General features: G+C 66.4%; 41 protein-coding genes and 2 tRNA genes. 23 read left to right on the forward strand and 20 right to left on the reverse strand.

The genetic code is table 11. The features are described from left to right. Positions 1 to 146 precede the first annotated feature (146 nt). A complete protein-coding gene (locus B3T77_RS15755) occupies positions 147 to 1,235 on the reverse strand; it encodes an ABC transporter ATP-binding protein (protein ID WP_292080789.1) in 1,089 nt (362 codons plus the stop codon). A gap of 173 nt (positions 1,236 to 1,408) precedes the next feature. Between B3T77_RS15755 and B3T77_RS15760 the strand changes: the two genes are divergently transcribed. The 5 genes from B3T77_RS15760 to B3T77_RS15780 all read left to right on the forward strand — a co-directional run bounded on the left by B3T77_RS15760 (position 1,409) and on the right by B3T77_RS15780 (position 7,617). Continuing rightward, entirely contained in the window at positions 1,409 to 4,027 is a 2,619-nt protein-coding gene (locus tag B3T77_RS15760; protein ID WP_292080792.1) for a TonB-dependent receptor domain-containing protein, read from the forward strand. 53 nt (positions 4,028 to 4,080) lie between these two features. Then, the gene (locus tag B3T77_RS15765; RefSeq protein ID WP_292080794.1) at positions 4,081 to 4,797 is read left to right on the forward strand and encodes a hypothetical protein; all 717 of its coding nucleotides are present in this window, start codon (positions 4,081 to 4,083) and stop codon (positions 4,795 to 4,797) included. A 372-nt stretch (positions 4,798 to 5,169) separates the two neighbouring features. Further along, on the forward strand, positions 5,170 to 6,108 hold the full coding sequence (locus B3T77_RS15770) for a hypothetical protein (protein WP_292080796.1): 939 nt from the start codon (positions 5,170 to 5,172) through the stop codon (positions 6,106 to 6,108). Between the two features lie 31 nt (positions 6,109 to 6,139). Beyond that, complete coding sequence (locus tag B3T77_RS15775) at positions 6,140 to 7,207, forward strand: sensor histidine kinase (protein ID WP_292080798.1); 1,068 nt, start codon at positions 6,140 to 6,142, stop codon at positions 7,205 to 7,207. 62 nt (positions 7,208 to 7,269) lie between these two features. Further along, entirely contained in the window at positions 7,270 to 7,617 is a 348-nt protein-coding gene (locus B3T77_RS15780) for an ArsC family reductase (RefSeq protein WP_292080800.1), read from the forward strand. Here B3T77_RS15780 and B3T77_RS15785 read toward each other — a convergent pair. Beyond that, the gene (locus B3T77_RS15785) at positions 7,610 to 8,419 is read right to left on the reverse strand and encodes an endonuclease/exonuclease/phosphatase family protein (RefSeq protein WP_292080802.1); all 810 of its coding nucleotides are present in this window, start codon (positions 8,417 to 8,419) and stop codon (positions 7,610 to 7,612) included. The genes B3T77_RS15780 and B3T77_RS15785 overlap by 8 nt on opposite strands. A gap of 7 nt (positions 8,420 to 8,426) precedes the next feature. Beyond that, positions 8,427 to 8,666 carry a DUF2188 domain-containing protein gene (locus B3T77_RS15790; protein WP_055808379.1) on the reverse strand — a complete coding sequence of 80 codons (240 nt, stop codon included), beginning with the start codon at positions 8,664 to 8,666 and terminating at the stop codon, positions 8,427 to 8,429. A gap of 175 nt (positions 8,667 to 8,841) precedes the next feature. Here B3T77_RS15790 and B3T77_RS15795 point away from each other — a divergent pair, with 175 nt between their 5' ends. From B3T77_RS15795 to B3T77_RS15830, 8 genes are all read left to right on the forward strand, one after another. Then, positions 8,842 to 9,240 (forward strand): DUF6249 domain-containing protein, encoded by a 399-nt coding sequence (locus B3T77_RS15795; protein ID WP_055808381.1) that lies wholly within the window; start codon positions 8,842 to 8,844, stop codon positions 9,238 to 9,240. 24 nt (positions 9,241 to 9,264) lie between these two features. Next, positions 9,265 to 9,822, forward strand: coding sequence for an RNA polymerase sigma factor (locus tag B3T77_RS15800; RefSeq protein WP_055808384.1), 558 nt, complete (start codon positions 9,265 to 9,267; stop codon positions 9,820 to 9,822). Beyond that, on the forward strand, positions 9,812 to 10,228 hold the full coding sequence (locus tag B3T77_RS15805) for a hypothetical protein (RefSeq protein WP_017506107.1): 417 nt from the start codon (positions 9,812 to 9,814) through the stop codon (positions 10,226 to 10,228). The genes B3T77_RS15800 and B3T77_RS15805 overlap by 11 nt, the downstream gene beginning before the upstream one ends. A gap of 69 nt (positions 10,229 to 10,297) precedes the next feature. Then, on the forward strand, positions 10,298 to 11,134 hold the full coding sequence (gene panB / locus B3T77_RS15810; RefSeq protein WP_153923170.1) for a 3-methyl-2-oxobutanoate hydroxymethyltransferase: 837 nt from the start codon (positions 10,298 to 10,300) through the stop codon (positions 11,132 to 11,134). Between the two features lie 79 nt (positions 11,135 to 11,213). Then, positions 11,214 to 12,044 carry a tetratricopeptide repeat protein gene (locus tag B3T77_RS15815; protein ID WP_292080811.1) on the forward strand — a complete coding sequence of 277 codons (831 nt, stop codon included), beginning with the start codon at positions 11,214 to 11,216 and terminating at the stop codon, positions 12,042 to 12,044. A gap of 26 nt (positions 12,045 to 12,070) precedes the next feature. Then, complete coding sequence (locus tag B3T77_RS15820) at positions 12,071 to 13,453, forward strand: PQQ-binding-like beta-propeller repeat protein (RefSeq protein ID WP_088582173.1); 1,383 nt, start codon at positions 12,071 to 12,073, stop codon at positions 13,451 to 13,453. A 31-nt stretch (positions 13,454 to 13,484) separates the two neighbouring features. Continuing rightward, positions 13,485 to 15,104, forward strand: a complete 1,620-nt coding sequence (der, locus tag B3T77_RS15825) for a ribosome biogenesis GTPase Der (RefSeq protein WP_055754955.1) — start codon at positions 13,485 to 13,487, stop codon at positions 15,102 to 15,104. Positions 15,105 to 15,108: 4 nt separating this feature from the next. Further along, positions 15,109 to 15,594, forward strand: a complete 486-nt coding sequence (locus tag B3T77_RS15830) for an NUDIX hydrolase (protein WP_292080816.1) — start codon at positions 15,109 to 15,111, stop codon at positions 15,592 to 15,594. On the opposite strand, the gene B3T77_RS15835 is transcribed toward B3T77_RS15830, so the two are convergent. Genes B3T77_RS15835 through radA form a run of 4 tightly spaced genes read right to left on the reverse strand, consistent with a single transcriptional unit; the run spans position 15,591 to position 19,932 of the window. Next, positions 15,591 to 16,343, reverse strand: a complete 753-nt coding sequence (locus tag B3T77_RS15835) for an SDR family NAD(P)-dependent oxidoreductase (RefSeq protein ID WP_292080817.1) — start codon at positions 16,341 to 16,343, stop codon at positions 15,591 to 15,593. The genes B3T77_RS15830 and B3T77_RS15835 overlap by 4 nt on opposite strands. A 58-nt stretch (positions 16,344 to 16,401) precedes the next feature. Next, complete coding sequence (gene purF, locus B3T77_RS15840; protein WP_292080821.1) at positions 16,402 to 17,907, reverse strand: amidophosphoribosyltransferase; 1,506 nt, start codon at positions 17,905 to 17,907, stop codon at positions 16,402 to 16,404. 26 nt (positions 17,908 to 17,933) lie between these two features. Next, positions 17,934 to 18,530: a CvpA family protein gene (locus B3T77_RS15845; RefSeq protein ID WP_165117229.1), complete on the reverse strand. Its 597-nt coding sequence runs from the start codon at positions 18,528 to 18,530 to the stop codon at positions 17,934 to 17,936. 31 nt (positions 18,531 to 18,561) lie between these two features. Then, positions 18,562 to 19,932 (reverse strand): DNA repair protein RadA, encoded by a 1,371-nt coding sequence (gene radA / locus B3T77_RS15850; protein ID WP_055754949.1) that lies wholly within the window; start codon positions 19,930 to 19,932, stop codon positions 18,562 to 18,564. A 172-nt stretch (positions 19,933 to 20,104) separates the two neighbouring features. Here radA and B3T77_RS15855 point away from each other — a divergent pair, with 172 nt between their 5' ends. Continuing rightward, on the forward strand, positions 20,105 to 20,752 hold the full coding sequence (locus B3T77_RS15855) for a Yip1 family protein (RefSeq protein ID WP_055808406.1): 648 nt from the start codon (positions 20,105 to 20,107) through the stop codon (positions 20,750 to 20,752). On the opposite strand, the gene alr is transcribed toward B3T77_RS15855, so the two are convergent. The 8 genes from alr to rpsF form a co-directional block, all read right to left on the reverse strand. Continuing rightward, the gene (gene alr, locus B3T77_RS15860; RefSeq protein ID WP_292080823.1) at positions 20,746 to 21,792 is read right to left on the reverse strand and encodes an alanine racemase; all 1,047 of its coding nucleotides are present in this window, start codon (positions 21,790 to 21,792) and stop codon (positions 20,746 to 20,748) included. The two genes, B3T77_RS15855 and alr, sit on opposite strands and share 7 nt — an antisense overlap. Positions 21,793 to 21,830: 38 nt before the next feature. Then, positions 21,831 to 23,321: a replicative DNA helicase gene (locus B3T77_RS15865; protein WP_066551169.1), complete on the reverse strand. Its 1,491-nt coding sequence runs from the start codon at positions 23,319 to 23,321 to the stop codon at positions 21,831 to 21,833. Between the two features lie 111 nt (positions 23,322 to 23,432). After that, positions 23,433 to 23,798, reverse strand: coding sequence for a hypothetical protein (locus B3T77_RS15870; RefSeq protein ID WP_292080826.1), 366 nt, complete (start codon positions 23,796 to 23,798; stop codon positions 23,433 to 23,435). A 160-nt stretch (positions 23,799 to 23,958) separates the two neighbouring features. Then, positions 23,959 to 26,382 (reverse strand): TonB-dependent receptor plug domain-containing protein, encoded by a 2,424-nt coding sequence (locus tag B3T77_RS15875; protein ID WP_292080828.1) that lies wholly within the window; start codon positions 26,380 to 26,382, stop codon positions 23,959 to 23,961. Between the two features lie 341 nt (positions 26,383 to 26,723). Next, entirely contained in the window at positions 26,724 to 29,180 is a 2,457-nt protein-coding gene (locus B3T77_RS15880; RefSeq protein ID WP_292080831.1) for a TonB-dependent receptor plug domain-containing protein, read from the reverse strand. Positions 29,181 to 29,510: 330 nt separating this feature from the next. Then, positions 29,511 to 30,095: a 50S ribosomal protein L9 gene (gene rplI, locus B3T77_RS15885; protein ID WP_055754943.1), complete on the reverse strand. Its 585-nt coding sequence runs from the start codon at positions 30,093 to 30,095 to the stop codon at positions 29,511 to 29,513. Between the two features lies 1 nt (position 30,096). Continuing rightward, the gene (gene rpsR, locus B3T77_RS15890; protein ID WP_008259463.1) at positions 30,097 to 30,375 is read right to left on the reverse strand and encodes a 30S ribosomal protein S18; all 279 of its coding nucleotides are present in this window, start codon (positions 30,373 to 30,375) and stop codon (positions 30,097 to 30,099) included. Between the two features lie 12 nt (positions 30,376 to 30,387). Next, complete coding sequence (gene rpsF / locus B3T77_RS15895) at positions 30,388 to 30,774, reverse strand: 30S ribosomal protein S6 (protein ID WP_026108635.1); 387 nt, start codon at positions 30,772 to 30,774, stop codon at positions 30,388 to 30,390. A gap of 219 nt (positions 30,775 to 30,993) precedes the next feature. Here rpsF and B3T77_RS15900 point away from each other — a divergent pair, with 219 nt between their 5' ends. Both B3T77_RS15900 and B3T77_RS15905 read left to right on the forward strand, forming a co-directional pair. Further along, the gene (locus B3T77_RS15900; protein ID WP_292080833.1) at positions 30,994 to 32,586 is read left to right on the forward strand and encodes a carboxyl transferase domain-containing protein; all 1,593 of its coding nucleotides are present in this window, start codon (positions 30,994 to 30,996) and stop codon (positions 32,584 to 32,586) included. Between the two features lie 50 nt (positions 32,587 to 32,636). Further along, positions 32,637 to 33,536: an enoyl-CoA hydratase-related protein gene (locus B3T77_RS15905; RefSeq protein WP_292080835.1), complete on the forward strand. Its 900-nt coding sequence runs from the start codon at positions 32,637 to 32,639 to the stop codon at positions 33,534 to 33,536. 35 nt (positions 33,537 to 33,571) lie between these two features. On the opposite strand, the gene B3T77_RS15910 is transcribed toward B3T77_RS15905, so the two are convergent. After that, positions 33,572 to 34,183, reverse strand: coding sequence for a TIGR02466 family protein (locus B3T77_RS15910; RefSeq protein WP_292080837.1), 612 nt, complete (start codon positions 34,181 to 34,183; stop codon positions 33,572 to 33,574). Between the two features lie 87 nt (positions 34,184 to 34,270). Here B3T77_RS15910 and B3T77_RS15915 point away from each other — a divergent pair, with 87 nt between their 5' ends. Further along, positions 34,271 to 36,232 (forward strand): acetyl/propionyl/methylcrotonyl-CoA carboxylase subunit alpha, encoded by a 1,962-nt coding sequence (locus B3T77_RS15915; RefSeq protein ID WP_292080840.1) that lies wholly within the window; start codon positions 34,271 to 34,273, stop codon positions 36,230 to 36,232. Here B3T77_RS15915 and B3T77_RS15920 read toward each other — a convergent pair. Beyond that, entirely contained in the window at positions 36,229 to 36,519 is a 291-nt protein-coding gene (locus tag B3T77_RS15920; RefSeq protein ID WP_292080841.1) for a putative quinol monooxygenase, read from the reverse strand. The genes B3T77_RS15915 and B3T77_RS15920 overlap by 4 nt on opposite strands. 104 nt (positions 36,520 to 36,623) lie before the next feature. Between B3T77_RS15920 and B3T77_RS15925 the strand changes: the two genes are divergently transcribed. Genes B3T77_RS15925 through B3T77_RS15940 form a run of 4 tightly spaced genes read left to right on the forward strand, consistent with a single transcriptional unit; the run spans position 36,624 to position 40,921 of the window. Further along, entirely contained in the window at positions 36,624 to 37,022 is a 399-nt protein-coding gene (locus B3T77_RS15925; protein WP_045810585.1) for a DUF1489 family protein, read from the forward strand. A gap of 51 nt (positions 37,023 to 37,073) precedes the next feature. After that, the gene (locus B3T77_RS15930; protein ID WP_292080843.1) at positions 37,074 to 38,432 is read left to right on the forward strand and encodes an MATE family efflux transporter; all 1,359 of its coding nucleotides are present in this window, start codon (positions 37,074 to 37,076) and stop codon (positions 38,430 to 38,432) included. A 54-nt stretch (positions 38,433 to 38,486) separates the two neighbouring features. Further along, positions 38,487 to 40,190, forward strand: a complete 1,704-nt coding sequence (gene metG / locus B3T77_RS15935) for a methionine--tRNA ligase (RefSeq protein WP_292080845.1) — start codon at positions 38,487 to 38,489, stop codon at positions 40,188 to 40,190. A 17-nt stretch (positions 40,191 to 40,207) separates the two neighbouring features. Then, the gene (locus B3T77_RS15940) at positions 40,208 to 40,921 is read left to right on the forward strand and encodes a 2OG-Fe(II) oxygenase (RefSeq protein WP_292080847.1); all 714 of its coding nucleotides are present in this window, start codon (positions 40,208 to 40,210) and stop codon (positions 40,919 to 40,921) included. Here the strand turns inward: B3T77_RS15940 and B3T77_RS15945 are convergent, their stop codons facing one another. Genes B3T77_RS15945 through rlmB form a run of 3 tightly spaced genes read right to left on the reverse strand, consistent with a single transcriptional unit; the run spans position 40,922 to position 42,979 of the window. Continuing rightward, a complete protein-coding gene (locus B3T77_RS15945) occupies positions 40,922 to 41,260 on the reverse strand; it encodes a rhodanese-like domain-containing protein (RefSeq protein ID WP_292080848.1) in 339 nt (112 codons plus the stop codon). After that, positions 41,257 to 42,063, reverse strand: a complete 807-nt coding sequence (locus tag B3T77_RS15950) for a TerC family protein (RefSeq protein WP_055754934.1) — start codon at positions 42,061 to 42,063, stop codon at positions 41,257 to 41,259. Before B3T77_RS15950 ends, B3T77_RS15945 begins: the two co-directional genes overlap by 4 nt. 31 nt (positions 42,064 to 42,094) lie before the next feature. Then, positions 42,095 to 42,979: a 23S rRNA (guanosine(2251)-2'-O)-methyltransferase RlmB gene (rlmB, locus tag B3T77_RS15955; protein ID WP_292080851.1), complete on the reverse strand. Its 885-nt coding sequence runs from the start codon at positions 42,977 to 42,979 to the stop codon at positions 42,095 to 42,097. Positions 42,980 to 43,128: 149 nt separating this feature from the next. Here rlmB and B3T77_RS15960 point away from each other — a divergent pair. Further along, a tRNA-Tyr gene (locus B3T77_RS15960) sits at positions 43,129 to 43,212 on the forward strand. An 81-nt stretch (positions 43,213 to 43,293) separates the two neighbouring features. Continuing rightward, positions 43,294 to 43,367: transfer RNA gene (locus B3T77_RS15965), tRNA-Gly, on the forward strand. The last annotated feature ends 84 nt before the right edge of the window (positions 43,368 to 43,451 follow it).

Consider the following 43,451-nt stretch of genomic DNA (forward strand, 5'->3'; position numbering starts at 1 on the left):
CTTCTCCCATTGGGAGAAGGTAGCCCGAAGGGCCGGATGAGGGGCGGCCGGTAGGCTAGGTCGCACCATCCGACCCTCACCCTTTCGCGCGAAGGACGATCGCTAACGCTCTCGTGCGCTCAAGCCCTCTCCCAATGGGAGAGGGGTCAGAGCCTCTGGAACGCCTTACCGGCCGCGTCGAACAGATGCGCTTGTTTCGCGGGGACGTGCAGCGTCAGGCGCTCGCCCGCCTTGGCGCGGAGTTCACCCGCCAGCTGAACCGTCAGCGTGTCTTCGGACGCTGGATGCTTCAGGTGCGCCATGGTCGTCGCGCCCAGGGTTTCCACGAACATGACCTCGGCGGTCAGCGCATCGCCGTCGCTGGTCATGGTCAGGTGTTCGGGACGGACGCCCAGGGTGACGGCGTCGCCGGGCTTGGCCGAGGCGGCGTCAACCGACACCCTGATCGTCTCGCCTGCGGACGTCTTCACCGTAGCTCCAGCAGCCGAGGCTTCCACGATCTCAGCGGCCAGCAGGTTCATCTTGGGACTGCCGATGAAGCCGGCGACGAACAGGTTGGCGGGGTGTTCGTACAGCCCCATGGGCGCGCCGACCTGTTCGATCCGACCGGCGTTCAGCACCACGATCCGGTCGGCCAGGGTCATGGCCTCAACCTGGTCATGGGTGACGTAGATCATGGTGGTCTTCAGTTCGGCGTGCAGCCGTGCGAACTCATAGCGCATCCGTACGCGCAGGGCGGCGTCTAGGTTGGACAGGGGCTCGTCGAACAGGAAGACCTCGGGTTCGCGCACGATGGCGCGGCCGATAGCGACCCGCTGGCGCTGGCCGCCGGACATCGCCTTGGGCTTGCGATCCAGATAGTCGGTGATGCTGAGCGCCTCGGCGGCGGCGCGGACGCGGCGATCGATCTCGCCCTTGTCCGTCTTGGCCAGCTTCAGGCCGAAGGCCATGTTCTCGTAGGCGGTCATGTGCGGATAGAGCGCATAGGACTGGAACACCATGGCGATGCCCCGGTCCGACGGCGAAAGGTCGTTGACCACGCGGTCGCCGATCAGAACCTGGCCCGTCGTCGCCTCTTCCAGCCCGGCGATGGTGCGCAGCAGTGTGGACTTGCCGCAGCCCGAGGGACCGACGAAGACGACGAACTCGCCGTCGGCGATCTCCAGATCGACGCCCTTCAGCACCTCGACGGCGCCGAACGCCTTCTTCACATCGACCAGACGGACGTTCGCCATGCTTCCTGCTTCCCTGACCGGTTTTGTTTTGCCGCACCGTAACCGGTTACATGGCGGGATCAATGCCGGACGACGTCTCGCCGACAACTGAAATTGCAAAATTGCAAAATTAGGCTTTCGCAAAAACGAAGTGCTGGATAGAAGCCCGCTGCCAATCGCGGGGGAGTATCCGAATGACGCAGCGCAACTTCTTGATGACGACAGGCTCGATCGTCTGGCTGGCGACGGCTGCGGCCGCCCAGGCCCAGGAGGCTTCGCGCGTAGACGATGTGGTGATCACCGGCTCTCGGATCGCGGGCGGCGAGCGGATCGCCCCGGTAGAGACTGTGGCCCGCGAAACCATCGCCGCCGCCGGCATCGCCGATGCCTCTCAGCTGGTCCGGCTGGTCACGGCCAACTCGGGCTCCGAGGCCCAGGTCGATCAGCTGAACCAGCCGCAGAGTTCGGGTACGGCTCAGTTCAACCTGCGCAATCTCGGCCTCGGCTCGACCCTGGTCCTGGTGGACGGCCAGCGCTGGACCAACAGCGCCGTGGTGGCGACGGACGGCTCGGGCTTCGTCGATATCAACTCGCTGGTTCCGATGATCGCGCTTCAGCGGGTCGAGGTGGTCAAGGACGGCGCCTCGGCGGTCTATGGCTCTGACGCGGTGGCGGGCGTGGTCAACTTCATTACCCGGCGGGGCGTGGAACGCCCCGAGATGAGCGCCAAATACGCCGTCGCCGACGGGTCGGAAGAGAGCGTGATCGAGGCGCTCGGCGGGTTCGGCCTGCTAGGCGGCGACCTGACGCTGGCGGCCTCGCATTTCCATCGTTCGGCCCTTGGGTCGGATGAGCGAGACTTCACCCAGGCCGAACGCTATGGCCGCGCCGCCTGGACAGCCGTGACCAGCTATGGCCAGCCGGGCTCCTATTTCCGACCCAGCCGCAATGGGTTTTCGCCCGATCCGGCGTGCGGCGATCCGGCGTTCGGCAGCGCCTATCGGAACTCGCCCACGGACGCCTTCTGCCGGCTCGACTATTCCGACTTCTTCGATCTGGTCCCGGAGGAGACGCGCACGCAGCTGTTCGCGGGTTACCGACGACCTGTGGGCGACATGACCTTGTCGCTGCAAGGGGCGTGGTCGGCGACGAACACCATCGCGCGCCAGTCGCCGTCTCTGCCCATCCTGGCGCGGTCGCTGACCGTGCCGGCGAGCCATCCCGACAATCCGTTCGGTGAGGCGGTTCTGTTCCGTGGACGGCTGCTGGGGGCGGAGGCCGGCGCGTCGCAGGCGGAGTTCGACTATCGCACCTGGCGTCTGGCGGCTGGGCTGGATGGGCGCTTCGGTAATGGCTGGACCTGGAACCTGTCGGCGACCAGCAGCCGTCAGCATGTCGTTTATGACAAGCCCGACACCATCGGCAGCGCCTTGCAGAATGCGATGAACGGCCTGGGCGGGGCGGGCTGCAATGCCGCGACGGGCACGCCCGGCGTCGGACCCTGCCAGTATTTCAACCCGTTCGGCAGCGCCGATCTGGGGACCGGGACAGCGAACAGCGCCGGCCTGATCGACAGCCTGATCGGCTCGACCGGTCTGCGGGGCGCGGCGACCCTGACGACCGCGGACGCCTCGACCAGCGGGGAGGCCCTGGCCTGGGTCGGCGGGTCGGTCGATGTCGCCGTCGGCGCCCAGTATCGCCGCAGCGGCTTCCGTCACGACTGGAGCGATCTGGTGAACCGAGGGGATCTGCTGACGGCGGGCGTGTCGCCGGATTTCGAGGGCGATCAGGAAGCCTTGGCCGCCTTCGCCGAAGCCCGCCTCCATCTGGGCGACCGTATCGAGGCGCAACTGGCCGGGCGCTATGAATCCTATGATGGCAACGAGGGCCGGTTCAGCCCCAAGGCCGCGATCCGGTGGGACGTCACCGACGCGCTGGCCCTGCGCGCGTCGTGGGGGCAGGGGTTCCGGGCGCCGTCGGTCTATGCCCAGTCGGGGGCGCAGGCGTCGCAGCCGTCGGTGTTCGACCGGGGCGCGTTCGTCTTCGTCAACACCCTGACCTCGGGCCAGGCCGACCTGAAGCCCGAGAAGTCTGAGAGCCTGAACTTGGGCGCAGTCTGGACGCCGGTCGAAGGGCTGGAGCTTGGCGTAGACGCCTGGCGGTTCGACTATACCGATCAGGTGGTCAAGGAGTCGGCCCAGGCCCTCATCAACCAGGCGGCGGCCGATACGGCGGCGGGGCGGACCGGCACGGAGGCGCAGAGCCGCATCACCCGTTCGGCCAGCGGCGCCCTGACCTTCGTGCAGCTGTATTTCGTAAACGCCTCGTCCATCGAGACCCAAGGGATCGACCTATCGGCCCGCTATCGGCGCGGTCTGTGGGGCGGGGAGGCGACGACCTCGGCGACCTGGACCTATGTGGACGCCTATGACATCCGGCTGGACGCGTCGGCCGCCAAGGTGTCGGGCGTCGCTTCGACCAATCTGAACAACATCGGCCGATCCCTGCCGCGCAATCGCGGGGAGTTCGCCCTGGGCTGGAGCAGCGGGGCGAATGCGATTACAGCCCTGGTCCACTATACCGACGGATACGCCAACGACCGCAGCGGCATCACCGACGCCAGCATCGCCAGCCAGACGACGGTCGACCTGCTCTACCGCCGCACGATCGGCGTCGACCTGGATCTGTCGGTCGGGGTGGTCAATGTGGCCGATAAGGCCCCGCCGCTGGCGCAGTTCGCCCTGGGCTATGACCCGGTCGTGGCCGATCCGCGCGGACGGGTGGTCAGCATCGGCCTGAGCAAGCGGTTCTGATCGGCGGTTGCGCGGTCAACCGGGCGGTGTATGCATCCCTTAGGGGGAATCCGATGACCGACGGCGAAACGACGCGCAAGCAGGCGTTCAAGGACCTTTCCGAGGACGCGCTGGGCTTTGGCGGCGCAGAGATGCGGACCGCGCGCGACCTGCTGGTGCGGCCCCGGTTGGTGCTGCAGGCCTGGATGATCGAGGGGCCGACGGGGGGCGGGCGTTACGCCAAGCCGTTGAAGCTGTATCTGGCGCTGAACGCGATCCTGATGCTGATCGTCTTTCTGCGTGGGGGCTTGAGCCTTTATCTGGAAGGCATGCCGGCCGAGGTGCTGAACCCCCTGCTTCAGGAGGCGGGCAAGTCGCGCGACGCCTTCATGTCGGACGCCGACGGCTGGATGTCGCTGGTGGCTGTGCCGATCATGGCGCCGCTCTACGCCCTGGCGGCCATGCCGCTGTTTCGCCTGTGGGACGCCGAGGACCTGGGCCTGAGATGCGGGTTCCGCGCGGCCTTCGCCTATCTGAACGCCTGGACCGTCCCGTTGCTGCCGCTGGCCTGGTTCATGTTCAGCCCCGGCCCGCTGGCCGCGGCGTGCAGCCTTTTGATGCTGGCGCTGGGCATCGTGGCCTTCATGCGGATGGGGCGGGGACGGTGGTATCGGGGCGTGGTTCCTGGCCTGGCCAAGGGCCTGATCGTGATGACGGCCATCGGTCTGTCCAGCGTCGTTGCGACCTTCATCGTGATGGTCATCGGCGTCTTCGCCGGGTTCGCGGCCTAAACGGTCGCCTGACAAAAACACCGTCTAATTCGTCTAATTCGTCTGAAATCAGCGACCGAGCGAAATTGCACGGCGTCCCGAAAAGGCGTGCAAAGTGCAAGGTGGTGCAATTGCTGAGCGCTGCTGTTTTCAAAGACCCGTCGACATCATAGTCCCGTTCGGGGACACTTAAGGTCGATTGACGAAGGCCGTCTCTAAGCGCCCGACACTAAAGGGGATTTGTCGGCGAACAATGACGGCAAGGCTGCGCCTTTGTGCGTGGATCGGTCGTCGGCCGGCATCTGTCCAGAAACCTCATTTTCGGTAGTTGCCTTGTCGACAGGGGCGCGAACGAGGGCGACAGTGTTCGTCGAAGCCTCAAACGGTCCGCCAATGTCTCTGCGTTTACAGGCCGCTCAGGTCGCTTGGCTGAATACGAAGCTGACCCTCGATTTCATCGCCGCATCCCGCACCTGGATCGACGAGGATCTGATATCCGCCCTGCTGACCGCGGGCGTCGTGGATGCAAACGTCAGAGGCGCCGACGACGAAGGTGCGGCACGCGACTCTTCCATTGGAGCCGGCATCTTGCCGAACGCCCTGCGGCGGCCTGTGAATGCAATCAGCATCGCTATGTCCCTGGGCGTGCCGCGCGAGAGCGCACGCACCAAACTGGCGGGATTGGTGGAGCGGGGCGTGCTGGTGCGGACCGACGGCGGCTTCGTCTTGCGCGCCGAGGTGTCGCAGTCGAAACCGTTCAAGTCCGCGATGGAAGCCTTCCTTCTGGCCACGGTGGAGTTTGTCGATGGGCTGGCGATGCTGAACGCATGCGGCGCCCGCGACGGCGACCGGGTCGTCACGCCAGCTTGGCCTGTCGCAGGCCTGGCGACGCGGCTGATGACGGCGCACGTCCTGAAAGGCATCCAGCACGCCCGATCGCTGAAGCCCGAAATCAGCCTGACGACGCACTACGTCCTGCTTTGGCTGTCGCATCTCACCGGAAGCGCCTTGCGAGTTATTCAGGGCGAGCCGGACGCCGGCCGTCTTGCCCCGCTGAACCCGCCGCTCGGGCCGGTGAGCGTGATCGATGTCGCCAAGGCCGCCAGAATGGACGATGAAACGGTTCGCAGGCACCTGGGTCAGCTTGAAAAGGCAGGCTTGGTCATCCGGGTCGCGGGCAAGAGAGACATCAATCTGCCAGATCAGACCCTGGTCGCGAACTGGCTCGATTTCCAAAGCCGGACGATCCTCGGCACGCAGCAACTGGTGCGCAAACTCTATGTCGCGGGCGTGATCGTCGATCGGCCAAGCGAAACCATTCGATTGTTCTGAACGACGATGATGAGGTTCGCATCACAGATCGATGCTGGGGCTGCATTCGTCGGTTGCTCGTCGAATGCCGTCGTCAACAGGGGCCGCGCCGATGCCAGCCCTTATTGATGCCTTCGACTGGGCGACGACGCCCCTGGGGCCAAAGCGCGATTGGTCGCCCGCGCTGAGCATTACCTATGACATGATGATGGGAATGGGTTTCGCGGCCAGCGTCATGTGGGGCCCGGAGCGCACCTTGCTCTACAACGGCGCCTACATTCCGCTGCTCGGACAAAAGCATCCGAACGCCCTGGGCCGTCCGCTGGACCAGGTCTGGCATGAGGTGTGGGACGATTTGCGCCCTCTAACGGAGCGCGCGCTGGCAGGCGAAACCGTTTTTCTGGAAGACCTGCCGCTGACGATGGTTCGAAACGGCTATTCGGAAGACACCTGCTGGGTGCTGTCCTACAGCCCCGTGCGGGACGGCGACGCGATCGTCGGCATTCTCAATATCGCAATCGAAACGACCGAGCGGGTGCGGGGCGAGCAACACCGGCAGATGCTGGTCGACGAATGCGGCCACCGGGTGAAGAACACGCTCGCGCTGGTTCAAGCGGTCGCCCGCAGCACCTTGTCGGGCGTCGATCGGGATGTGCTGGAGCGTTTCGACGAGCGACTGAACGCCATCGCCAAGACCCAGCAGACTCTGGACGAAAAGGCGTGGAATGGCGGCGACCTCGGTGAGATCGTTCGCGACGCGGTGGGGAATCTGGTGCGCAGGCCGGTTTCCATCTCGGGGCCGTCGGTGCACCTGTCGCCGCGTGTGGCGCAGACGGTCGCCTTGATCATCCACGAACTGACGACGAACGCGTTCAAGCATGGCGCCCTCGCCAAGCACGGCGGCCGCGTCTCGGTCGATTGGCGGCTGGATGAGGGTGAACTCGTCCTGACCTGGATCGAAGGCGGGGGCGCGCCGGCCCATCCGCCGCTCAAGACCGGCTTTGGCGTCAAACTGCTCGCGAGAGGCCTGCTGGGGTGCGGCGGCGCGGATCTTCGTTACGGAGTGGAGGGGTTCTCGGCGACGTTCACAGCGCCGGCGTCGCGTCTGACCGACAGTTGACGATGCTCGACGAGGGGGCGAAAGCGGCTGAATCCGCTTGAACCATGATCTTCGAGAGACCCATGACCTACACCCTCTACGGCATTCCCAACTGCGACACGGTGAAGAAGGCCCGGGTCTGGCTGGAGCAGCAGGGGGTCGATTACGTCTTCCACGACTACAAGAAGGCCGGGGTGGATGCGGGGCGGCTGGGCCAGTGGGTCGACGAGCACGGTTGGGAGACGGTGCTGAACCGGGCCGGGACGACCTTCAAGAAGCTGCCCGAAGCCGACAAGGCGGACATCGACAAGTCGAAGGCGATCGCGCTGATGACGGCCCAGCCGTCGATGATTAAACGGCCGGTGCTGGATCTGGGGGATCGGCGGCTGGTGGGGTTCAAGCCCGAGGCCTACGCCTCGGCGCTTACCTGAGACGGACGGTCGCGACGACGCCGAAGTGGTCGGACGGATATTCGCCGTTGGTCGGCGTATCGCCGAAGCGACGGGCCTCGCCGGGCGTGAAGGCGGCCTGTTCGAAGAAGACGTGGTCGATGACGCGCTCGGGATGACCCTTGGCCGGGTTCAGGGTGGTCGTGACCGCGCCGCGGGGCAGGGCGCTGAAGAAGCGGGGGCCCGTCAGGGTCGCGAGGCCGGAATCCTCCTGCGTCGCATTGAAGTCGCCCATGACGATCAAGGGCGTGCCGTCCTGCGGCAGCCAGCCGAGCAGGGATGCGATCTGGCGGGCGCGGACCGGGCCGGCGTCCTGTTGCCACGCCAGATGGGTGACGACGACATCGACCGGGCGACCCTGGACCGCCACGCGAAGCCGAAGCGCGGTGCGGAAATCGTCGAGCGGCTCGAGCTTGGTCGAGGCCTCGGCCAGAACCGGCAGGCGGGTCAGCAGGGCGTTGCCATAGCGGCGCGGGGCGCCCTCGGCGTCGGTCGAGACGAAGGCGACATGATAGCCGCCCAGCTCGCGCGCCAGCATCCGGGCCTGGTTCTCCAGCCCGACATTGGCGTCCTCCAGCACCTCCTGAAGGGCGATGACGTCGGCGTCCTGGGCCTTCAGCGCGGCGACCAGCAGCGGACGACGGGCGGCCCAGTCGCCCATGTTGTGCCAGATGTTGAAGGTGACGAGCTTCAGCTCGGTGGGCGTCTTAGCCTTTGGGGCCGTGGCGCAGCCTGCCAGCGGCGCGAGGGCGGCGGCGGCCAGCAGGGTGCGACGGTGGATCATCTTGGCCTCAGCCCTCGACGTCCGTCGAGGGACGGTCGTGGCCGTCCGCGCTTTCGGTGACCCATTCGCCGGCGGCGGTCTCGTATTCGATGGCGGCGGTCTGGTCCGGCACGCGCTGTTCGCGCGCGACGCGCACGGCGGCGGCCTTGGCGTCGTCGTGGGTGGCGAAGGTTTCGGAATAGGTGTCGCCGGACTTGTAGGCCCAGCCGCCGTCATGTTCGACGATGCGATAGGTGACATGGGCCATGGGATGCGCTCCTGCGATTGATGAGACCGGACCCTAGACCGAACCGGCGGCGGCCGAAACGGCGACCTTACGAAGATTTCACCTAACGCCGCGCATCCGTTGAGGCGTCGGCCAGCCTCTTGTGATCAGAAGGCCGCCGCATCAGGCTGCTGCAACGGTTCAAGGGATACTCGACATGGAAGACTTCATTCCGATCTTCGCCATCTTCGCCGTCTTCGGCACGATTACGGCCATCGTCTTCGGCCCCACCTTCCTGAAGTACCGCGAAAAGCGCGACATGCAGGAGACCGTGCGTCTCGCCGTCGACAAGGGTCAGGAACTGCCGCCCGAACTGCTCGATGTGATGACAAAGGATGTGCAGAAGGGGCTGCCGTCGCGCAGCAAGGACATTCGCAAGGGCGTGCTCAGCCTGGCGAGCGGTATCGGCATCGCCGGGTTCGGCATCGTCGTTCAGGGCACGACGCACGTCTGGGGCGGCAATGGCCAGGGCGCGTTGCTGGGCATCGCCTGTATTCCCGCAGCCATCGGCGTCGCCTTCATCATCCTGGGCTTCTTCAACCCGAACAAAGACTGACGTCCGCCGGAAGGGGGAAACGTCATGGTCAAATCATTGAGAGACTTCCACGATGTGGAGCTGGCCGCCCAGGCGGCGGCCGGTGGTCGGCGGGAGTATGGCGAGCTGGTGCGTCGGCACGGGTCGGCGGTGCGGGGGCTGCTGCGCCGGATGGGGGCGACGCCGTCCCTGTCCGACGACGTGGCGCAGGACGCCTTTCTGCAAGGGTTTCAGCGGTGCGCGGAGTTTCGCGGGCAGGGGACGTTTGCGGGCTGGATCAAGAAGATCGCCGCACGACTCTATCTGAAGCGGGTGGCCAAGGAGGCGCGCTACGTCGCCGAGATCGAGGCCGATCAGGCGGATGTGGTCGTCGACCGCGGCGGTCTGATGGACCTGGACGAGGCGTTGAAGACGCTCAGCGAAACAGAGCGTGTCTGCGTCTCCCTGTGCCACGGCGCAGGGATGTCGCATCCGGAAATCGCGGCAGCCATGAATTTGCCGCTTGGCACGGTGAAATCGCATGTCAAACGTGGTCTGGATAAACTCCGTGCGCGGCTTCAACCGGCGCACGGCTCAGGCGGGAGGTCGGTCCATGTCGGCTGACGAATTCGATCCGATGATCGAAAGGCTGTTCGCCCAGGCGCCGAGCCTGCCGGACGAGGCCCTGTTCCTGGCTACGGTCCAGGCGCGCATGGAGACGCGGTCGCGCTGGCGCGCCCTGACCCTGACGGCGGCGGGATTGATCGGCGGCGTGCTGGCGGTGCGCGAGGGGGTGAACATCAACTTCACCGCCGACGGCGATACGACCTTGGCGCAAGGCCTCAGGGCCGCAGCCGCCACGGCGCAGGGTGCGGCGCAATCAGGCCTGGACGGATTGGGCCTTCAAGGTCTCGGCGTCGGGTCGCTGGATGTGATGAACGGCTCGGGCATGATGGCCTTCTGGATCGTCGCCGGCGCCCTGGTCGCCCTGATGGCGGCGGGCGTGGCGAAGCTATCGCAGGACGTGTGAGCGCGGCTGCAAGGGTGACACCGGCGGGGCAGGGGCCTATCTGACCCCTTCACGTCAGGAGGCCCGGCGATGTCCGTCCACACCCAAGAGAGCGTCAAACGCATTACCGTGCCCGATATCGCGGGGCGCAAGGGCGGCGAGCCCATCGTCTGCCTGACGGCCTATGACGCGCCGATGGCGGCCCTGCTGGATCCGCACTGCGATGTGCTGCTGGTCGGCGACAGCCTGGGGATGGCGGTGCACGGCCTGCCCAATACCGTGGGCGTGACGCTGGAGATGATGATCCTGCACGGGCAGGCCGTCGTGCGCGGCGCCAAACGGGCCATGGTGGTCGTGGACATGCCCTTCGGCTCCTACGAGGGCGGCAAGGAGGTCGCCTACGCCAACTGCGTGCGGGTGATGAAGGAGACGGGCGCCCAGGCGGTGAAGCTGGAGACCAGCATCGAAATGGCCGAGATCGTCGCCTTCCTGGTCAAGCGCGGCATTCCTGTCATGGGCCATGTCGGCCTGCGCCCGCAGGCGATCCTGGCCGAAGGCGGGTTCAAGGCCAAGGGCCGGACCGAGAGCGAGCGTGATCGGGTGCTGGCCGAGGCCAAGGCCGTCGCCGAGGCCGGCGCCTTCTGCATCGTCATTGAGGGCGTCGCCGAATCGCTGGCGCGCGAGATCACCGAGACGATCGACGCGCCCACCATCGGCATCGGCGCCTCGGCCGCCTGCGACGGTCAGGTGCTGGTGGTCAATGACATGCTGGGCATGTTCGACTGGACCCCGAAGTTCGTGCGCAAATACGCCGATCTGCGCACCGAGATCGACCGCGCGGCGGCCGCTTTCGCCAGCGATGTGAAAACCCGCCGTTTTCCTGCCGAAGTCGAGACCTACTTCTCGAAAAAGCCGGCTTCGCAGTAACGGACGACGTTGCGGGCGGGGAGCCGACCTTCTAGGGTCCGCGCCGGTTTGCATTTCGCGATTTTGGGGCGACGTTTCAGTGGTTGATGTCTTCGAGCAGGTCGAGGAGGAGCTTCGCTCCGACAAGTTGAAGCGCCTGGCCAAGACCTGGCTGCCCGTTTTCGGCGTGGTGCTGGTCGTCGCCCTGATCGGCGCCCTGGGCTGGTGGGGCTGGGACAGCCTGAACTCCAACAAGGCCGCCAAGGCCGCCGAGGCCTATGATCGCGGCATGGAGGCCCTGCGCGCCGACAAGCCGATGGACGCCCGCGCCGCCTTCGAGGAAGCGATCAAGGAAGGCAACGGCGCCTACAAGGTCCTGGCCCTGCAGCAGCAGGCCGGCCTGGCCGTCAGCGCCAACAAGTTCCAGGACGCGGTTCGCCTGTTCGATGAAGCCGCCAAGGCGGCCAGCGATCCGATCTTGTCGGACCCGCCCGCCCTGAAGGCCGCCTTCCTGATCATGGACACCGCGCCGCTGGCCGAGATCGAAAAGCGTCTGACGCCGCTGGCCGAAGACAAGCGCCCGCTGCACGCCTTCGCCCAGGAAGCCCTGGCCCTGGCGCGCCTGCAACACGGCAAGACCAAGGAAGCGCGTGAGGCCTTCGTGCTGCTGCAACTGGGTCAGGACGTGCCGGACTCGATCCGTCAGCGCGCCCAGATCGCCGTGGAATCCATCGACGCCGGCACCGCAGCCGCCATCAAGCCCATCATCGACGCCGCCGCCAAGGCGACGCCTCCAGCCGCCGGCGCTGCGAACGCGATGACGCCCTCGGCCGCCCAGGCTGCTCCGGCTCAGGCTGCTACGGCCCAAGCTGCCCCGGCTCAGGCCGCACCCGCTCAGGCGGCTCCCGCCGCCGCGCCGGCCGCCCAATAGTGACGACCCCTTACAGGACGCCCCCGATGAACCGAGTTCTGAAAGTCGCGCTGATCTGCGGCGTCGCCGCAACGATGGCGTCCTGCGGCACCGTGCGCCGCAACCTGCCGTTCGGTCTGGGCGGCGGCAAGGAAGACGCCGGCGCGACCGCTTCGGCCGGGCAACGCATTTCGGTGCTGGAGTTCGAACAGAGCCTGTCGCCGTCGGCCGCCCTGTCGGGTCGCGACTTCTTCCTGCCGGGTCCGCAGGCCGTGACGGCCTGGACGCAGCCCGGCGGCACGTCCGAGAACCTGGTCGAGCACGTCATTGCGGCGCCGAACTTCCAGATCGCGTGGAAGCGGGGCGTCGGCTCGGGATCGGCCCACGTCGGCAACGTCATGGCCCCGATCGTGGCCGCCGACGGCAAGATCTTCGTGCTGGACGGCGAATCGACCGTTTCGGCGGTTTCGGCCGACACCGGCGCGATCCTGTGGAAGGCCAACGTCAAGAACGCCGATCGAGACCGCAACGGCGGCTTCGGCGGCGGCGTCGCCGTGGGCGGCGGCAAGGTCTTCGTCTCGTCCGGCTATCGCTCGATGACGGCGCTGGACGCCAACACCGGCGCGGTGGTCTGGACCCAGCAGGTGGACGCCCCGATCCACGGCGCCCCGACCGTCTCGGGCAACCGGGTCTTCGTCGTGGACGTCGACAGCCAGCTGTTCGCCTTCGACGCCAACACCGGCGCCCAGGACTGGACCTATCGCGGCATCGCCGAGCCGGCGCGCGTCATGCGCGCCTCCAGCCCCGCCGTCAGCGGCACGACCGTCGTAGCCCCGTTCGCCTCGGGCCAGCTGGTCGCGCTGAGCGCCCTGAACGGCCAGGCGGTGTGGGAAGAGACCCTGTCGCGCACCAGCCGCACCAGCGCCCTGTCTGAGGTTCGCGACGTGGCGGGCCGTCCGGTCATCAGCCGTGGCATGGTCTATGGCGTCAGCCACTCGGGCGTGATGTCGGCGCTGGACCTGCGTTCGGGTCAGCCGAAGTGGCAACTGCCGGTGACGGGCGTGAACGCGCCGCTGCCGGTCGGCGACGCCGTCTTCGTGGTGTCCAAGTCGGGGCAGTTGATCACGGCCAACCGTGACACGGGCCAGATCTACTGGACGCGCGAGCTGAACGAGGGCCGCGAGCGCCGCGAGGGCGGCTTCCTGACCTTCGGTCGTCGCACCATCCGCCCGCAATGGTCGGGGCCGCTGCTGGCCTCCAACCGTCTGGTGATGGTCAATTCGTTCGGCGAAGCCGTCGCCTTCGATCCGAAGACCGGCGTAGCGCAGACGACGCTGAAGCTGGGCGCGCCCGCCTATATCGCGCCGGCCGCCTATAACGGCGCGCTCTATGTGCTGACCGACAACGGCCAACTGATCTGCATCCGCTGATTTTCAGCCCAAACTAAGCTAGAAGGCCGACATGGCTCTGAAGGTCGCCATCGTCGGCCGCCCCAATGTGGGCAAATCGACACTGTTCAACCGCCTCGTCGGCAAGCGCCTGGCGCTCGTCGACGATCGCCCCGGCGTGACCCGCGACCGGCGCTACGCCGACGGCAACATCGGCGACATGGACCTGACGCTGATCGACACGGCGGGATACGAGGACGTCACCGACGACAGCCTGGAAGCCCGGATGCGTGAGCAGACCGAGGCCGCGCTGGACGACGCCGAACTGGTCATGTTCATGATGGACGCCCGCGAGGGCGTGACCTCGCTGGACCGGATCTTCGCCGAGCGCCTGCGCCGGGTGCACAAGCCGATCATCCTGTTGGCCAACAAGTCCGAGAGCCGCGAAAGCGGCGGCGGCGTCGGCGAGGCGCACGCCCTGGGCTTCGGCGAACCCGTCGCCATCTCGGCCGAGCACGGAGAGGGGATGGCCGATCTGTACGCCGCCATCGTTGCGGCCTCGCAGGACATCTTCGTCGAGGAGATCGACGAGCCGGACAAGCCGATCCGCATCGCCGTCATCGGCCGGCCCAACGCCGGCAAGTCCACCCTGATCAACCGCCTGATCGGCGACGACCGCTTGTTGACCGGGCCGGAAGCGGGCATCACCCGCGATTCAATTTCGGTCGACTGGCAGTTCGAGGGCAAGAACATCCGTCTGGTCGATACGGCCGGCATGCGTCGCAAGGCGCGGGTGCAGGAGAAGCTGGAGAAGCTGTCGGTCGCCGACACGATCCGGGCCATCACATTCGCCGAAGTCGTCATCCTGATGATGGACAAGGACGACGCCTTCGACACCCAGGACCTGCAACTGGCGGATCTGGTCGAGCGCGAAGGCCGCGCCCTGGTCTATGTCGCGTCGAAGTGGGACCTGGAAGACGAGCCCCAGTCGCGCATGGCCAAGCTGAAGGGCATGGCCGAGGACAAGCTGCCGCAACTGAAGGGGTCGCCCTTCGTGGCCCTGTCGTCGCACAGCGGGCGCGGCGTCGAGCGGCTGATGCCGGCGGTGCTTCAGGCCTATGACACCTGGTCGGTCAAGGTGAAGACCAAGGACCTGAACACCTGGCTGTCCATGGCGACCCAGCGTCACCCGCCCCCCGCCGTGGACGGCAAGCGGATCAAGCCGAAATACATCGCCCAGACCAAGGCCCGCCCGCCGACCTTCGTGCTGATGGCCAACCGCGCCGAGTCGATGCCGGAGCATTACAAACGCTATCTGGTCAACTCGATCCGCGAGAGTTTCGACCTTCCGGGCACGCCGATCCGCCTGAACGTCAAGTCCAGCGGGGTGAACCCCTATGCCGAGGGCGGCGCCAAGTCCGGGCCGGAACGCTACAAGGGCGACGCCAAGACCGCGCCGCGCCGCGTCAAGAAGGCCGAGAAGGAAGAGGCCCTGTCCAAACTGCCCGGCAAGGCGCTGGAGCAGAAGAAGACCCGCAAGGCTCAGCCCAAGATTCTGGGCGGGTTGAAGTCCAGCGCCTCGAAGAAGGCCGGTTCGTCCGTGGCGGTTCAGAAGGGCGCGCGTGGCGGCGCCCGCCAGGTGTCGCGCTCGGGCCGGATCCGCACGGGCCAAAAGGGCGGCGCCAAGAAGTGACGGCGTGAGCGAGGCCGAGAGCGTGCTTCCGGCCCGGCCCACCTCGCGTTGGCTGATTCTGGACGGGCAGGGGCGGGTGCTGCTGTTCCACTTCGTGTTTTCCGAAGGACCGCTCGCCGGCACGGCCTTCTGGGCGACGCCCGGCGGCGGGTGCGAGGGCGACGAAACCTTCGAGGACGCCGCGCGCCGCGAACTGTTCGAAGAGACCGGGCTGGTCGTCGAAGACCCCGGCCCGCAGGTCGCCCAGGTACGCGTCAGCTTCCGCCTGCCCGACGGCCGGATGGCGGATGTGGATCAGAGGTTCTTCCTGCTGCGTACCGACGACTTCGTCCTGTCGCCCAAGGGCTGGACGGACGAGGAGCAGAGAATTCTGACCGAACACCGCTGGTGGAGCCTCGACGACATTCGCCAATCCAAGGAGACGATCTGGCCGGCGGAACTAGCGGAAATTCTGACTTCGCTCCGCCTGCCGCTGATCGGCGATCGTTAGATCAAGGCGTCGACCGAGCGGCCGGTGGTCCAGTCGCGGAACTTGATGGTCAACGGGGGCGTAGCGTCGGGGCGGGCCAGATCGACCACCAAGGGGGCGATTTCCGAGGGGTGGGGCAGGACGGACGGGTCTTCGCCCGGATAGGCCTGGGCGCGCATGGCGGTGCGCATGCGGCCGGGATCGACGATGCTGACGCGGACGGGCGTGCTCTCGATCTCGTCGGCCCAGGCCTTCACCAAGGCCTCGGCGCCGGCCTTGGTCGCGGCGTACATGCCCCAGAAGGCCTTGGGCGCGCTGGCGACGCTGGTGGTGAAATGGATGGCGCGGCCGGCGTCCGACGCGCGCAGCAGCGGCTCTAGCGAGCGGATCAGGCGATAGACGGCGGTGAAGTTGGTCTTTTCGACCTTGGCGAACTCGCGCGGGTCGGCGTGCGACACCGGCGTCAGGCCCGAGGGGCCCATGGTGGCGGCGCAATGGACCCAGATGTCCAGCTTCTTGAACCGTTCGAAGATGGCGCCGCCCAGCCGGTCGATGGCCCCGCCGTCCACCAGATCGAACGGAATCAGGGTCGCATGGCGGCGGGTGGCGGCGAAGATGGCGTCGTCCAGCTCTTCCAGACCGCCCTGGGTGCGCGCCGTCGCGATGACGTGGGCGCCGGCCTTGGCCAAGGCCAGGGCGCTCTCATAACCGATGCCGCGCGAGGCGCCGACGACGAGGGCGATACGGTCGTTCAGGGGAAGTTCGGACATGGCCGCTGATAGCGCGGCCTCGGCCCTCAAGCCAAGGCCCGCGCGCTCAGGTTTTGCCCTAGGCGCTGACCAGCAAGGACAGCTGTTTGGCGCCGAACTCGCGGCCGCCTTCTTCAATCTCGCGATCCAAGAGGCGAGTGGGGTAGTCGCCGGTAAAATAGTGGTCGGTGAACTGCGGGGCGGCGGCGTTGCGGCCGGTCTCGCCCATCGCGCGATAGAGGCCGTCGATGGACAGGAAGCCGAGCGAATCGACCTCCAGCATGTCGCGCATCTCTTCCAGCGTCTTGTTGGCGGCCAGCAGCTGCGCGCGCTCGGGCATATCGATGCCGTAGAAGTCCGGGAACAGGATTTGCGGGCTGGCCGAGCGCAGGTGGACCTCGGTCGCGCCGGCGGCGCGCACGGCGCGGACCAGTTTCAGCGAGGTGGTGCCGCGCACGATGGAATCATCGATCAGCACGACGCGCTTGCCGGCCAGGGCCGACTTGTTGGGGCTGTGCTTCATGCGCACGCCCTTCTGCCGGGCGCCCTGGCTGGGCTGAATGAAGGTGCGGCCCAGATAGTGGCTGCGGATGATGCCCATTTCGTAGGGAATGCCGCTTTCCTGGGCGTAGCCTAGGGCGGCCGGAACGCCGGAATCGGGCACCGGCACGACGATGTCGGCCTCGACGCCCAGTTCGCGGGCGAGGCCGCGACCCATTTCCTTGCGGACCTCATAGACGGAGCGGCCGTTCACGACCGAATCCGGGCGCGAGAAATAGACGTATTCGAACAGGCAGGGACGCGCCGCGCGGGCGGGGAAGGGCTTGAGCGAGCGCAGGCCGCTGTCGTCGATGACGACGATCTCGCCGTGTTCGACATCGCGCACGAAGGTGGCGCCCATCATGTCCAGGGCGCAGGTCTCGGAGGCCAGAACCCAGCCGTCGCCCAACTGACCCAGCACCAGCGGGCGGATGCCCAGCGGGTCGCGCGCGCCGATCATCTTGGTGCGGGTCTGGGCCACCAGGGCGTAACCGCCCTCGATCCGGGCTAGGGCGTCGGTGAAGCGATCAACGATCTTGGCTTTGCGGCTGCGCGCGATCAGGTGGAGGATGACTTCGGAATCCGAGGTCGACTGGAAGATGGCGCCTTCGCTGACGAGCTGGGCGTGCAGGAATTTGAAGTTGGTCAGGTTGCCGTTGTGGGCGATGGCGATGCCGCCCTGGTCCAGATCGGCGAACATCGGCTGGATGTTGCGCAGGAAGCTGCCGCCGGCGGTGGAGTAGCGAGTGTGGCCCACGGCCGCGCGGCCGGGCATCCGCGTCATCAGGTCGGCGCCGCCGAAGGCCTCGCCCACCAGGCCCTGGTGACGTTCGGTATAGAAGCGCTCGTCCTTGACGCTGGCGATGCCGCAGGCTTCCTGGCCGCGATGCTGAAGGGCGTGAAGACCCAGGGCGACGACGGAAGAGCCTTCGTCCTCGTCCGCGCCCCAGACGCCGCAGACGCCGCATTCCAGACGGAGCTGGTCATCCTCCGGCTCGCGCCAGTGCTCGCGGTGAACGACGGGATCGGCGACATGGTGGCGCATCGTGGGGCTCCGATGACCGGGGAAACTTAAGGGGCGGCTTCGCGGCGCGAGTTAGGCTCTGATTGCGTCGGGGGCAAGGCTTCGTCGTCCGAAAACCCCCGGCGTACGGACGAATCCACGACGGGCGTGATGGCGTCGGCGCCGCGTCCGATGCTGGGCAGGACGATCTGGATCATCCGCGCGCCCATGGCGCTGACCGGATAGAGTGCCGCCTTCCCAAGCCACAGCGGCGTGCGCTCGCCCGGCAGGGCTGCGACGATGACCAGATGCACCGCGCCGATCAGGACCAGCGCACGGACGCCGCCGATAAACAGGCCGAAGATGCGGTCGATGACGCCGAGGTGCGGATGGTCCTTGGCGCTCTTGGACATCATCGACCCGACCAGGCGCAGGCCGAAATAGACGACGAAGAAGGTCAGGACGGCGGCCAGGATCGACCCGGCCCATTCGGGATCGACGAAGGCGCGCGTGACGCCGGCGGTCCAGGGCAGGGCGATCAGGGCGACCAAGGCCGCCAGGGTCGCGCTGAGCAGGGTGATGACCTCGCGCACCCCGCCGCGCACCCAGCCGGCGGCGACGGAAAACAGGATCACCACGATGGCGAAGACGTCGTATCCGGTCACGCGTGCGGGATCCTGCGGTTGCTACCAGGGTCTAATAGCGGTTCTGCGAGATTCGTTCGACCACATCCGTCAGGCGCGTGACGGATGTCACCTTCACCCCTTTGGTTTTGGCGGTCAAAGTCGGGCTCAGAACCTGATCGAAGCCCAGTTTTTGCGCTTCGCGCAGACGGGCCTCGGCGCGGCCGACGCTGCGGACCTCGCCCGACAGGCCGATTTCGCCGAAGACGACGCAGCCCTGGGGCAGGGACACGCCTGTCGCCGAACTGATCAGGGCCGCCGCCGCCGCGAGGTCCGCCGCCGGTTCGTTGATGCGCAAGCCGCCCGCGACATTCAGATAGACGTCCTGATCGCCGAAGCCGAAGCCGCAGCGGGCCTCCAGCACGGCCAACACCATGGCCAGACGTCCCGTCTCCCAGCCGATCACGGCGCGGCGCGGGGTGCCATAGGCGGACTTGGACACCAGGGCCTGCATCTCGACCAGGACGGGGCGGGAGCCCTCGATCCCGGCGAAGACGGCGGCGCCCGGCGCGCGCTCCTTGCCCTCGCCGAGGAAGAGGGCGGAGGGATTGGCGACCTCGCGCAGACCGGCGTCGCCCATTTCGAACACGCCGATCTCGTCGGTGGCGCCGAAGCGGTTCTTGCCGGCGCGCAGGATGCGGAACGGATAGCCGCGCTCGCCCTCGAAGGTCATGACGGCGTCGACAAGGTGTTCGACCACGCGAGGGCCGGCGACCTGGCCGTCCTTGGTGACGTGGCCGACCAGGACGACGGCGACGCCCTGCGACTTGGCCAGCCGCACCATCTCGCCGGCGCAGGCCCGGACCTGGGTGATCGAGCCGGGGCCGCTCTCGTGCACGTCGGACCATAGGGTCTGGATCGAATCGACGATGACGATGTCGAACTGTTCGCGCTTCAGCGTGCCCAGAATTTCACGCAGCGCTGTCGCCGCCGCCAGATTGACCGGCGCGTCGGCCAGGCCCATCCGCTTGGCGCGCGCGCGGATCTGCTCGACCGCCTCCTCGCCCGAGATATAGGCCACGCGCGATCCACGCAGCGCCGCCTTGGCCGCGACCTCCAGCAACAGGGTGGACTTGCCGACGCCCGGATCGCCGCTGAGCAGGATTGCCGAGCCGGGCACGACCCCGCCGCCGCAGACGCGGTCGAACTCGGCCACGCCCGTCGTGATGCGCGGCGGCTCGGGCGTGTCGGATTGAAGCGTCTCGAACTGGATGCCACGCGTCCGGGCCGAAGCCGCCGCCGATGGTTTGATCGCACCGGGCGGGGCCGAGCGGCTTTCCTCGCTCAGGGTGTTCCACTGACCGCAGGAGCCGCACTGGCCCGACCACTTGCTGTGGACCGAGCCGCAGGACTGACAGACATAAAGAGCGGAATCGCGAGCCATGGGCTTCCTTAGCAGATCGACCGGTCGCGTCGGACATAACGTCGGCTCACGACAGTTTCGGTCGCAGGCGCAACCTTTGCCATACTGAAGGATTGAGAATGTGTCGCACGCCCTTGCTTCTTGAAGCGACGCAACGTCAACATCCGCGCATCTTCTCTCGCCGAGGCCTGTCATGACCGATCCGACGACCCACTCCCAACCCGCTGTCGATCCGGCCCTTGTCGCGCGGGTCAAGGGCATACTGCTGCAACCCAAGTCTGAATGGCTCAAGATCGACGGCGAGTTCGCCACGACCAAAAGCCTGTTCACCCGCTATGCGATGATCCTGGCGGCGATCGGCCCGGTCTGTTCGCTGCTCGGCGGTCAGTTGATGCCGATCATGGGCGTGAAGCTGTCGATCGTGGGCGCGATCGTCGTGGCGCTCGTCAGCTACGGCATGTCCTTGCTGGGTGTCTTCTTGCTAGGACTGATCATCAATGCGCTGGCGCCGAACTTCGGCGGGACGGCCAACAAGGTTCAGGCCATGAAGCTGGCCGTCTATTCCTGGACCGCCGCCTGGCTGGCGGGGGTCTTCGGCTTGATCCCGATGCTGGGCATCCTGGCCATCCTGGGCCTCTACAGCTTCTATCTGCTGTTCGTCGGCCTGCCGATCCTGATGAAGGTGCCGGAAGACAAGAAGGTCGGCTATTTCATCGTGACGGTGATCGCCGGCGTCGTGATGTATTTCATCATCTCGGCGATCGTGGGAGCTATTTCGATGAGCTTCGTCGCCGCATCGGTCGGCATGGCCGGGCTCGCCGGAATGGGCGCCGGCTACTGAGAATAGACGCGCGGCACGCGGGGGGTGATCGAGGTCAGCAGCTCGTAGCTGATGGTCCCCGCAGCGGCCGCGGCGTCGTCCAACAGGCGGTGCGGGCCGAATAGTTCGACCGGATCGCCGACCGCGACATCCAGGCCGGTGATGTCCACCGCGCAGACATCCATCGAGACCCGACCCAGCAGCGGCCGGGTCTCGTTGGCGATCCAGACGACGCCCTCGGGCGAGTAGGCGCGCAGCAAACCATCCGCATAGCCGGCCGCCACGGTGGCGACCTTGATCGGGCGTTCGGCGATGTAGCCACGCGAATAGCCGACGCTCTCGCCCGCCGGCACGTGGCGGACCTGAAGCACCTCGGCCGTCAGCGTGGCCACCGGCGCGATGCGGGGATCGGGACGCCCCTCTGGGCCGCCGCCGTAAAGACAGATGCCGGGGCGCACCGTGTCGAAGGCGAAGTCTGGGCCCAGGAAACAGCCGCTGGAGTTGGCGAACGACCGGATCACGCCCGGATAGCGATCCAGAACGCTCGCGAAGGCGTCACGCTGGCGCCGGTTCATCGGATTGGCCGGGTCGTCGGCGCAGGCGAGGTGGGTCAGGACCAGGGCCAGGCCGTCGAAAGCGTCAGGCGCGTCCTCGGGCCGAATACCCAACCGGTTCATGCCGGTGTCGATCTGCAGGGCGCAGGTCCCGCCACCCGCCGCCCTCCAGGCCTGGATCTGCGCCGGATGGTTCAGCACGGGCCGCAAGTCCGACGCCTTCAGCATCGCCGCATCGTCGCCGTGGCAGCCGTCGAGCACATAGATGACGGGACCGTCGGCGCCCAAGGCCGCGCGCAGCCGCACGCCCTCCGCCGCCCGCGCCACGAAGAAGGTCCGCGCCCCCTCGGCCATCAGCCGCGTCGCCACAGCCTGTGCGCCCAGCCCATAGCCGTCCGCCTTGACCACGGGATGCACCGGCTGGCCGCTGACGGCCTCCAGCGTGTGATAGTTGCGCGCCAGGGCGTTCAGATCGACGGAGAGGACGGCGGGGGTCGATGCGGTCATGGCGTCCTTATGCGCCAACACCGCGCCGATGGAAGAGGCTACTCGTAGCTGACTTCCTCATAGCCGTGCGCCAGGTTGCCGAAGCGGACGGTGTCGGCGTCGAAGGCCAGTTTGACGATGCCGATGGGGCCGTGGCGCTGCTTGCCGATGACGACCTCGGCCTGGCCTTGCAAGCGGTCCATGTCCTGCTGCCATTGCAGGTGTTCCTCGGTCCCCTCACGAGGCTCGGCGCGGCCCAGGTAGTAGCTTTCGCGATAGACGAACATCACGCAGTCGGCGTCCTGCTCGATCGAGCCGGATTCGCGAAGGTCGGACAGTTGCGGGCGTTTGTCGTCGCGTTGCTCGACCTGACGCGACAGCTGCGAAAGGGCGATGATCGGCACTGACAGTTCCTTGGCCAGGGCCTTCAGCCCGCCGGTGATTTCGGACACCTCCTGCACGCGGTTCTTCTGGCCGCCGCTGTTGCCGGTCGTGACCAGTTGCAGATAGTCGACGATGATCAGGTCCAGCCCATGTTCCATGCGCTTCAGGCGGCGCGCGCGGGCCGCCAGCTTGGAGATGGACAGGCCGCCGGTGGCATCGATGTAGAGGGGGCTTTCGCCAATCTCGACCGCGGCGTCGCGCAACTTGCCGAAGTCGGTGGCGTCGATCTCGCCCTTGCGCAGCTTGTCCGAGGACACGCCGGACGCGTCGGCCAGAATACGCATCGCCAGCTGTTCGGCGCTCATTTCCAGCGAATAGAAGGCGACGACGCCGCCGTTGACCGTCTTGCGGCCCTCGGGCGTCGGCTCCCACTGATAGGCGCGGGCCACATTGAAGGCCATGTTGGTCGCGAGCGCCGTCTTGCCCATCGACGGACGGCCGGCGAGGATCAGCAGGTCGGACGGGTGCAGGCCGCCCAGTTTGCGGTCCAGATCGTTCAGGCCGGTGGCCAGACCGGCCAGCTTTCCTTCGCGCTGATACGCTTCGGCCGCCATCTGAACGGCGCCGGACAAGGCGTTGGAGAAGCTGACGAAACCGGACGAGGGCTTGCCCGTCTCGGCCAGCGAATACAGGGTCTGTTCGGCCTGTTCGATCTGCTCGTCGGCGGGCGTCTCCGGATTGGGCGCCTCCTTGATCATGTCGCCGCCGATGCGGATCAGGTCGCGGCGCAGGGCTAGGTCATAGACGACGCGGGCGTAGTCGGGCGCGTTGGCGGCGGGCGGCGCGCGGTCGACCAGATCGGCGAGATAGCGCAGGCCGCCGAACTCCTGGAACGCCGGGTCCTGCTTGAATCGCTCCATCAGGATGGTGGGCTCGGCCAGCAGCCCCTGTCGGATATGGTCCTCGATCGCGTCGAACAGCCGCTGGTGGAACGGTTCGTAGAAGTGCGAGCCACGCAGCCGGTCGTTCAACCGCTCGAACACGGCGTTGTCGAACATCAGCGAGCCCAGCAGCGCCTGCTCGGCCTCCAGATTGTGCGGCATCGAAGTGACGCCGCCGGAGTCCAGCGGAGACGACGAAAAGGGCATGGGGGCGAAGGCGTTCATCGATTAACGCTTTAGCCCTCTCACGCCCCTGCGTCAGACTCGGACGCCGCCTGGACCGTGGACAGATCATCCCGCCTTGGGGACGAACCGGAATTCCTCAATCGGCGCGGGTCAGGCGCACGGATAGTCGTGCGCCATCCATTCGCGGAAGGCCTGTGTCACGCTGATGTTGCGACGGCTCTGCGGAATGGCGTTGAAACGGCTCAGGATGGCGTTGGGCGAGACGCTGACCTTGTCGGGCATGCAGGTCGCGGGCTGACGGCCGGCCGCCTTGGCCTGGGTCTGTTCGGCGCGGACGGTGCGAACGGCGCCCCGGAACTCGGCCATCAGGCGCCGGGTGTCGGAGCGCAGCAGGGCGGTGGGGTTCTGAGGAATGGTGTTGGCGGTCGTCAGGAATTGCTGAACCGTCATGGCGTTGGCCGCGCCGGCGAAAAGCGTCAGCGCCAAGACGCCGGCTGCGATTGATCTGGTCTTCATCTGGTCCCCTCCAAAGCCCCCTCTGGCAGCGCCCAGGTTGAACGGCGATATGTGTCGCAACTGGGGCGAAGCGGAACGGTCAAGCTGAAGATTTCGTAATGCGAACAAGGAAAAGGGCGCTCTGAGGAGCGTCCTTGCCCGGCTGGCGTTCAGCCCGACCTCACCATTTCAGGCTGAGGCGCGCATAGCCGTAGCGGCCGTTGAAACCGAAGGGCGAATAGTAGGGGAAGCCCAGAACGCCGTTGGAGTTCAGCGACGACGGGACGAAGTCCGGATATTCGTCGAACACATTATCTACGCCGATCGCCACGCCCACGCGTTCGGTCAGCTGGAACCGGCCTTCCAGATCCACGACCGTTTTGGCCCCGGTGCTGTAGTCATTCGCCGCCGTCGATCCGGGTTGCAACACGTCGCCATAGTAGGTGGCGCGAACCGTGGCGCCCCACTTGTCCCGGCTCCAGTCCGCCGACGCCGAGACCTTGGTGTCGGGCGTGCCGTCTTCGATGGTCAGGATGCGTTGGCGGGCGAACAGCGTCGGTACCGGGTTCAGAACCGAGGAGGACGTCGGCACGCGGTTGACCGACACGTCGTTGACGTTTGCCGCGACGGTGAAGTCGAAATCGCCGAGCGTATCGGTCGGCAGACGGTAACGCCCGACGATGTCCACGCCTTCGGTCGAGGTCGAGACCCCGTTCAGGAAGAAGCGCGCGGCCTGAACGCCTTGCGGATCCAGCAGGCTGGCGACCTGACCCGAGAACGTCCGGTTGATCAGTTCGGACAGAACGATCTGATCGTCGATGTCGATCTTGTAGGCGTCGACCGTCAGGTCGAACCGGCCCAGACGCACCACGGCGCCCACCGAGTAGTTGGTCGAGGTCTCAGCCTTCAGCGGACGCGCGCCAAGAGCCGTCGCGACTGCGCTGGTGGCCGGGAAGGTGCCGGTTTCGACCACGGCGCCGTTCTGGATCACCGAGGCGGTCGAGGTGAAATACGACTGCTGCAACGACGGCGCACGGAAGGCGGTCGAGACCGAACCGCGCAGGGCGAAGCTGGGGGTGAAGTCATAGCGGGCCGACAGCTTGCCCGTCTGGGTGTCGCCGAAATCGGAATAGTCCTCGAACCGCACGGCGCCCTCGACGCGCAGCTTGTCGGTCAGGGGAATTTCAACGTCGGCGTATGCGGCGAAGTTGTCGCGGTCGACATCCACGGCGTTCGAGGGCTGGAAGCCGACGAAGCCCTGGGCGCCGCCGGTCAGGGCGGTGTTGGCGCCCAACGGCCCGCGGTTGTAGCTCTCGGGCTGGCCGGCCTCGATCTTGTAGTTCTCCCAGCGCTGCTCCAAGCCCCAGGCAAAGTTCAGCGGGCCGCCGGACAAACCGACTTCGAACTCACGGCTGAAGTCGGCGCCCAGCACCAGTTGATCGTAGATCAGGCTGCCGGAATCGAAGCTGGTCGGCGAAGTCGCGCCGTAGGTGGAGTTCAGCGAATCCTCGGTGCGAAAGTCCAGGGCGTTGCGGCCATAGGTCAGGCTGATGTCTGTGTTCCAGCCCGCCAGTTCGCCGCGCAGGCCGCCGGCCAGCGAGGCGTCTTTCGAATTGATGGCGACCTTCGGCAGAAAGCCGTTCGGGTAGATCGAGGCGACATTGTTGACGTTGTCGGACAGGCGAGGGAAGGCGGCGCCTTCGCTGTCACGGTCCTGATAGCCGGCCCAACCATAGGCCTCCCAGCCGTTGCCCAGGCCCTTGCCGGCGTTGGCGAAGACGGTCCACTGCTCCACGTCCGGGTCGCCGAAGCGGGCGGTGATCGCCCCGTTCGCCGCCGCGCGGGGGTCATAGTCCGAGCGATTGGTCGACTCGCGGTTCAGATACTCCGCCGACAGGGTCAGAAAGCCGTCGTCGCCCAGCGAGAACCCTTGCCAGGCCGAGGCCGTGACGGTGCCGCCGTCGGTCTCATCGCGTTCACCGCGCGCGGTCTTCACGGTGGTGAAATACTGGCCGTAGGTCACGCTGGCGCCGCCGCCGCTGGAGGCCTGCTTCAGGCGCAGGTTCACCACGCCTGCGATGGCGTCCGAGCCGTATTGCGCAGAGGCGCCATCGCGCAGCACCTCAACCCGGTCCAGAGCGCCGGTCGGAATGGTGTTCAGATCGACGGCGGCCGACCCGCGCCCCACCACGCCGTTGACGTTGACCAGGGCCGACGCATGGCGACGCGTGCCGTTGATCAGCACCAACGTCTGGTCCGGCGACAGGCCGCGCAGGGTGATTGGGCGGATCGAGTCCGAGCCATCGTTGGCGGACGGCCGCTGGAAGGTCAGCGACGGCACGGCCTGGGCCAGGGCGGTGGCGAACTCGGTGGTGCCGCGCGTCTGCAACGCGTCGGACGTCACGACATCCACGGGCGCAAGGGTGTCGAGGCGCGACCGGTTCTGGACCCGCGTGCCGGTCACGACGATATCGTCCACCTGCGCCGCCTCATCGGCGACGGGTTCGGCGCTTTGAGCAAAGGCCGGGGCGGCGGTCAGCAGGGCGAAGGTCGAGACGGTGGCGAGCAGGGCCGGTGCGGCGGCTCGTTGAGAAAGAGAGCGCATTGAGAGATTTCCTAAAGTCTGTTTTTGGCGCGAGCGCGCATCGCCGCCGCTAACCGCGACGGGCTTTTATGATCGGCTTGGGATTGGGTATGGCGTGCGGTCTCAGCCGCAACATCGCGCGATGGCGGGCGGCGTCGCCGTAAAACGGGGGGTGATCTTCATGGCCTCTCCAACCGCAAGGTCGGGGAGGTCCCGGCGGTCATGGCCATATCAGGGCGAAGGTGCGGCGGGTCAATCGACGCAGGCGGCCATGTTTTGTTGCGGCAGTCAGTAGGAAATCTATTGCCACGCAAAATGGGGCGCTCCGAAGAACGCCCCATTCGAGTGGGATATCAGTTGGCTTAGAAGTTGTAGCTCAGACGGCCGTAGAAGAAGCGGCCGTTGAAGCCGTAAGGCGAGTAGCTCGGGTAGCCCACCGAACCGGTCGCGCCGTTAATGTTTGTCGGCGTGGCTGTTGGATATTCGTCGGTCAGGTTGTTCACGCCGACAGCGAGCGAGACGCCGAACGGCAGGGTGTAGCGGCCCTCCAGATCCACCAGCAGCGCGTCGCCCGTTTCGTAGTCCAGGGCGGCGTTGTTGTTGGCGACCAGAACGCTGTCGTAGCTGGTGCCCTTCAAGGTCGCACCGAAGTCGCCCAGCGACCAGTCCACGCTGGCGACAATCTTCTGTTCCGGCGTGCCTTGCTCAAACGACAGTTTGGAAGAGCGGTCGAAGAGGAAGGCGTCGGACGGGGCAATGGCGAGGTTGCTGGGAACCGCTGGCGTCTTGGTCACTTCGGTGGAGTTGAAGTTGCCCGCCAGTGTGAAATCGAACCGCCCGAAATCCTGCTGCGTCCGATAGCGCGCCACGACATCGACGCCGCTGGTCGAGGTGTCCACACCGTTCAGGAAGAACCGCGCGCCGGTCACGCCGAACGGAGCGAGCAGAGCCTGAATGGCAGCCGTGGATTGCGCCGTCTGGCTGGGCCGCGACACGCCGAGCGTCTCGGAATAGATGATCCGGTCAGCGACATCGATGCGGTAGGTGTCCACCGTCAGTTCGAAGCCTTCATGTCGGAAGACCGCGCCGAGCGAGTAGTTGGTCGAGGTCTCGGGCTCCAGCGGCTTTGAGCCCAGGGCGATCGCGATAGGATCGTCGACCCGGTACGAGCCGTTCTGCTGCAGCACCACGCCGCCCGCTGTGGCGACAAGGTTGGTGGCGATGTAGCTGAAGTACTGTTGCTGAAGGGCTGGCGATTTGAAGCCCGTCGAAATGGCGCCACGCAGGGCGAAGGCCTCGGTGAAGTCGTAGCGTCCCGAAATCTTGCCCGTGAACTGATCGCCGAAATCGGAATAGTCCTCGTAGCGCCCGGCCAGACCGACACTGAACTGTTCGGAGAATTTGCCCTCCAGGTCGATGTAAGCGCTGATGTTGTTGCGATCGACATCGACCGCATTGGATGGCGCAAAGCCAGGGAAGCCCTGCGATCCGGCGCCGCCGGCCGTGACGGGGCCCTTGTTGTAGGATGTCGGCTCGCCTGCGGTGACGTTGAAGTCCTCGCGTCGGTATTCGACTCCCAAGGCGACGTTGAGCGGTTCATACAGGTTCGCTTCGATCTGTTTCACCGCATCCACGCCGATGGTCAGTTGACCGTAGCTGAGGCCGCCGGCGTCGAACTGGGTCTGGGAGGCGGCGCCATAGGAGGCGTTCAGGGAGTTCAGGACGCGATAGTCCAACTCGTTTCGGCCGTACCCGATTGAGATGTCCCAGTCGAAGCCGGCGGCGGGGCCTTTCAGGCCGCCGTAGATATTGTAGTCGTCGATGTCGGCGGCGATGATCGGCAAGAAGCCATTGGGATAGATGGCGGTGACGTTGTTGGAGTTGTTGAAAGCGCGGGCCGTCGCCGCAGCCTCGGACTTGCGCTTTTGATAGCCGCCGAAGGCGTAGGCTTCCCATTCGCCGCCAAGCGGTTTGCCGGCGTTGAAATAGCCGGTGTAGGCTTCTGTATAGGGATCGCCGAAGCGACCGATGACGGTGGTCGCACTGCCTCCGTTGACGGCGGTGGTCGCCGCGTAGTCGGAGCGATTGGTGGGCTGGCGTTTCTGGACTTCGCCCGAAAGGGTCAGGAAGCCGTCGCCAAACAGGGGCAGGCCGATCCAGCCGGCGAGCGAGGTCTGTTCGCCGTCGCGGCGGCTGTGCTCGCCGCGCGCGGTCGTGAAATCGGTGTCGTAGATACCGTAGTTGGCGGTGATGCCGCCGCCGGTCGACGCCTGGCGCAGACGCAGATTGATGACACCGGCGATGGCGTCGGCGCCGTACTGCGCCGAAGCGCCGTCACGCAGGACTTCGACCGAGCCAAGGCTGATCGAAGGAATCGTATTCAGATCGAAGGCTGTGGAGCCACGGCCAAGCGCGCCGTTGACGTTAACCAGGGCGCCGACATGGCCGCGCTGACCGTTGATCAGGACAAGGGTCTGGTCAGGAGCAAGACCGCGCAGGGTTGCCGGACGAACGTGATCCGAGCCGTCGGAAATGGCGGGACGAGGGAAGTTGATGGAGGGGGCGGTGGCGGCGAGGGCGGCGGCCAATTCTGTGCCGGTGCCCTGTTTCGCCAGAGTTTCGCCGGTGATGACATCGACGGGCGCGACGCTGTCGAGCCGGCTGCGACCGACGGTGCGCGTGCCGGTGACGACGATCTCATCGACATCGGTGGCTTCGCTTGGCGGAGGAGTGGTCTGGGCGAACGCCGATGAGGCGATGAAGAGCGCGCTGGTGGAGGCAAAGGCCAACAGGGCCTGACGACCGTATCCGATTTTCATTGATAGTCCCCGACGATGCACGACAGCCCTCTGTGTCGGCGCTCGGCAGGCCGTCATGCCGTCGCCCTCGGTCGGCGTCTCGAAAAGCGCAATAATCTTGCGCGTATAATCGAAACGCAGGCCTCAATTGCAGGCTGTGACCGCAATGTGACGACGTCAAGCAAGCTTAATGTCTAGACATCCATTTGAGAGATCAATGATCTGGGTTTGTTGTAATCTTGTCATAGGTCAAGGTGACGATCGGCCGTGCGGTGGATGCCGTTCACGCGCAGCAAAAAGGGCGCGTCCCTTGCGAGACGCGCCCTTGATGTCGTTTGGGATCCGGTCGGATCAGGCTTCGTCGCCGAAGCCTTCTTGTTGACCGGCGCCGCCTTCGATCAGTTCCTGGGCCGATTGCTCGGCGGCCTGGCGCTCATCGTCGAACTGGCTGCGGATCACGTCCTCGCCCTTGGCTTGGCGCTCGGCCTCGTCCATCGAGCGGGCGATGTTGATCTTGACCGTGGCGCGGACCTCGGCGTGCAGGCGAACCGGCACTTCGTGGACGCCCAGGCTCTTGATCGCCGTGTTCAGGACGACCTGCGAGCGCTCGACCTTGCCGCCTTCGGCCTGGATGGCCTCGGCGACGTCGCGACCGGCGACCGAACCGTACAGGTGACCGGTTTCACCGGCCTGTCGGATCATGACGTAGGTCTGGCCGTCGATCTTGTCGGCGACCTTCTGTGCATCGGCCTTGTTCTTCTCGTTGCGCTGCTCGATGGCGGCGCGGTCGAGTTCGAACGCCTTCAGGTTGGCGGCGGTGGCCCGGCGGGCCTTGTCGCGCGGCAGAAGGAAGTTACGGGCGAAGCCGTCCTTGACGGACACGACGTCGCCGATGGCGCCGAGATTCTCGACGCGTTCAAGCAGAACGACCTTCATCTCACTTCACCACGTAAGGCAGGAGGGCCAGATAGCGAGCGCGCTTGATGGCCTTGGCCAGTTCACGCTGCTTCTTCTGGGAGACGGCGGTGATGCGCGAAGGCACGATCTTGCCGCGTTCGGAGACGTAACGCTGCAGCAGCTTGACGTCCTTGTAGTCGATCTTCGGCGCATTGGCGCCCGAGAACGGGCAGACCTTGCGGCGACGATAGAAGGGGCGGCGGCCGGCGGCGCCGGAGCCCGCCGGTGCGCCCGGGGTCGGGGCGGTGGTATCGGTCATGTTCCGGGTTCCTTATTCGGCGTCGGCGGCGGCGTCGTCGCGCGGGGTGCGCTCGCGCTCACGCTCGCGTTCACGCTCGCGGCGGGCCAGCAGCGGCGACAGTTCCAGGTCGAGTTCCTCGACGCGAACGGTCAGCCAGCGCAGCACGTCTTCGTTGATCGACAGCTGACGCTCGACTTCGGCCATGGCGGCCGGAGGGGCGTCGACGGCCAGCAGCGAATAGTGAGCCTTGCGGTTCTTCTTCACGCGGTAGGTCAGGTTGCGCAGACCCCAGTATTCGATCTTTGCGACCGAGCCGCCACCGGCGACGATCAGATCCTTGATGGTGTCATTTAGCGCTTCGGCCTGTTGCGCCGAGATATCCTGGCGCGTCATGACCGTGTGCTCGTAAAGAGCCATGCGGTAGTCTCCCTTGTGGGCGTCGGCGCGGAAACGACCGGGTAAGTCGGTCTCCACGATGGCTCCTGGCGCGGCGGCCGGACCGAACGTCCAACCCTTTGGTGCTCCGCGACAAGACCGAAGCCCTGGAAAGGCGGGGCCTATAGGCGAAAAGGGACGAGGAAGCAAGGATGGCGGCAGACGCTTGTGGCGCCCCTCGACCCCGCCTAAACCAGCCCCATGCCGAAGCTGACGTCTGCGGTCGATCCGCAAAGCCAAAAATACAAGTCCCTGCACGCGCACAACAGCGCCCTGGTCGCCGAGTTGCGCAACCATGTGGCCAAGGCCGCGCGCGGCGGGTCCGACAAGTCGCGCGACCGTCACGTCGCTCGCGGCAAACTGTTGCCGCGCGACCGCGTCGAGCGCCTGCTGGATCCCGGCTCGCCCTTCCTGGAGATCGGGCAACTGGCTGCGCACGACATGTATGACGGCGAGGCCCCGGCGGCGGGCGTCATCGCCGGCATCGGCCGCGTTTCGGGCCGCGAGGTCATGATCGTCTGCAATGATCCCACGGTGAAGGGCGGCGCCTACTTCCCCATGACGGTGAAGAAGCACCTGCGCGCTCAGGAGATCGCCGAGCAGAACCGCCTGCCGTGCGTCTATCTGGTCGATAGCGGCGGGGCCAATCTGCCGCACCAGGCCGAGGTGTTTCCCGACCGCGACCATTTCGGCCGCATCTTTTTCAACCAGGCCCGGATGAGCGCCAAGGGCATCGCCCAGATCGCCTGCGTCATGGGCCTGTCCACCGCCGGCGGGGCCTATGTGCCGGCCATGTCGGACGAGACGATCATCGTCAGGAACCAGGGCGCCATCTTCCTGGCCGGCCCGCCGCTGGTGAAGGCCGCAACCGGCGAGGTCATTTCGGCGGAGGAGCTGGGCGGGGCCGAAACCCACGGCCGTCGCTCGGGCGTGGTCGATCATGTCGCCGAGAACGATGAGCACGCGCTGGAAATCGTGCGCTCCATCGTCGCCAATCTAAACACGACCAAGGCCGTCGATATGGATGTGCGCGAACCGCGCGCGCCGGCCTTTAACGCGGAGGAGCTGTACGGTCTGATCCCCGACGACGTGCGCGCGCCCTATGATGTGCGCGAGGTCATCGCCCGGCTGGTGGACGGGTCGGAGTTCGACGAGTTCAAGAGCCTGTACGGCTCGACCCTGGTGTGTGGGTTCGCGCGCATCTGGGGCTATCCGGTCGCCATCCTGGCCAACAACGGCGTCATCTTTTCCGAGAGCGCCCAGAAGGGCGCGCACTTCATCGAACTGGCCTGCAAGCGCAAGATTCCGCTGCTGTTCCTGCAGAACATCTCGGGCTTCATGGTCGGCGGCAAATATGAGGCGGGCGGCATCGCCAAGGACGGCGCCAAGCTTGTGACGGCCGTGGCCTCGGCCGAAGTGCCCAAGTTCACTGTTCTGATCGGCGGCAGTTTCGGCGCGGGGAACTATGGCATGTGCGGCCGGGCCTATTCGCCGCGCTTCCTGTTCACCTGGCCTAACAGCCGGATCGGGGTCATGGGCGGCGAGCAGGCCGCCAGCGTCTTGGCGACCGTGCACCGCGACGCCGAGACCTGGAGCGCGGACGACGCCGAGGCCTTCAAGGCGCCCATCCGCCAGAAGTATGAGGACGAGGGCAATCCCTATTACGCCACCGCCCGCCTGTGGGACGACGGCGTCATCGATCCGGCCCAGACCCGTGATGTGCTGGGCCTGGCCATCAGCGCCAGCCTGAACGCCCCCATCCCGGAGACGACGTTCGGCCTGTTCCGGATGTAACCTATTGGTCCGCGCCTCGTTGTGAGCGGACACGCAGTTTGGAGACCCCCATGGCCGATCAACCGACCGAAGCCGACCTCAACGCCCTGGACGTCACCGACGCCGAGGCGGCCGAGATCAACAGCATCGCCCAGCCGCTGGTGCCCGATGCGGCGCCGGACGCCGACGACGATCTGGTGCAGATCGATTCGACCACCGAGGGCGTCGTCTTCGTCACCATCAACCGTCCGGCCAAGAAGAACGCCTTCGACGCGGCGACCATCGCGGCCCTGCATGAGGCGTTCGAAACGCTGCATGGCGCGGACCGGGTGCGAGCCGTCTTTATTCGGGGGGCGGGCGGCACCTTCAGCGCCGGGGCCGATCTGAACTGGATGCGCGACGCCGCCGGCTGGTCCGAGAGCGATAACCGCGAAGACGCCATGGGCCTGGCGAAAATGCTGAAGGCCCTGCATGACATTCCCGCCCTGACGGTGGCTGTGGTCGAGGGCAACGCCATGGGCGGCGGAGCGGGCATCGTCGCCGCCTGCGACATGGCCGTGGCGGTCGAGGGGGCGCGCTTCGCCTTCTCTGAAGTCAAGCTGGGTCTGATCCCGGCGACCATCGCCCCCTATGTCATCGAGGCCGTCGGCGCGCGCCGCGCCCGCCAGTTGTTCCTGACCGCCAACGCCTTCGACGCCGACTACGCCGCCCATGCCGGCCTGATCGACCTGGTTCTGCCCGAAGGATCGGTGGACGAGTTCATCTCGATGCTGAGCGACAGCCTGACCAACAATGCGCCGGGCGCGATGGGCGAGGCCAAGCGCTTGGTCAACGACATCGCCCACCACAAGATCGACAACGGTCTGATGGACGAAACCGCCAAACGCATCGCCCGCGCCCGCGTGTCGGACGAAGGCCGCGAGGGCGTCGCCGCCTTCCTGGAAAAGCGCAAGGCCAGCTGGACGGTCTGATTGCGCTGATCGGTCGCCGGAAACGGCGGCCGATTTCACGCGTAGTTGAAGCTGATCGAAATCCGGTCGGCCTTGGCCAGATTGGTCGGCACCTCGTGCCGCAGCCAGCTTTCCCACATCAGCACCGTGCCTGCCTGAGGCTGCAGATAGACGAACGGCCGCTCGGCCTCGCTCGCCTCATCCGTCACCGACGGTCGGGCCATCATGAAGGGCAGGCGGGGATCTTCCAGCTTTAGCGATGAGGCGCCGTCTGGCACGTCGATATAGACGGTGCCGGACAAGAAGGCGTGCGGGTGGATGTGACCCGTATGGCCGCCGCCGGGCTTCAAGATGTTGACCCACAAATTGTCGAGGCGGGGTTTGCGGGCCAGGTCGAAGTTCAGCGCCTTGGCGTAGGCGACGGCATGGCGATCCAGATGGCGCTTCAGCTCCGCGAACTCGGGGAACCGCTGGGGCAGGTCGTTCAGCGATCCGTAGGAGGTGTAGCCGCGATAGGCGTTGGCCTTGCACCACCGGCGGCCGGCCTCGTCCTCCTCGGCCATCATCCGGATGACGTCGATCAGCTGTGCGTTGAAGTCGGACCAGCCACGGCCGGCGGCGAGGGAGGCTTCATAGACCTGGGTGACGAAGAGGGGGCGCAGGGACATGGAAGGGGCTTAACGCCTGCCGCGTCGCGTGAGAAGGGTCGTGCTCTGCCTCTCGCCTGATGCGCACGATCCGGCTAAGACCGCTTCATGTTCAAGTCCGTCCTTGTCGCCAATCGCGGCGAAATCGCCTGCCGTGTCTTCCGCACCGCCAAGCGGATGGGGATTCGCACCATCGCCGTCTATTCCGAGGCGGACGCCAACGCCCTGCATGTGCGCGAGGCCGACGAGGCGGTGCTGATCGGACCGGCGGCGGCGCGCGAATCCTATCTGGACGGCGCCAAGGTGCTGGCGGCGGCCAAGGCGACGGGGGCCGAGGCGATCCACCCCGGATATGGCTTCCTGAGCGAGAACGCCGACTTCGCCGAGGCCGTCGCGGCGGCGGGCCTGATCTGGATCGGGCCGGACCCGTCCTCAATTCGCGCCATGGGCTTGAAGGACGCGGCCAAGGAGCTGATGATCCAGGCCGGGGTGCCGGTGACGCCGGGCTATCAGGGCGCGGATCAGTCGGAGGAAACCCTGACGGCCGAGGCGGCGCGGATCGGCTATCCGGTGCTGATCAAGGCGGTCGCGGGCGGCGGCGGCAAGGGGATGAAACGGGTCGATGATCCGGCCGATTTCGCCGCCGGTCTGGCCAGCGCCAAGCGCGAGGGGGCAGCGGCCTTCGGCGACGACCGGGTTCTGATTGAACGCTACATCACCCGCCCACGCCACATCGAGGTGCAGGTGTTCGGCGACAAGCACGGCGAGGTCGTCCACCTTTATGAGCGCGACTGTTCGCTGCAACGCCGCCACCAGAAGGTGATCGAAGAGGCGCCCGCGCCGGGCATGAGCGAGGCCGTGCGCGCCGCCGTGACCGGGGCCGCGATCAAGGCGGCCCGGGCGGTCAACTACGTCGGGGCCGGGACGATCGAGTTCATCGCCGACGCCTCGGACGGGCTGAAGGCGGATGGGGTCTGGTTCATGGAGATGAACACCCGGCTACAGGTCGAGCATCCCGTGACCGAGAGCGTGACGGGCGTCGATCTGGTCGAGTGGCAGTTCCGCGTCGCGGCGGGCGAGCCCATCCCGTTGAAGCAGGCCGAGATTCATCTGAACGGCTGGGCCATGGAGGCGCGCCTCTATGCCGAGGATCCGGCCAACGGCTTCCTGCCGTCCATCGGCAAGCTGGAGCATTTCGTCATGCCTGAAGGCATCCGCGTCGATACCGGCGTGGAGCAGGGCGGCGAGGTCAGCCAGTTCTATGATCCGATGATCGCCAAGCTGATCGTGCATGAGGACACGCGCGAGGCGGCGGCGGCGCGTCTGGCCGAGGCGGCGGGCGAGGTCGAGGTCTGGCCGGTCAAGGCCAACGCCGGCTTCCTGAAGCGCTGCCTGGAGCATCCGCGCTTCGTCGCGGGCGACGTGGACACGGGCTTCATCGCGGCGGAGGAGGCGGCGTTGCAGCCGCAGCCGTCCGACGAAGCGACGCTGGCGGCCCTGACCCTGATTGCGGAAGCGGCGGCGGATGCGGTCGAGGCGCGTTCGGACCGGTTCAGCCCTTGGGGCGGCCAGCCGGGCCTGTCCTATGGCGTGCGTCTGAATGCGGCGGCGCAGACAACCGTCTGGGCTCACGTCGACGGTCAGGGCGTGTCCGCTGCGGTGACGCCGGTCGAAACGGGTTGGCGCGGTTCGCAGGGCGAACTGGCCCACGTCGGGTTCGATCAGGTCCAGGCCGGGGATCGCCTGTTCGGCTATCAGACGATCGACGACGGTTTCGTCCTGTTCGTCGATGGCGAGGCGCGTCGCGTCACGCCCTATCGCGCCGCCGTGGGGTCCGGCCCGGGCGCGGTGTCGGATGGTTCGCTGCGCGCGCCCATGCCTGGCAAGATCGTCGCGACGCCGGTCAAGGCCGGCGACGCCGTCACCAAGGGTCAGCCGGTCGTGGTGCTGGAAGCCATGAAGATGGAACATGCCCTGACCGCGCCGTTCGATGGCGTGGTGGAAAGCGTCGCGTCTCTTGGCGATCAGGTCGTCGAGGCGGCCGTGCTGGCGGTGGTGAAGGCGAACTAAAGCCCCACGCCGCCGATCGGGCGCGTCACGATTGTATCGCCCCATAGCGCGATCAGGCCGAGCGCCGGACGCATCACTCTGGATTCGCGGATCGTGTTGAACCAGGCATCGTGCGAGGCCTTGCTCATCCAGACCTCTGTGACGAGCAGGGCGTCGGCGTCATTCACATCGTGCGCCACGACGTAGCTGTGGCAGCCCGGTCGCTTCACATTGGGATCCAGCAGGCAGAGGCCCAGTTCGTCGCGGCGGCCGGGATGGGCCGTTAGGCGGGTAATCAATCCGTACATACTGGTCCTAAAGGCGCTGGGCGAACTGAGCGGCGCGAGCCGATGGTTAGCCCTCTAAGATTAAGAATCTGGCCAATGCGTTTAAGGGGCACTACGTGGTCGCCATGCCGCTTCACATGATCAAGCTGGGCGTCGGGGTGCCGGACGTCGAATGGCTGGAAACCCGCGCCGCCAAGGGCGGGCCGCTGGTGGTTCATACGCGAATGACACCGAAACGGGCGACCGAGATCGAGGACGGCGGCTCGCTTTACTGGGTGGTGAAGGGAACGATCGTCTGTCGACAGCCGGTGCTGGACATCACAACCTTGGGCGAGGGCAAGCAGAGCCGATGCGAGATCACGCTCGAACCCAAAGTCATTCGCACCGCGCCCATGGCTCGGCGTCCCTTCCAGGGTTGGCGATATTTCGAGCCAAAAGATGCGCCGGTCGATCTGACCGACCTCGACGCTGGCGAGGCTCCGGAAGAACTGGTGCGTCAGCTGCGCGAACTGGGCGCATGGTAGGCCAAGCCCTCAAAGTTTTTGGGAGTTGACCCCGGCGAGTCGGCGTGGCCTGTGCCGCGTCCGATGATCGCGCTCAGCCCCCAGACCCGTACCGCCTTCCGCGACCTGCTGAACCTGGCATGGCCGGTGATCCTGGCGCGCATCGGCATCATGACCATGGGGCTGACCGACGCCATCGTGGTGGGCAACTATTCCAGCCAGGAACTGGCGTTCCATTCTCTGGCCTGGGCACCGACGTCGATCGTGGTGACGACGGCGGTGGGCCTGATGCTGGGCGTGCAGGTGATGACGGCGCGGATGCTGGGCGAGGGGCGTCGGCACGCGGTCGGCTCGGTGCTGCGTCGCGGCCTGACCTATTCGTTGCAGATCGGCGTGGTGTCGATGATCGCCCTGATCGCCATTGGCCCGTGGGGACTGGGCAAGCTGGGGCTGGAGGACGGTCTGGCGGAGGGCGCGGGGCCTGCCCTGGTGGTGTTCGCCCTGTCCATGCCCTTCTATCTGATCTCGGTGACGGGCCAGTTCTTCCTGGAGGCTCTGGGCCGGCCCAAGCCCGGCATGGTGGCCATGTGGGTGGCGAACGGGGTCAATCTGGTGCTGAACATCGTGCTGGTCCCGGACCTGCTCGGCTTCGGCTTCGACGGCGCCTTCGCCTCGGCCTGGGCGACCTTTGGGGCGCGGGCGGCGCTGGCGATCTTTCTGGTGATCTACATCCTGCGTCTGCCCGAGGCGCGGGCGCTGGGCATCTTCGACAAGCCCGAGCGCGATCCCGAGGCCGCGCGCGAACAGGTCAAGGTCGGCCTGGGCGCCGGGGCCTCCTATTTCATCGAGGTCGGGGCCTTTTCGGGCTTCACTTTTTTCGCTGGTCAGATCGGCACGGCCGAGACGGCGGCCTGGGCGGTGGTGCTGAACGTCTCGGCGATCGTCTTCATGCTGCCGATGGGGCTGTCGTCGGCGACGGCGGTGCTGGTGGGCCGCAGTTATGGCGCCGGCGAAGGACGAGGGGTGATGCGCGCCGGGCTGGTGGGGCTGGGTGTGGTGACGGCCCTGACATTGGTGGTCGCCCTGCTGGTTTGGCCCAGCGCCCATCTGATCGTCGGCGCCTATAATCGCGATCCGGCCCTGCTGGCCATCGCGGCGCCGGCCCTGGTGCTGGCGACGCTGTTCTTCGTCGCGGACGGCATTCAGGTCGTGGCGGCCCAGGCCAACCGCGCGGCGGGCGATGTCTGGTGGCCCACCATCATGCATTTCGCCGCCTACGGCGCGGTGATGATGCCGCTGGGCTGGGTGCTGGCGCATCAGATGGGCGTCAACGGCCTCGTTTGGGCCGTGGTGATCGCCAGCCTGGCGTCCTCGACCCTGCTGACCGGGCGTTTCATCCGTATTGCGCGCCGTCTGCCGCAAGGCGTTTGAGGAAAACGCGCCGCCGCTCTATATCCCTGCGCTTCCCCGAACACCTGGACGATCATGGCCCGCATCCTCATCACCTCGGCGCTGCCCTACATCAACGGCATCAAGCACCTGGGGAATCTGGCGGGCTCGATGTTGCCGGCCGACGTCTGGGCGCGGTTCAAGCGGGCCCAGGGTCATGAGGTGCTCTATATCTGCGCTACGGACGAGCATGGCACCCCGGCCGAGCTGGCCGCCGCCGCCGCCGGCCAGGACGTGCGCACCTATTGCGACGAGCAGCACGAGATTCAGAAGGCCGCCGGTCAGGCCTTCGGGCTCAGCTACGACTGGTTCGGCCGGTCGTCGAACCCGCAGAACCATCGCCTAACCCAGCATTTCGCCGAGGCGCTGGAGAAGAACGGCCTGATCGAGGAGCGGGTGGATCGGATGATCTATTCGATCGACGACGCCCGCTTCCTCCCCGACCGCTATGTCGAGGGGACGTGCCCGCACTGCGGCCATGTCGGCGCGCGCGGCGATCAGTGCGACAACTGCGGACGCCTGCTGGATCCGACCGACCTGATTGATCCCTATTCGTCGGTGTCGGGCTCCAAGAACCTTGAGGTGCGCGATACGCGTCACCTCTATCTGCTCCAGACCAAGATCGAGCCCGAGATCCGCGCCTGGGTCGACGGCAAGACAGGCTGGCAACAGTTGGCCAAGTCCATCGCCTACAAACATTTGGACGAGGGGCTGATCGACCGGGGCATCACCCGCGACCTGGCCTGGGGCGTACCGGTGACCAAGGACGGCTTCCCGCGCCCGGGCATGGAGGACAAGGTCTTCTACGTCTGGTTCGACGCCCCCATCGAATACATCGCCGCGACCGAGGAATGGGCCGAGGCGACAGGCGCGTCGTGGCGTGACTGGTGGCGTCTGGACGAGGGGGCTGAGGACGTTCGCTATGTCCAGTTCATGGGCAAGGACAACGTCGCCTTCCACACCGTCAGCTTCCCCGCGACCATCATCGGCTCGGGCGAGCCGTGGAAGACGGTGGACCAGCTGAAGGCGTTCAATTGGCTGAACTGGTACGGCGGCAAGTTCTCCACCAGCCAGAAGCGCGGCGTCTTCATGGATCAGGCGCTGGAGCTGCTGCCGGCCGACTACTGGCGCTGGCGCCTGACGGCCTATGGGCCGGAGCACGCGGATTCGGCCTTCACCTGGGAGGACTTCCAGGCCTCGACCAACAAGGACCTGGCCGATGTGCTGGGCAATTTCGTCAACCGCATCGTCAAGTTCGCGGAATCCAAGTTTGACGGCGTGGTGCCAGAGGGCGGCGAGGCCGGGCCGGTCGAGATCCAGCTGGAGGCCGACATCAAGGCCGCCGTCGCCGAGGCGACCGAACAGTTGGAAGCGATGGAGTTCAGAAAGGCCGCCGTCGCCATCCGCGCCGCCTGGGTGCTGGGCAACGAGTATCTGCAGGTCGCGGCGCCCTGGACGGCGCTGAAGACCGATCGCGACCGCGCGGCGGTGGGGGTGCGCACGGGTCTGAATCTCGTCGCCTTGTTCGCGCGTCTGGCCGCGCCGATCCTGCCGTTCACCGCGCCCAAGATCGCGGCGTCGGTTGGAGTGGACGACTTGAGCTGGCCTGGCGCCGACGAGGATTTGCTGAATCGTCTGCCGGTCGGCGGCAAGGTCGAGGCTCAGGGCGTCTTGTTCGCCAAGATCGAGGACGCCCAGGTCGCGGAATGGTCCGAACGCTTCGGCGGCGCGGACGCCTGATCCGAAGGGGATAAGCGATGACGCCGACCCTGACGTCCCTGACCGACGAAGCGCGCGCCGCCATTCGTGAGCGGTTGGCGCGCACGGGGCGGGCGCAGATCGACGGCGTCCTGGCCCCCACGGACGCGCAGGCGCTCTACGACGCGGCGACGCGCGTCGATTACAATGTCGTGACGCGACGCGGGACCGGCCATGTCGATCTGCCCGCCGCCTGGCTGGCTTCTCTGACGCCGGATCAGAAACAGGCGCTGGGTCAGGCGGTGCAGGTCTCGGCCCAGACCGACTTCCAGTATCTGTATGACAATCACCCGATCTACGATCTGGTCCAGGCGGGGCAGGCGGCGCCGATATGGTCCGATCTGTCGGCCTTCGTGAACGGCGAGGCGTTCCTGGGTCTGATGCGAGACGTGACCGGCGAGCCTCGGCTCGCCTTGGCCGATGCGCAACTGACCCGCTATCGCGCCGGTCATTTTCTGACCGAGCATGACGATCACGCCGAGGGCAAGAATCGCTTCTACGCCTATGTGCTGAACCTGACGCCGGCCTGGCGAATCGAGTGGGGCGGCCTGCTGGCCTTCCATGGCGCCGACGGCAATGTGGCGGAGGCCTTCACGCCGCGTTTCAACACCCTGAATCTGCTGAAGGTGCCGACGCCCCATTCGGTGACGCAGGTCGCACTGTCGGCGGCGGCGGACCGGATTTCGGTCACCGGCTGGCTGCGCGGTCGCTGATCAGTCCTGCTCGGCGAACACGACGGGAAGCCCCGCCGCATTCCAAGCCTGGATGCCGCCGGTCAGGTTGAACAGCAGCTGGCCCTCGGGACCGGTCGGCCCGACGAAGGCGCAGACCTGGTGGCTGCGGCCGCCCTTCAGGCATTGAACGATGATCTTCTTGTCGGCCGGAAGGTCCAGCGCTTCCCAGGCGGCGGGCATCTGGCTGAGCGGGGCCAGGATCGCGCCGTCGATGCGGGCGGCGGCGAACTCGTCCGGCTCGCGCACATCGATCAGCACCGCTTCGCCGGCCTGCAGCCAGGCGGCGGCGTCTTCGACGGTGACCGTGGCGACGGTCATGGCGCGACCGTCGGTTCGGCGGGCGCCGGCGTCGGGCTGTCCTCTGTGCGCTTCTGGCCCAGATGTTTGGCCGCCTCCTCGGGACCGATCTCAAGGAAGGCGGGGGCCGAGGCGTTGAACTCGTCCATATGGCCGGTGCGCACCACCACTTGACGGGCGCCGTCCCAGATCATGTGCAGGGCGACATAAAGGACGACGACCAGACCGATGTAGCCGATCCAGCTGAAGCGGTGCAGAAGCTTGGCGATATAGGTGGCGGCGACGCCCATCAGGGCGATCGACAGGACCAGCCCGAAGACCATGATCCAGGGGTGTTCGTGCGCCGCGCCGGCGACGGCCAGCACATTGTCCAGCGACATGGTGATGTCGGCGACCATGATCTGAAGCAGGGCGGCGCCGAAGCTCTTGCGCTTCAGGCCCAGTTCCTCGGGCGACGGACCAGAGCCGTGCTCGATGCTCATGGCCAGTTCGAGTTCCTTTTCGGCCTCGGCCTGGTCGTGCGTCGCCTGCTCGCGCAGTTCGCGCCACATCTTCCAGCACACCCACAGCAACAGCAGGCCGCCTGCCAGCAGCAGGCCGACCAGGGCCAGCAGTTGCACGGTGATCAGCGCAAAGCCGATTCGCATGACGACGGCGGCGGCCAGGCCGATCAGAATGGCCTTCTTGCGCTGGTCCTGGGGCAGGGCGGCGGCGGCCAGGCCCACGGCGACGGCGTTGTCGCCGGCCAGGACGAGATCCATCAGCAGGACCTGGCCCAGGGCCGTGGCCTGGCTGGCGAGTTCGGGAGACGAAAGGAATTCCATTTCCGCTCCTTAGCCTCGGTGCGGCGTTCTGTCAGCCGCGTTGCGCGCGCGCCGCTTCATAAAGCGCAACCGCCGCAGCATTGGAGACGTTCAGGCTCTCGAATCCGCCCGGCATGGGGATCTTGGCCAGGACGTCGCAGTGTTCGGCGACCAGACGACGGATGCCGTCGCCTTCGGACCCCATGACCAGAACGGTCGGCTGATGACCCAGCGCTTCTTCCAGCGTCTGTTCGCCCGTCCCGTCCAGGCCGACCGCGCGCCAGCCCAGATCGGCCAGCCGCTCCAGCGCACGGGACAGATTTGTGACGCGGGCGTGGGGCAGGCGTTCGGTGGCGCCGACGGCCGCCTTGGCCAGGGCGCCGGCCAGGGCCGGAGCATGCCGGTCCTGAACGATGATCCCCCGCGCGCCGAAGGCCAGGGCCGATCGGAAGATGGCGCCCACGTTCTGGGGGTCTGTCAGCTGATCCAGCATGACGATGACGCCCTCAGCCGGCTCGGCCAGCTCTTCCAGCGACACGCCCTCCAGCGGTTGGACCTTGAAGGCCAGTCCCTGATGCACGGCGCCGGGGGGCAGCATCCGGGTCAGGGCCTGGATATCGACCACCTCGATCTTATGGCCGTTTGCGAGAGCATTGTTCTCGATCTCGGCGGCGCGCTCGGCCGTGGCCAGCAGACGACCCATGCCGCGACGGGCGGGATTCGCCAGAGCGGCCAAAACCGGATGTCGGCCCCACAGAAAATTATCGGCGTCCGACTTGCCCCGATCGGGCGAACGGGGCTGGCGAGGAGTTTCCTCGCGCCGGCCAAACCCTTGCGCAGCGGGCTTTTGGCCCTTGTCGCGGGGGCCATCGGGACGGTTTCCGAAGACCGGTTTTTTACCGCTTTTACGGTCGTTGCGTTCTGATTTCGACGACACTATAAGACGCCCTCCGATTTGGAGCCCCAAGGGCTTTCGGGTCTGGGCGCCCCCTCTATCCTAGAGGAGGCGACAAGCCGAAGGCTTTTGTTTCGTCCCGCTTCTTTATGGGCGGAAACGAGGGGTCCGACGGTTCGACAAGGCGCGCTGGGGGAATGTCCCGAGTGGCAAAGGGGGGGGACTGTAAATCCCCTGCGTAAGCTTCGAAGGTTCGAGTCCTTCTTCCCCCACCACGCGCCTTGACGGATACGACGGATCAGGACGACGGAGAGGAACCGGCTGCGGCGTTCCGAAAGAACTTCCGCAGTCTCCGCGCGGGTATAGCACAATGGTAGTGCAGCAGCCTTCCAAGCTGAGGATGTCGGTTCGATCCCGTCTACCCGCTCCAGGTTTTTAAAAGATCAGCATCGCGCCCCTCCGCTGACGGACCCGGGCCATCAGGAGTTTGGCCATGGCCAAGGAAAAGTTCGAA

The organism is Brevundimonas sp. UBA7838 (assembly GCF_002500885.1).
In the GTDB taxonomy this organism is placed as follows: Bacteria; Pseudomonadota; Alphaproteobacteria; order Caulobacterales; family Caulobacteraceae; genus Brevundimonas; species Brevundimonas vesicularis_C.

Coding starts and splice junctions, on each gene's coding strand:
- B3T77_RS15755 (WP_292080789.1), bottom strand. CDS start 1,235: ATGGCGAACGTCCGTCTGGTCGATGTGAAGAAGGCGTTCGGCGCCGTC.
- B3T77_RS15760 (WP_292080792.1), top strand. CDS start 1,409: ATGACGCAGCGCAACTTCTTGATGACGACAGGCTCGATCGTCTGGCTG.
- B3T77_RS15765 (WP_292080794.1), top strand. CDS start 4,081: ATGACCGACGGCGAAACGACGCGCAAGCAGGCGTTCAAGGACCTTTCC.
- B3T77_RS15770 (WP_292080796.1), top strand. CDS start 5,170: ATGTCTCTGCGTTTACAGGCCGCTCAGGTCGCTTGGCTGAATACGAAG.
- B3T77_RS15775 (WP_292080798.1), top strand. CDS start 6,140: ATGCTGGGGCTGCATTCGTCGGTTGCTCGTCGAATGCCGTCGTCAACA.
- B3T77_RS15780 (WP_292080800.1), top strand. CDS start 7,270: ATGACCTACACCCTCTACGGCATTCCCAACTGCGACACGGTGAAGAAG.
- B3T77_RS15785 (WP_292080802.1), bottom strand. CDS start 8,419: ATGATCCACCGTCGCACCCTGCTGGCCGCCGCCGCCCTCGCGCCGCTG.
- B3T77_RS15790 (WP_055808379.1), bottom strand. CDS start 8,666: ATGGCCCATGTCACCTATCGCATCGTCGAACATGACGGCGGCTGGGCC.
- B3T77_RS15795 (WP_055808381.1), top strand. CDS start 8,842: ATGGAAGACTTCATTCCGATCTTCGCCATCTTCGCCGTCTTCGGCACG.
- B3T77_RS15800 (WP_055808384.1), top strand. CDS start 9,265: ATGGTCAAATCATTGAGAGACTTCCACGATGTGGAGCTGGCCGCCCAG.
- B3T77_RS15805 (WP_017506107.1), top strand. CDS start 9,812: ATGTCGGCTGACGAATTCGATCCGATGATCGAAAGGCTGTTCGCCCAG.
- panB (WP_153923170.1), top strand. CDS start 10,298: ATGTCCGTCCACACCCAAGAGAGCGTCAAACGCATTACCGTGCCCGAT.
- B3T77_RS15820 (WP_088582173.1), top strand. CDS start 12,071: ATGAACCGAGTTCTGAAAGTCGCGCTGATCTGCGGCGTCGCCGCAACG.
- der (WP_055754955.1), top strand. CDS start 13,485: ATGGCTCTGAAGGTCGCCATCGTCGGCCGCCCCAATGTGGGCAAATCG.
- B3T77_RS15835 (WP_292080817.1), bottom strand. CDS start 16,343: ATGTCCGAACTTCCCCTGAACGACCGTATCGCCCTCGTCGTCGGCGCC.
- purF (WP_292080821.1), bottom strand. CDS start 17,907: ATGCGCCACCATGTCGCCGATCCCGTCGTTCACCGCGAGCACTGGCGC.
- radA (WP_055754949.1), bottom strand. CDS start 19,932: ATGGCTCGCGATTCCGCTCTTTATGTCTGTCAGTCCTGCGGCTCGGTC.
- B3T77_RS15855 (WP_055808406.1), top strand. CDS start 20,105: ATGACCGATCCGACGACCCACTCCCAACCCGCTGTCGATCCGGCCCTT.
- alr (WP_292080823.1), bottom strand. CDS start 21,792: ATGACCGCATCGACCCCCGCCGTCCTCTCCGTCGATCTGAACGCCCTG.
- B3T77_RS15865 (WP_066551169.1), bottom strand. CDS start 23,321: ATGAACGCCTTCGCCCCCATGCCCTTTTCGTCGTCTCCGCTGGACTCC.
- B3T77_RS15870 (WP_292080826.1), bottom strand. CDS start 23,798: ATGAAGACCAGATCAATCGCAGCCGGCGTCTTGGCGCTGACGCTTTTC.
- B3T77_RS15875 (WP_292080828.1), bottom strand. CDS start 26,382: ATGCGCTCTCTTTCTCAACGAGCCGCCGCACCGGCCCTGCTCGCCACC.
- B3T77_RS15880 (WP_292080831.1), bottom strand. CDS start 29,180: ATGAAAATCGGATACGGTCGTCAGGCCCTGTTGGCCTTTGCCTCCACC.
- rplI (WP_055754943.1), bottom strand. CDS start 30,095: ATGAAGGTCGTTCTGCTTGAACGCGTCGAGAATCTCGGCGCCATCGGC.
- rpsR (WP_008259463.1), bottom strand. CDS start 30,375: ATGACCGATACCACCGCCCCGACCCCGGGCGCACCGGCGGGCTCCGGC.
- rpsF (WP_026108635.1), bottom strand. CDS start 30,774: ATGGCTCTTTACGAGCACACGGTCATGACGCGCCAGGATATCTCGGCG.
- B3T77_RS15900 (WP_292080833.1), top strand. CDS start 30,994: ATGCCGAAGCTGACGTCTGCGGTCGATCCGCAAAGCCAAAAATACAAG.
- B3T77_RS15905 (WP_292080835.1), top strand. CDS start 32,637: ATGGCCGATCAACCGACCGAAGCCGACCTCAACGCCCTGGACGTCACC.
- B3T77_RS15910 (WP_292080837.1), bottom strand. CDS start 34,183: ATGTCCCTGCGCCCCCTCTTCGTCACCCAGGTCTATGAAGCCTCCCTC.
- B3T77_RS15915 (WP_292080840.1), top strand. CDS start 34,271: ATGTTCAAGTCCGTCCTTGTCGCCAATCGCGGCGAAATCGCCTGCCGT.
- B3T77_RS15920 (WP_292080841.1), bottom strand. CDS start 36,519: ATGTACGGATTGATTACCCGCCTAACGGCCCATCCCGGCCGCCGCGAC.
- B3T77_RS15925 (WP_045810585.1), top strand. CDS start 36,624: ATGCCGCTTCACATGATCAAGCTGGGCGTCGGGGTGCCGGACGTCGAA.
- metG (WP_292080845.1), top strand. CDS start 38,487: ATGGCCCGCATCCTCATCACCTCGGCGCTGCCCTACATCAACGGCATC.
- B3T77_RS15940 (WP_292080847.1), top strand. CDS start 40,208: ATGACGCCGACCCTGACGTCCCTGACCGACGAAGCGCGCGCCGCCATT.
- B3T77_RS15945 (WP_292080848.1), bottom strand. CDS start 41,260: ATGACCGTCGCCACGGTCACCGTCGAAGACGCCGCCGCCTGGCTGCAG.
- B3T77_RS15950 (WP_055754934.1), bottom strand. CDS start 42,063: ATGGAATTCCTTTCGTCTCCCGAACTCGCCAGCCAGGCCACGGCCCTG.